We start from the raw sequence: 48606 nt of genomic DNA on the forward strand, positions 1-48606 counted from the left end.
ACAAGTTGTTCTTCATAAGCTCTTAATGATCTTTCTAACACCTCGTCAGTGCCAGAAGCTGGACTTCGATATACTTAACAACTCAGCAATCTGCTTCGTTCGTTTCCGTCTATCTCGTCGGTATGGGCTCATTATAGGGTAATTTCCTACAGGTGCAAGCGCTTTTAACTCACAGGAATCACGACTGTTTTATTTTTATGCACCAATTTGGTTCGTATTTATACAAAACATCACATAACTACATATTTTTAAAACAGAAATATGAATTAAATATTTCTGTTTTATTCTGTACCTAGTTTCTCACAACTGGCGCTTTAATGTTCACACTGTTGATCTTTACAGGCTTCACCGGCACATTTTGATGCATTCCATAGTTTCGAGTCGGCACTTTGGCAATCTGATCGACAATATCCATACCTTTAGTGACCTTACCGAAGACCGCATAGCCTGCATTTCGGGCAGAACGATCCAGAAAATCGTTATCGACCAGATTTACAAAGAATTGTGCTCGTGCAGAATCCGGCTGATTGGTACGCGCCATCGCTAAAGTACCGCGTTTATTTTGCAGACCATTCGATGATTCATTTTTAATTGGAGCTTGGGTATTGGCCTTTTCCTGCATATTGCTATCAAAGCCCCCACCCTGCACCATAAAGCCAGGAATGACCCGGTGAAAGATAGTGTCCTTATAGAAGTTGCTCTTTACATAGTTTTCAAAGTTTTTTGCCGAGATCGGGGCTTGATCATTAAAGAGCTCAATTTCAATATTTCCCGATGAAGTTTTCATCTCAATAAGGGTATTGGCAGCAAAACCTGGCAGACTGATGGCAGTAAGGGCGATCGCATATAATGATTTCTTTAACATTTTTTAACTCATCTACTTAGAAGTAATGGTTGTGAATGACTGTATATTAATCTTTTATAACTCATAATGCAGTTGCCTGCCGACTAAAGACAAGAGAATAAGAATGAGCCATGCATTATTACAGGAGCAAAATATCCACCAGTTTCCGCCTTGGCATTTACAGGGCGAAGGTTTTATTTTGAATTACTGGCTAACACCCGGCTTTATTCAGCAAGCCAAGCAGTTCCGTATTGCCCCCTCCCCACTGGGTCGCGTGGTACAAGTGTTATTGGTGCGTTATCATTCTTCACCCATTGGTCCTTATGATGAGTTACTGATTCTGGATCATCCTTTAATTAGTAAACGACGCCTCAGCTCGATTCCTAAAATTTATGTGTCTACTCATGAATCTGTCATACACGGCCAGCATTTATGGGGTATTCCCAAAGAACATGCAGAATTTGAATGGCAGGAAAAAAATCAGGAAATATTGTGTCATATTCAGCATCAAAACCAGCGTATGACGATTCGACTCAAAAAAACCAAATCTGCGCGCAAGTTCTATATTAATAGTCATCATATTCCAGCCTCTATGCTCAAAATTCAGCAAGCCTGGAAAGGCCAGCGTTTTCAGTTCAGCCCACAATTCCGTGGCCATCTTTCCAAGCTGTCCCAAGTGGAATGGCAAAATATCAATAATATATTTCCAGACTTTTCCAAAGCCAAATTGCTGCAAAGCTTTTATGTTCCCAAATTCAATCTGATCTTTCCTGAAGCGCAGATCAGCAGCAAAGTATAAGAATTGATAAAAACCTATCTATAAAAAAAGGTGTTTCATGAGAAACACCTTTTTGCATTCACGCCTTGGATTTAACTATTTTTGTCCCAGAATTTGCGGAAATTTTTGCTGATCTCAATCACATATTTTTTGGCACGGCGGGAGATCGGCGTCAGGTTGATAAAACCATGTGCCTGGTCGGTATATTCATGATAATAAACACTTACCCCATTTTGACGTAGTTTATGCGCATAGATTGAACCTTCATCATGCAGGACATCATGACGTGCGGTAATCACATAGCTCGGCGGCAAGTTTTGCAATTCACCATAGGTCGGTGAAATCAGTGGATCATCTAATTCAATCTGATGGGTCTGGGCATACATGAAGGTCACCAGATCAATATCCTGCTCTGAAAGTACCAGTCCATCTTTATAGGCATAAAAAGATGGATGGCGACTTTTAAAGTCGACCGCCGGATAAAGCAAAAGCTGCGCTCGTGCGGCATAAGATTTACCTACACTGCGCTGAGCTACAACAGTAGCCAGATTTCCGCCGGCACTGTCCCCTGCCAAGGCAATCCGGTTTTTATAGACTTTTAGCTGCTTGCTATGCTGATGTGCCCACGCCAGGGCATCTTCACAAACCTGTACCATCTGCAAGGGGCTAAATTCTGGCGTCAGCGGATAAGCCACGCTTAACACCTGTACTTTGGCATGTACTGCCAGCAAGCGACAGAATTCATCATGGCTGTCCAGACCGCCCACCATAAATGCACCGCCATGATAAAAAATCACCATCGGCAACTTCTTTTGTGGAGCTGGATGATAATGCCGGGCAAAGATGCTGCCACTTTGCAAAGGCAGACGCAGCTCTTCTACCATTTTCACAGCAGTCGGTCTGGCCTGAATTGTTTTCATGCGCGCATCAAACGCCACCCGTGCCTGTGCGACATCTTCACTCAGAAAGCTGCCATGCCCCTGTTTAAGCTGAATCGCCATCAGGCATTTGACCATGGGGTCTAAATCAGGATAGTGATGAGGATAGTCCAAAGCCTTAACCAATGCGTCTTGTGCAATACCAGGTAAGCGATCCAGCATACGCGCTGCTGTGCCTTGCCCTTTCTCCATGACACTTTTCAGTACTGGATGATTCACAGTCATTATTTTTAGTCCTTATTCTCTTAATTCTTCATAGTTTCTACACGATTAGCGTTTCAGTGACCATATTCTTATATAAGTCTTAATATCTAAGTACATATAGTTTTATCCAATACGTTAACCTGATTTATAAAAGATGTCATTGACCGTTTAAATGGTATTTTTGACGTAGTTTTGCGAGCTTCAGTATATTTTTTATTTCAAGTTGGGAGAATGCCTATGGCTGGCAAAATTATAGCTCTGTCTCTGGCGACTGCATTTTTGGCTGTAGGCTGTGTTGCTTTCCCTGAAGATGGTGGCTACTACGATGGCCGTTATGATCAGCGTTCTGATCGCCGCTATGAACAGGATCGTCGTTATGATCGGCAACGCTGGGAATATGAACAGCAACGTAAACGTATTGAACTGGATCGACGTAAACAGGAAGTGCAGCGTCGTAACTGGGAACAGGACCGTAAAAGACAGTTAGAACAGGACCGACGTAAAAGCCAGCTGGAACGACAACGCCAGGAACAGCAGCGTAAAAACATGATGAGCCAACGGCAAAAACAGGCTGAAACAGAACGTAATAAACGCCGCCTGGAGCAGGATCGTAAACGGATCACCGATCAACGTGCCAAAAAAGCCCAGCAAAACCGTTCATCTAACCCACGCTGGAGCGATAATCGACGTCAACAGCAACAACAGCGTCCACGCGATCGCCGTGATTAATACTTTGATTTCACTCTTTGTTAAAAAAGCCTGTAGCAGGCTTTTTTAATGGAAAATTTTATCTCAAGCTGATTGGATAAAAGCAGTATTTTTGCATGAAGGCCGGACTAAGCCGCCAAGCCATCATTTTTATCTTGATCAGATCAAGAATGCTCAATTTTAGCAAAAAAAAGGCCTATCTTAGAGAAAAAGATAAGCCACGAAAACACATTTCAAAATAAGAAGAAACTACAGCGATAGAATCTGGAATAAATATTAATCAAAAGTTCATCTATTGAGAAATACTTTATTGCTTAGATATTAATCGCTTTTATGTCTAATAAATAATCAGGCAAAAAAAAGCCGAGTCTTGGGGGAACTCAGCTTGAAAAAAGTAACTTGAAATAAGGCAACAGCAACCGAGTTCGGCTCTCTCCTCTGAACAAGGTCGCTGTCTATGTCAGTATCATGCAATTTTTTTACCAATATTTAAAACAGATTAAAATTATTAAATTTATTCAAAAATACGATTATCAATTTTTTATATTTATTTTCAAATAATTCATGTTTTATTTTAAAGCCCAGACTGTCTATTCAGCGACGTATACAGTAATGATTAGATGGCTCCTTGATCATTTACTTCAATTTATCTCCGCCTATATCGCGGTAAAAGCCTGCCATCTGCTCGCTGTTTTATTCAGAATTTTGTATAAATCTTAAATTTAATCTTGACTGACGCTTGAATTTTTACACCCTGCCCCGATTTCTTTAGGTAATCAAGAACTTCAACCATGGCAGTTCAGCATTAACGCAGTGAATACTGAGGCCTGAGGACTGTACATGTTTAAGAACCCATTTAAACGGAGTAAATCAATGGCGACTGAGCAAAACGAGCAAGCTCAAAAATTTGAGCAAGAGCAAGCGGAACAAGATACAGCGCAAACTCAAGCTGAAACCGAGCAGGCAGAAGTTTCCGTTGAGTCTTTACAAGAGCAGATTGCGCAGCTTGAAGGTGACTTAAAGTTAGAAAAAGCACGTACGGCCAATGCAGTCTACGAAGCACAAAAAAGTGTGGAACGTATTCAGCGTGAATCTGAAAAGCATAAAGATACCGTTTTAGAAAAGTTCTCTAAAGAACTTTTAGAAACCGTCGACAATCTCGAGCGCGCCATTGTTGCCGCAGGTGAAGAGAAAACTCCACTGCTGGAAGGCGTTGAACTGACACTTAAATCTTTATTGAATACCTTAGAGAAATTTGGAGTCGTGGTGGTAGACACCAGTAACGGCTTTAATGCTGATCTGCATCAGGCAGTTGGGATTGATCCAAATGCCAAAGCCAATGAAATTGGCACTGTTTTGCAAAAAGGCTACACGCTGAATAATCGCCTGTTGCGTCCGGCGATGGTCATGGTTGGCGCTTAAGCCAAATAAATTCGGGAGTTTGTGAAATTTTTTCAACAATTTTACTTGAAAAAAATCGAACGGCTCTCATATCGGATAACAAGTAAATCCCTTTTAATTTCCCTTTGATAAAGGGAAAAGTTTGGGAATAAAAAAATTTTTGAGGAAACATCCAAATGGCTAAAATCATTGGTATTGACTTAGGTACTACAAACTCATGTGTTGCAGTACTTGAAGGCGACAAAGTTAAAGTAATCGAAAACGCTGAAGGCGCGCGTACAACGCCATCAATTATTGCCTATAAAGATGGCGAAATTCTGGTAGGTCAATCGGCAAAGCGTCAAGCGGTAACAAATCCTAAAAATACCTTGTTCGCGATCAAACGTTTGATCGGTCGTCGTTATGAAGACCAAGCGGTACAAAAAGATATCGGTCTGGTACCGTACAAAATCATCAAAGCTGACAACGGTGATGCTTGGGTTGATGTCAACGACAAGAAACTTGCGCCACAGCAAATCTCTGCTGAAATCTTGAAAAAGATGAAAAAAACAGCGGAAGATTACCTGGGTGAAACAGTAACTGAAGCGGTCATTACCGTTCCTGCTTACTTCAACGATGCCCAGCGTCAAGCAACGAAAGATGCAGGTAAAATTGCAGGTTTAGAAGTGAAACGTATCATCAACGAACCAACGGCTGCTGCACTTGCGTTCGGTATGGACAAGAAAGAAGGCGACCGTAAAATCGCGGTTTATGACTTGGGTGGTGGTACATTCGACGTTTCAATCATTGAAATTGCGGATCTTGATGGCGACCAGCAAATCGAAGTATTGTCTACTAACGGTGATACATTCCTGGGTGGTGAAGACTTCGATAACGCATTGATCGAATTCCTGGTTGAAGAGTTCAAGAAAGAACAAAACTTCAACTTGAAACAAGATCCGCTTGCGCTGCAACGTTTAAAAGAAGCTGCTGAAAAAGCAAAAATCGAGCTTTCTTCTTCGAATGCAACTGAAATTAACCTACCATACATCACTGCTGATGCGACTGGTCCTAAACACTTGGTGATCAACGTAACACGTGCGAAACTTGAAGGTTTAGTTGCTGACTTGGTTGCGCGTACCATTGAGCCATGTAAGATTGCACTTAAAGATGCTGGTCTTTCAACTTCAGACATCTCTGACGTGATTCTGGTGGGTGGTCAATCACGTATGCCAATGGTTCAACAGAAGGTTCAAGAATTCTTCGGTAAAGAGCCACGTAAAGACGTAAACCCTGATGAAGCAGTTGCAATGGGTGCTGCGATTCAAGGTGCGGTACTTTCAGGTGACAAAACTGACGTACTTCTACTTGACGTTACTCCGCTGACACTTGGTATCGAAACCATGGGTGGCGTGTTAACAGCAATCATCGAGAAAAACACCACGATTCCTGCGAAGAAATCTCAAGTGTTCTCGACTGCTGCTGACAACCAGCCTGCTGTAGACATTTCTGTGTTCCAGGGTGAACGTAAAATGGCGCAGCAAAACAAATTGTTGGGTAACTTCCAATTGGGCGATATCCCACCGGCTCCACGTGGTGTGCCACAAATTGAAGTATCTTTCGATATCAACGCTGATGGTATCTTGAAAGTATCTGCAAAAGACAAGAGCACGGGTAAAGAGCAATCGATCCAGATTAAAGCAAACTCAGGTTTGTCTGATGCTGAAATCGAAGCAATGATCCGTGATGCTGAAGCGAATGCTGAAGAAGATCGCAAATTCGAAGAATTAGCGAAAGCACGTAACGAAGCGGATGCGTTAGTTTCTTCTGCTCAAAAAGCAGTGAAAGATTTGGGCGAGCAAGTGACTGCAGACGAAAAAACTGCAATTGAAACTGCGGTTTCTGAGCTTGAAGCATCAACTAAAGAAAATGATGTTGAAGAAATCAAAGCGAAAACTGAAGCGCTTCAAAACATCATCATGCCGATCACTCAGCGTGCCTATGAAGCAGCTCAAGGCCAAGGCGGTGCGCAAGGGTTTGATCCGAACGCATTCGGTGGTGACGCTGGTCAACAACAGCAAAAAGCGGACGACGGCGTTGTAGATGCTGAGTTCACTGAAGTAAAAGATGACAAAAAATAATTTGTCGCTTTAACTGAAAAACCGCGCAATAGCGCGGTTTTTTTATGTCCAAATTTTAAAGCATGAAGGTAAAATGACTAAAAATGGATCGTATGTTCAAGTAAAGCTGTTTAAGCTAAATCCAACATGAAACGACCATCAACCCTGAAAATTCTGATTTTGCGGCCTTTCAGCAATGGGTTAAAGCCATGTTATTGCTACAGGAACGCCACACTTGTCGACTGTATGCCAAATCCGGCCGGGGTATGGAGCTGGAAGCGCAAGTTGGCTGACGCACGGGCTGGATCGAAACACCACAGGCTGACATCGTGGCCTTTTCCCTGAATATGCAGATGCACAGTCATATGGATCCGGCGATTCGCCTGGACATTTTACAGCAAACCTTGGCCGAATTAGGACTTTATCCAAAAGCTGAGCAGGAAGGCAAATAAGCATGGGAAATGCCTTAAAATTAAGCTATATTTTTTAAAAATAAGCATCTCAATAGCAATATGCGCCTTCTATTTTGTCTGGTCATCGTTGGGTTAATCCTGTCTGCCTCTATGCATATGCAGACCAAAGCTCATCCACAACTGCGCTACAACTCGCTTGCAGACCGGCTCAGTCATCCTTTTGACACACGTTTACGCTTTAAGGTCGATCAGGTAGATGCAGGCTTTGGGCTGAGTAAAGAGCAAGTGATTCAACTGAGCAAAGAAGCCGTCGAGATCTGGCATCAGGGCACCCATCGCGATGATCTGCTGCTCTATGATGAAAATGCCCAGCTGAGTATTCATCTGATCTATGATCAACGGCAACAGGAATATAATGCCTTAAAGAAAGTCGAAAAACAGTTGCTGGCAGATGATGCCCAGTATCAACGTCAGGTCAAAAATCTGGAAGCATCTTATCAACATCTGGAAAGTCAACAACAACGCTTGATCCAGCAAAGAGATCAGATTAATTATGAATTTCAGAAGCTACAGCAACGACGGCATCAGCCAAATTTATCTGCCTATGAGCACGAACAATTAGAATATGAGTTTCAGGCTTTACAGCGCAAATCGGAAAATTTTAAACGGGAAGCCGAGTATCTTCAGCGACAGCAAAGTTCTTTTAACCTGAATGTTTCGCTGCATCAACATAGTCTTGAAAATCATCAACAGAATATCATTCAGGCCCAGCAACGTTTTCCTTCCCGTGAATTTCATAAAGGGGTATTTATGGGTCATCAGATTCATGTATATCAGTTTGATGCAGAAGATGATCTGCGTCTGACACTGGCTCATGAACTGGGGCACGCTTTGGGCCTGTATCATCATGATGATCCAGAGGCACTGATGTATCCGGTACTGGGAAAACAGAATCTGCAACACTTTCAGTTGCGACCTGCCGACAAGACTTTGCTGTATCACCGTTAAGTGATCAGCCTGAATTCCTTAATTAATTTAAGTGTATAAGTGTTATAAAAAACACTCTATTCGGATTTCATGTTATTGTGAACGGCTACATTGTTCAGGCCATCTTTGGAGATTCATGTGAGTTACTACCATATTTTAATTGAAGTAAATGACCACATTAGTACGATTGATGAAACGCGTGATATCGAGATCTTTGATATTGAGGATATTCAGCCACATCTTCATGCGATTTTATTGCCTTATTTCAATGAACAGCTGATTGAACTGGACGATGAGAATCTGGAATATAAAGATATTTTACATCTGGAAATCAAACAGACCCTCTTGCCGATCAATGACCTGATCGAAGAAGAGCAGCGCCTGTTGCCAAGTGATACCGATATTACCATTAGCGCTTATGAGATTTTTAATAATCGTGAGCTGAGTCAGGATGTCACATCAGTAATTTTTGACCTCTTGGAAGCGGTAAAACTGGAAAATTAAGTTTTCTTCAGATATAAAAAAGTCCTCATCAAGAGGACTTTTTTATTGTGCGCGTTTAGATCGAGAATGAAGATCCACAACCACAAGTGGTGGTCGCATTCGGGTTCTGCACCACAAAGCGTGAACCTTCCAGACCTTCTAAATAATCTACAACGGAACCGACCAGATATTGATAGCTGAGTGAATCGACCAGTACTTTCACATCGCCGTTGGCAAATTCTGCATCATCTTCATTCTGACTTTCGGCAAAGTTAAAGCCATAAGAGAAACCTGAACAGCCGCCACCGGTAACATACACACGGAGCATTAAGTCTTGGTTACCTTCACTGTCACGCAACTGGCGTACTTTATTTGCGGCATTGTCGGTGAGCACAAGCGCTTGGGCATTCATGGCGGATTCCTCTGTTGAATGGAATGTCTTTAAAAAGAAAAGACCATATCGAAGTATAACACACTCAATATATGGTCAGTCTCTACAGATTAAAAGTCAAATCAGAGTAATTTTATCAGGATTATTTGTAGTTCTCATCCTGTAAGGCACATTCGAAGTTTTGCGGGTTCTGCTTACAACGGAATTGCCACAGCAGTTTCATCATGCGTTTATCATATACGCCGCGTTTGGTCAGGTCGATTCTGGAATCGCGCATCATTTTCTGATAGCCCGGTTTATCTGCAGCCGGAATATCCATCCAGTATTTTGCAGGAATATCGGCTTTCATTTTGCCCAGAATACCAAAAGCGCGCGGCAACTGGCTTCTCACCCATTCACGTGATTTTTGACCATAACCCGCCGGGAATTTATCGGGACGGATAATGATATTACCGGTCACTTGCAACACCGGATAATTCACAATCGCACCTTTTGTACCTAAGCCTTTGTGTAATTCTAGCGGCTTAAATACCGCAGCGGGTGCGCCAATGATATCAACCTGACCATTGTTAAACTTGGCGCCAAAGTTGGTGACATCGGCACTGACGGCTTGAGCACCAACCTGCTGCACCATGATTTTTTGTGCTTCATCATAGTCGAGTACCGCAATTTTTTTACCTGCGGCTTTGGCCACGGTATTAATACTACGGTCATTGACCAACAGAAAAGCATCACCGACAGGAATCACCCCCACCACTTCATATTTGCCATTGAGCATATGTTTGGCAAAAGTCGGACTCGCCAGACCCTGCATCACTTTAACGGCCAGATTCAGATCTGGAATCGCCCCGATAGCATCGAGTGAGCCGGTAAAGCTGTTAAACTGACGTCCGCGCATTCCAGTGACACTAATCCCATCACATTTTCCAGCCTTAAAATCTTCTGCAACCACGGCTTCATTGGTATTCACTCTAAGCTCGATATCAGCGCCCCAGTTTTTCGCTGCCAGCTGATAATCTTTCATGACGCTATACACATCGCCATTTTTGCCCACCAGATCAAATACGCACATCACCTGTTTGGCCTGTACCAGACCTGAAACAGTAAATGTCGCTGCGGCCAATGCCAGTATTTTCCATCTTCTTTGCATCATCCTAATGTCCTTATACCTTGTTTTTGTTATTGCGATTTCAGCCGCATCTAATTGTTTTTATATTAATCATAAGAAATCAATCTTTAGATCAAGCTTAAGCTATTTAATCAGCTGTACAATGGCTGATCTGCCTCAGTTCAACCACAAAAAAAGCTTAGACTCAGCTAAGCTTTTTCTTTAAAAATCAAATTACTCACCCGGAAGTGAACACTCAAAATTGGCTTTGTCGACAGAACAGCGCGCGCGTTTTAACACTGACATCATGCCAGCATCATAGATTCCGCGTTTGGTCATGTCCATACGGCCATCACGTAACATTTTCTGATACTTGGTTCTATCTTCCACGCTCAGATTCATTTTATATTTCGACGGAATTCCGGCTTCCAGACGGCCGATCATGGCCATACTTTTTGGCAGGTTTTTGATAAACCAGTCACGCGATTTTTGCCCAAAACCTGCCGGGAATTTTTCCGGGCGAATGACAAAATCGGACGTCACATGCAGCACCGGGAAATTAAACATCGCGCCGTTATTGCTAAGGCCTTTATAAATCTCTAGCGGTTTATAAGCATAGGCTGGTGCCCCCACCATATCCACCTGACCATTGTTAAATTTGGCCACAAAATTGGATACATCGGAAATCACGGCCTGGGCACCGACACGCTGCACCATAATTTTCTGGGCATCGTCATAGCCCAATACCGCGAATTTTTTACCTGCGGCTTTTTCGATCGAGTTAATATTTTTGTCACGGACAAAGATGAACGCCGAACCAAGTGGTGCAATCCCGGCAATTTCGTATTTTTTACCACCCAGATTAGTCACCATTTTGCTGGCATTGCGTTTGTCCAGCGCAAAACTAATGGCTCGCTGTGCAATTGCATTGCTCGGTGCACCGCCCAGTGCATCGATAGAACCGGCAAATTTATTGTATTGACGGGCGCGCATGGCAGTCATAAATACGCCATCACATTTTCCGGCTTTAAAATCATTGTCGGCAACAGCTTCATCTTGGCGGGCAATCAGATTGATTTCTGCGCCCCAGCCTTTTGCAGCCAGTGCCCATTCTTGCGCCATCTGGAAAGACTCACCCGATTTACCCAGTAAGTCAAACACGCAGATATCGACTTTTTCTGCATGCACTGCATTGGCAAAACCAAATGTAGAAAGTGCAGCCAATGATAAGAGTGCTTTTTTCATTGTATTATCCTTTGGAATCTTGTTATTCGCTGAGTGTCCGTACACGGAACAAATATTAAGCAAGTTTAATTAAAAAAAATAGAGCATTTACTCCATTTAAAACCCGTGTTTTGGCCTATAAAGATAAATCAGCGTATGTTCTAAATATTATTTTATAAAATATTTTTAAATATCAATTTCTTAATATTTAATAGAAGTTTCGTATCATTACATTTAATCCGTGAGAGTTACAAAGATATACATCATTTGAATTTTATTCGCCACTAATTGAACACTCAAAATTGGTTCTTTCGACGGTACAGCGGGCACGCTTCAATACCGTCATCATGCCGGGATCATAAATCCCCTGCCGGGTTAAATCGATGCGGCCTTCGCGCAGAATCTTCTGATAGGCAATGCGATCTTCACGGCTTAAGTTCAGCTTATATTTATTGGGAATTTCCGCTTCCATACGTTTCACCATGGCAAAACTGCGCGGCAACTGTTTCACAAACCAGTCTCTGGATTGTACTGCGAAAGAGTCAGGAAATTTATCCTGCCGGATGATCAGGTCGGCAGTGACATTGATTACTGGAAAATTAATCATGGCGCCTTTATTGCCCAGACCTTTTTCTAATTCAAGCGGTTTAAAGGCATAAGCCGGTGCAGCCACAATATCAACTTCGCCCTGATTAAACTTACGGATAAAATTGGAAATTTCCGACATTACCGGCACGGCTTCAATCCGGTTGACCATAATTTTCTGGGCATAGTCATAATGCAGCACGGCAAATTTCTTGCCTTTTACCTGTTCCAGTTTATTCAGCTCGCGATCACGGACAAAAATATAAGCCGGGCCAATCTGCCCGATCCCAGCCACTTCAAATTTTTCTTTGCCAATCTGGGTGATCAGGCGCTTGCTGTTGCGTTTGTCCAGTACATAACTGATGGCTTTCATGGCAATGTCATTATTTGGCACACCACCAATCGCATCAATCGAGCCGGCGAATTTGTTATAGGCGCGGGCCCGCATAGAGGTCATATAGAAGCCATCGCATTTGCCGGCCTTGGCATCCTGATCCACTTTGGCTTCGTCCTGATAGGCAGTCAATTGAACATCAGTATTCCAGGCTTTTGCAGCTAAAGCCCATTCCTCCATTAATTTAAAAGATTCGCCAGACTTGCCCAGCAAATCAAAAACACAGACATTTACTTTGGCATGACTTGAAGTCGATGCCAGTAGACCCAGTGTAGATAAAACTAAAAATCCCTTTTTCATTTTTATTTTACTCTATCATATTTTTTGCTCGATCAGCTTCTACTATAAACAACTGTTAATGCTGAAAATAGAGCTTATACTCAACTTATGCGTCCATAATATATAAATTCACAGTATTTAAAAGCTGGCTCATTTCAGTAAAAGTCGCAAGATTTTTCATTTTCACAAGGCTTTCCTTTAGAATAGGCGCATCTTATTTCTTAGCTTTGATTTCTCAATGATTCAGTTAGACCAGTTATCTATACGTCGCGGTGGACGTGTTTTATTTCAAAAAGCGTCGATGCAGTTACACCCAGGATGGAAAATTGGCCTAACCGGTGTCAATGGTGCCGGGAAATCGACCCTGTTTTCAGCCTTACTGGGCGGCATGGAGTCAGACACCGGTTCGTTGACCCGTCCTGCGGTATGGACCGTGGCGCATATGGCACAGGAAATCAAAGCGCTGAATATGAAAGCCATTGATTTCGTCTTGTCGGGCGATGAAGAATACTGGGATATTCAGCAGAAACTGGAGCAGCCAGATCAGCTGGATGATGCAGAACTGGCGCATTTATATGGCCGTTTTGATGAAATTTCAGGTTATTCTGCGCCGGCCAAAGCTTCGCAACTGATGGCCGGTCTGGGCTTTTTTGAACATCAATCCCAACTGGATGTGTCCAGTTTTTCTGGTGGCTGGCGCATGCGCCTGAATCTGGCGCGTACCCTGATGAGCCGTTCCGATTTACTCCTTCTTGATGAACCGACCAACCATTTAGACCTGGATGCCATTCTCTGGCTCGAAGACTGGCTGAAAGCCTATGAAGGTACGCTGGTGCTGATTTCGCATGACCGGGATTTTCTCGATGCGATTACCGACCATATTTTACATATTGAAAATCAGGAACTGATTTTATATACCGGTAACTACTCGACCTTCGAGCGTACCCGCAGTGAACGTCTGGCGCAGCAGCAACAGGCTTATGAAAAGCAGCTGGAAACCCGCGCACATCTGCAAAAATATATTGACCGTTTTAAAGCGCAAGCCACCAAAGCCAAGCAGGCACAGAGCCGGATCAAACAGCTGGAGCGTATGCAGGAACTGTCTGCTGCCCATGTTGATACACCATTTACCTTCAGTTTCCGTGAACCGACCAAAATGAGTTCGCCTTTATTGCAACTGGAACATGCCGATATTGGTTATGGTGACAAGCTGATTGTCACCAATGTCAATTTACAGATCACACCAAGCAGCCGGATTGGTTTACTCGGGATGAATGGTGCCGGTAAATCTACCCTAATTAAATCGCTGGTCGGTGATTTAAAATTGCTTCAGGGTCTGCGCAAAGACTCGGAACTGCTCAATATTGGCTACTTTGCCCAACACCAAATGGATGCACTGGATGGCAATGCCAGCCCGATGTTACAGCTGGCCCGTATTGCCGATAAAAAAATCAGTGAAGCCAGCCTGCGTTCTTTCCTGGGCAGTTTTGGTTTTAGCGGCGAACGCATGGATACGCCGAGTGAAAGTTTCTCGGGCGGTGAACGTGCCCGTCTGGCTCTGGCATTGATTGTCTGGCAGCGTCCAAACGTGTTGATTCTGGATGAACCGACCAACCATTTAGACCTGGATATGCGTCATGCATTGACCATGGCCTTGCAGGATTTTGAAGGTGCTGTGGTGCTGGTGTCGCATGAACGCCAGCTGATTGCCAGTGTCTGTGATGAATTGCTGCTGGTACATAATGGTCAATGCTGTGAATTTGACGGTGATCTGACCGCTTATGCCGATTGGTTACGTCAGGCCCGCATTGAGATGATCAAAAACGGGCAGAAGCCAGCCGAGCCGGTGAAATCTCAGGTCGAAGTCAAAGCAACCATTTCCAAACTGGACAAAGAAGCACAGCGTAAGGAAGCGGCACGCCAACGAGAACTGAGCCGCCCGATTCGTAAAAATATCGAAAAATGTGAAACACAGATTTCAAAGGTTACGCCGCGTCTGGCTGAAATTGAAAGCTTGCTCGGAGATAGTGCTTTATATGATGCCTCACGTAAAAATGATTTGCTCAAACTGATGAATGAGCAAACTGAGCTGAAAGCCAAACTGGAAACAGCCGAAGAACAGATGCTGGAACTGATGATGGAACTGGAAAGTCTGGAGCAGTCCTTCTAACACTATTTCAACACCCCCATTATCTGAGAGATGAGTAACAAGCGTTATTCATCTCTTTTTTTTATTAAAACCACCCATTTTTAATATTTTCCTCCTGCTTTTCATCTCCGTGTAGTTCCTTGCTATTCTTGAGTACTGCATCTCTTCTTCAAAACTTGACACATTTTGTCGTGAATTACGCAAGTGCCATATAAGTTTATTTTTTAAACAGTGGAGTGGCTTTTTTCATACATTAATTTACAGCGTCAGCTTGCATCCTAAGGCTCTAATACAAGTGTTTTTTAATTTTCGGCAGCCTTGATTCGAGTCTGTTTAATGTTGAACTAGAGAGAGGAAATCCGCATGCGTGCTCTTACTTATCACGGTACTCGCGATGTACGAGTTGAATCTGTTCCTGATCCAGTCATTCAGGAAGCAGATGATGTCATTCTCAGAGTAACGGCTACTGCTATCTGTGGCTCAGACCTGCATCTTTATCGTGGGAAAATTCCCGCAACCGAACAGGGTGATATTTTCGGTCATGAATTTATGGGGGTGGTCGAAGAAGTCGGTCCTGAAGTCACTTCAGTAAAAAAAGGCGATCGGGTGATTATTCCCTTTGTGATTGCATGTGGCCACTGTTTTTTCTGTGAACACGAGCTGATGGCTGCCTGTGAAAATACCAATAGCGGACGTGGTGCGATTATCAATAAAAAACAGATTCCACCAGGTGCCGCCCTGTTTGGTTATAGCCATCTGTATGGCGGTGTACCAGGCGGTCAGGCCGAATATGTGCGGATTCCCAAAGGCAATGTCGGACCGTTTAAGGTTCCCGGTTCCCTGCCTGATGAAAAAGTATTGTTTCTGACCGATATTTTACCCACAGCCTGGCAAGCTGTGACCAATGCCCAGATTGGCCGAGGTTCCAGTGTCGCCATTTATGGAGCTGGGCCGGTCGGTCTGCTGGCTGCGGCCTGCGCACGCATGCTTGGTGCCGAACAGATCTTTATGGTCGATCACCATCCTTATCGCTTGCGTTTTGCTCATCAAACTTATGGGGCGATTCCGGTCAATTTTGATGACGTGGATGCAGCCGAATTCATCATTCAAAATACGGCAGGTTATCGTGGTGTCGATGCGGTGATTGATGCGGTGGGTTTTGAGGCCAAAGGGAGTATGCTGGAAACGGTAATGACCAATCTAAAACTGGAAGGTTCGAGTGGTTCTGCGCTAAGACAATGTATTGCGGCGGTGCGCCGTGGCGGTGTGGTCAGTGTGCCGGGGGTTTATGCCGGTCCAATTCACGGTTTCCTGTTTGGTGATGCCTTCGATAAAGGCCTAACCTTTAAAATGGGACAAACCCATGTGCACAAGTTCCTGCCACAATTACTGGAACATATTGAAAATGGTGATCTTTCGCCAGACCTGATTATTACCCATCGCATGAAACTGGAAGATGCTGCTGAAGGTTATCGCATTTTCGATAAACGTGAAGAAGACTGCCGCAAGATTATCCTGACACCATAAAAATTTAAGCAATAAGAAAGCGCCGTCAGGCGCTTTTTTTGTTTTTTACAGCATTTGATGAATTGTATTTTTTCTATTTTCAATCCACAAAATTTTGATGTCCTTTTCTGTTTTTTCTAAACATCATGCATAGCATGATTGTCACAATGAGATTTAGCACTCAGCCAGAAAATACAAACCTCAAGAAGGAATAAAAACAATAACACGATGATTTTAAATTAAAAAATGAAAATTCACTTGATTGTTAAATTAATTATGTAGTTTAACTACACCCTCTATTTTTCAATCAAAATATGTTTCACGCTCATTATTAAATAAAACTACAATAGATATATAAGTAATTAATTTTAAAAGTATTTATAGTTTTCAATAAAAATAGCTGCTCAAGCATGCTGACGAGTAGCTATTGATTTTGCAGGGTTGTATAACAGAGGAAATATAACTCTAAATAGCACTTTAAATTCAAAACGCCATTTTAAATTCAAAAGCACTTGTCCACAAGCCAAATATTTTAAATTTAAAACCAGAAATTAACTAGAGAGGGAGTTGGTTTGTGGATAAATACAATCTTATTCACATAACTAATTAGGGATAACTTTGTAGTTATCCACATACTTGATCATATTTAGAGCAGACCTTAAAATAATCCTATTCACATATTATTTGAGATACGGCAGGATATTTTAATAAGCCATTCAAATAATAGAATTTAAAAAAACCAGCTTTATCATTTTGTATTTATTATTTTCCAGCTCTATCGCTCTCCACTCTTCAATTCGGCCTTCGCTACGGGTATTTTTCATACACCAACTTTGGCTTCAATGGCTTCTACACGCTATTTTGCAGCACATGTACAATTGATCCTAGTATCGATAGTTATCCTTTAAACCCTGCTAAAATCTTCATATTTATAGTGGCACAATTACTTCCCCACCATGATAAATTGCATTCATCCAGATCTCATACTTGTCTTTATATTGCTTACTTATGGATAATTTTTTAGGTCGATTAGCCACCGCTTAATTCGACTTTTTTTGCAGCTAAAATCAGCTGATCATTTGGCAGAAAAGCACGACCTAGGTTGGAATGCTTCTAAAATAATTCAGATGATATTCGCATAAATTTTGCATCAAAAAAGCGCCTCGAAAGGCGCTTTTTAAAATCATCTTAATCAGGTATCAATGTCTGCATTCAAGGCATTTTCTTCAATGAAGGCACGACGTGGTTCCACATCATCGCCCATCAGACAAGAGAACATGCGGTCTGCTTCAATCGCATCGGTGACTGTCACTTGCAGCATGTTACGGTTATCCGGATCCATGGTGGTTTCCCACAACTGTTCCGCATTCATCTCACCCAGACCTTTATAACGCTGGATCATCATACCGCGACGCGAGTCAGACAGAATATGCTGCCAAACCTGATGAAAATTGTTCACGTTAATCTTACGATCACCCTTTTGTAAATAAGCACCTTCTTCAAGCAGGCTGAACCAGCTCTTCGAATTCTTTAATAAACGTGCATATTCACTTGAACCTAAAAGCACAGAGTCTAATAGATAACTATGTGGCAGGTTATGCACATAGATGGTGATTCTTGGTAACCAGCTTTGAGTTTTCTGGCCATCTGCCAGTTCTTTCTCGAAAGATTCCAGCGTTAATTCTGGACGTAGCGTCGGCTGAATGGCTTCAATCGCTGCACGCAGGTTTTCACCCCAAGTTTCGACATAACTTTTATCTTCAAGCTGATCGAGTTTAAAGGCGTCCAGCGACAGCAAAGCATCGAGCAAGCTCGCCGGATAACGCTGGGTTAAACGGGCCAAGCTCTTCTGTGAGGTTTGATAATCGGCAATCACCCTTGCCAGTGCTTCACCACGAATCGCAGGTGCTTCAGCACTGATATGCAGTTCTAGCTCGTCAATGGCATTGGAAATCAGGTAAGTTTCCAGTGCATCGTTATCTTTGATGTACTGTTCCTGCTTGCCTTTTTTCAGCTTGTAGAGTGGTGGCTGGGCGATATAGATATGACCACGCTCGACCAGTTCCGGCATCTGACGGAAGAAGAAGGTCAACAGCAGCGTACGAATGTGCGAACCATCGACGTCAGCATCGGTCATGATAATGATTTTATGGTAACGCAATTTGTCCGGGTTATATTCTTCACGACCAATACCACAGCCAAGTGCAGTAATCAGTGTGCCGACTTCCGCAGAGGAAATCATCCGGTCGAAACGCGCACGCTCTACGTTCAGAATCTTACCTTTCAGCGGCAAAATCGCCTGCATTTTACGGTTACGGCCTTGCTTCGCAGATCCACCCGCAGAGTCACCCTCGACCAGATACAGTTCAGACAAGGCTGGATCTTTTTCCTGACAATCGGCCAATTTACCTGGAAGACCGGCAATATCCAGTGCGCTCTTGCGACGGGTCATTTCACGGGCTTTACGCGCTGCATCACGGGCACGTGCGGCATCAATAATTTTGCCGGCAATCGATTTCGCTGCTTGTGGATTTTCTAAAAGATATTCAGAAAATGCCTTGTTCATGGCCTGCTCAACCGCAGTTTTTACTTCACTCGACACCAGTTTTTCTTTGGTCTGCGAAGAGAATTTTGGATCAGGCACTTTCACCGAGACGATCGCGGTTAAACCTTCACGCGCATCATCCCCCGAGACTGCAACTTTTTCCTTTTTCAGGATATTTTCGCTGTCCATGTAGTTATTTAAACCACGGGTCAGTGCAGCACGGAAACCGGCCAAATGTGTACCACCATCCTTTTGCGGGATGTTATTGGTAAAGCAGCGTACGTTTTCCTGATAAGAATCATTCCACTGTAATGCCACTTCTACCGTAATGCCGGTATCGGGCTGTGCAGTAGTGAAATGGAAAATATCGTTCAGATGCGTTTTGCCTTCGTTAATGTATTTAACGAACTCAGATAAACCACCTTCATAGTCATAGATATTTTCAAGGTTGACGCGCTCATCACGAAGTACAATGCGTACACCTGCGTTCAGAAACGATAGTTCACGCAAACGACGCGCCAGAATATCGACATTGAATATGGTTTGGCTAAAAGTTTCAGCACTTGGGTAAAAACGTACAGTGGTACCTGACGTTTCGGTTGTCCCTGTTTCACGTAATTTATAAACAGGATCACCATGACGGTATTCCTGTTCATAGGTTTTACCTGCACGACTGATGTTCAACAGTAGTTTTTCAGAGAGCGCGTTGACCACAGACACACCTACGCCATGCAAACCGCCTGAGACCTTGTAACTGTTGTCATCAAACTTACCGCCGGCATGCAGAATGGTCAAAATCACCTCTGCCGCAGACACGCCTTCTTCAGGGTGAATATCGGTTGGAATACCACGACCGTTGTCAGAAACTGAAACCGATTCATCTTCATGAATAGTCACTATAATTTCATCACAGTGGCCTGCCAAGGCTTCATCAATCGAGTTATCGACTACTTCGAACACCATGTGGTGCAAGCCTGTGCCATCGTCTGTGTCACCAATGTACATGCCCGGACGCTTACGTACTGCGTCTAAACCACGTAATACCTTGATGCTAGAGGAATCATAAGCCTTTTCAATGGTTTGTTCTGTTTGAGAAGCAGCTTGATCTTCTGAACTCATGGTTTCTCCCTAGTGAAAAATAGGTCTATCCCAAGATGGGTAAAACTAAAAAAATACTATTGCACAACAACCTGAACTGTACCGTTTTCAACATTGAATAACTGATATGAGATAGACAAATCATGTAAGTGCTTTTGTACTGATTCATGGTCTAAGGTGGTAATAAAAACTTGACTACCAAGTTGGCTCAATCGCTCAATTAAACGTTGTTGTGCGGTTAAATCTAATTCTGCTGTCACATCATCTAATAATACCACAGTTTCCTTATTACAAGAATGCAGCATTGCGATTTGCGACAGTTTTAACGCCATCATCAGCAGCTTTTTTTGCCCGCGTGACAGGATCACATCAGCATCCCCCAGAGGGGTTTTCAGACGCAAATCTGCGCGATGTGGACCGTATTCTGTATAACGTCTTTCCAGATCTTTTGCATGCTGATTGGTCAGATCATTCAGCAGGCCGGTTTCACTATGAAACCCCGGACTGTATTCCAGACTGATCTGCAGATCAGGCAATAGCTGCTTTAGATCATCTTCAAAAAAGGACTTCCACTGTTCCACGATACCCGCACGTTGCGAATGCAGAAGTTCACCATACTCACTCAGCATCTGGTTCCAAGGCTCCAGATCGGACAGACTCAAGAAACGTTTGCTTTTGAGCAAACTATTGCGCTGCTTCAAAGCACGCGAATAATATTGCCAGGCATGATAAAACTCAGGTTCCACGTGGAACATTAACCAGTCTAAAAGTTGACGTCGTGGCTTGGCACCATGATCAATAATATCGGTACTTTGTGGGTCAATCAGCTGCAAAGGCAATAGCTTGGCGAGTTGGCCCTGCGTTGCCACCAGATCACCATTGACCTTAATCAGCTGTTCCCCGCTGGCCATTTTTTGCATGCCGATTTTTTCGGTCGCGGACTGTGCAAACACAATCGCGTCTTGTGCGCCATGCTGAATATAATTTTTCGGGATATGGGTACGGAAAGAACGACCGGCAGCTAGCAAATGAATCGCCTCTAAAATCGAGGTTTTACCTGAACCATTTTGGCCATAAAAAACATTAAACGGCTGCAATCTGTGGAGAGCAACCGTCTTTAAATTCCGTACACGCTCAATATGTAAACGCGTAATATGCATGTCTTATACGAGTATCAATAGCCGCGACTTAAACACGCATCGGCATGACGACATAAGTTTGATCGGTATGTGCCGGGTCTTGTACTAACACAGACTGATTGGCTTCAGTCATGGTCATGGAGACATCATCACCATCCAGCACACCCAGCACCTCAATCAAGTACTGCGCATTAAACGACATCTCCAGCGGTGAGTCGGCATATTGAATGGCTAAGTCTTCAATCGCCTCATCCTGTTCCGGGTTATTGGCGCGAAGTTGCAGGGAATCGGCATTAAAATTCAGGAACACGCCACGGAGTTTTTCATTACTTAAAATCGCGACACGCTGCAAAGACTGCTTGAACACATCATGCGCAATCATCACGATTTTGTCACCGCCACGTGGAATCACACGACGATAATCCGGGAATTTACCATCAATCAGTTTGGTGGTGAAACGCACGGTAATATCGGCCTGTTCCTTGTCACGGCTTGGCATATTGATGGTCACATTCAGCAGTTCACGACCAATCAGCAAAGATAACTGCTCATCTTCAACACTGAGCAGACGCTGTAATTCCGCCACGGCTTTACGTGGCACAATCGCTTGAATCGGCTGGGTCGCAGTAGATTGAGCCGCAGTTTCACAAAGCGCCAGACGGTGGCCATCGGTGGTCACAGCACGCAGCTGATTGGCATCAATTTCCAGCAAAGTACCGGTCAGGTAAAAACGCACATCCTGCACCGCCATCGCAAAGGCAGTTTTCTCGAATAAACGCTTCAGCTCACGCTGGGTAACAGTTACTTGCGTACCTTGGGTGTTTTCAGTATTCAGTAATGGATAATCATCAGCAGGCAAGGTACCCAGCACAAAACGGCTGTTACCTGATTTGAGAATGCAGCGCTGATCTTCAGTAATATGCAAATCCACCAATGCCGCTGAAGGAAGTGACTTACAGATATCAATCAGCTTACGCGCCGGAACTGTGGTTTCCCCGGCCTGCAAACATGCACCTTCAGCCAGTGCGGTACTGGCCACCAGTTCAACCTCAAGGTCGGAACCGGTCACCGTTAATGCCTGGGCAGTCACCTGAATTTTCAGGTTAGATAAAATATTTAAGGTATGGCGACGTTCAACCGCTCCTACGACATGTGAGAGAACATTCAGTAAGCTTTCTTTCGCGATTTTTAAACGCACGGTGCATTCCTCTAAAGCTGAAGATTAATATAGAAAAAGTGAATTTTTAACGGTTTACTATGCGGCAAAAGCAGCCGCATAGCAAGAATAGAATTTGAGCGATTTAGGTCAACTTTGCAACAGACGTTGCAGGTTTTTATAGTCTTCGTTAAAGATTGGATCTTCCTCACGCAGGCTCTGCACTTTCTCGCAGGCATGCATCACGGTACTGTGATCACGACCACCAAAAGCCATGCCAATTTCTGGAAAACTGTCGCCGGTCAGTTCACGTGCCAGACCCATCGCCAGCTGACGTGGACGGGCATAAATTCGGGTGCGTTTCGGTCCGACAATCTCTTTTAAGGGAATACGGAAATATTCACTGACCACACGCTGAATATTTTCAGTACTGATGGTGCGGGCACGAATCGCCAGCACATCTTTTAAGGATTCACGCACCACATCCAGATCAATCGATGTGCCTTTAAAACGTGAAATTGCCACCACTTTGTTTAGCGCACCTTCTAGTTCACGCACGTTGGCCACCACCTGCTGCGCAATAAACAGGGCACAGTTACGCGGTAAATCCACCTGATTGCTTTCGGCTTTTCTTAATAAAATTTCAATCCGGGTTTCAATATCCGGTGGTTCAACCCCGACCGACAAGCCCCAGGAAAACCGTGAAACTAAACGTGGATCCAGTTCAGTCAGTTCTTTTGGATAGCGGTCCGAGGTCAGAATAATCTGCTTAGATTCATCTAAAAGTGCGTTAAAGGTGTAGAAAAATTCTACCAGGCTGGCTTCTTTACCGGCCAGTAAATGGATGTCATCGACCAGTAACAAATCCAGAGAACGGCAGTTTTTCTTAAATTCTTCCACTTTGCCTTGCTGCAAAGAACTAACAAAATCTTGTACAAAGCTTTCCGCGGTCATGTACATCACCCGTGCATTCGGCTTGGCCTGCAACAGTGCATTGCCCACGGCCTGCATCAAGTGAGTTTTACCCAGACCGGTCGGCCCATATAAAAATAAGGGATTATGCTGTGAAGCACCGAGTTGGGTCAGTACCTTGCGACAGGTTTCTGCTGCCATCTGGTTAGAACGGCCTTCGACAAACAGCGAGAAAGTAAATAACGGATTGAGCTGACGTCTACGGCTATTTTTAACCGTATCTTCTTTTTCTTTTTTCGGTTTTTGTACCGGCATTGGGGTTGAAGTCAACGCCGCGGTGGTGGTCGCTGGCTGTTCACTGGCCGATAAAATCGCACCAGGACGTGAATCGACCAAAATTTCGACCTTGCGTACCCGTCCTTCAGACAGCTGTTCGGCCAGAATCGTAATCAGTTCCAGATGATGCTCTTGAATGTAACGCGTCCAGTAAGGATTAGGTGCATACAAACGCAAGCTATCTTCCAGCTCTTCTGCAACCAATGGGCGAATCCACATTGTAAAGACATTTCCAGAGAGCTCTTGTCGCAGGCGATTTAAGCAGTCCGTCCAAAGCATGTGAATCCCCTATTCATTCCATTGTTCATTCAAAAAGATGACCGCGACCAAAAGCGGGTCGCCATTCTAACCAAGTTATCCACATCTGTCATGATCATTTCCACAGAAACTGTGCAAAAAGCCATCATCGTGCATAAATTTAAATTTAAAACCCGGTGTGGATAAGTTTATCCGCAAGCTGTGGATAAAATATAGCACAAAGTTATCCACAAAGTATAAAATTATTAGAAACAGTTTTATCCACAACATAAATGTATGTTTAGTTAAATAAAAAGTAGCTTATCCATAGAAAAAGTGCTCCCTAATAATAATAAACTTAAATTTATAAATTTGAATTTATTTATAAGCTTTGAGTTTTCTGTGGATAAATCGAGAGACTACGAATTTAAATTCAAAAACAGAATCTTGCTTTTAAAACCCTGGATGGATTGTGGATAACTTTGTTGATAGAGTTGTTTATAAGTTATATATCTATGTATAACAATAATTTAATCTGTGGTTAAGTATAATTTAGTCATTTTAGCAACAGTTTTTTTGAAAACTCGTATAAAAATCTTTTTTAAGTTTATTTGAAAAGAAAAGTGCTTTTGCATTGACAGCTCAAGCAATGAGCACTAAAATCGCGGACCTTCATAGAAAGATCATTTTTTGGAGTTTCAATATGAAACGTACATTCCAACCATCTGAATTAAAGCGTAAGCGTGTTCATGGTTTCCGTGCTCGTATGGCTACTAAAGCTGGTCGTCAAGTATTAGCTCGCCGTCGTGCAAAAGGTCGTCATAGCTTAACTGTTTAATCAGTTACGCTAAGACGATTTTGGGTGTTATGACAAAACTTTATAGTTTTGGTACAGAGTTGCGATTACGCTGTGCCGCCGATTATAAAGGTGTGTTTGATGGTGCGCTTTTTAAAGTGCATCAGCCCCATTTCTTATTTCTTGCAAAACATTCCGAACTGCCAAATAGCCGTTTGGGTTTAGTTGTTGCTAAGAAGAAAGTGCGCCGAGCACACGAACGAAATAGAGTAAAACGACTTGCTCGCGAAAGTTTTCGCCTGCATCAACAGCAATTAGATGACTTAGACATTGTAATCATGCCAAAAATTGGTGTGGAAGCAGTGCCTAATGCAGAATTGCATCAGCAATTACAATTTGCTTGGCAAAAACTGAACCGTCTTGCCAAAAAGCATACAAAAATAGCCCCCTCCCCACAAAAGTAGAGTAGGCCAATGGTACGTTTACTACATTGGTTGATACGTTTCTATCAGATTGCGATCAGTCCTTTATTGGGGCCGCGCTGTCGTTATATTCCAACTTGTTCTCAATATTCCTTGGAAGCAGTCCAGATACATGGGGCTGGACGTGGAGTGTGGCTGGCTACTAAGCGTATTTGCCGTTGTCATCCGTGGGGGGGCTCGGGATATGATCCTGTTCCCTCTAAAGCGATTCGTTTTATTTCATTTCAGCAAATAGATTCTCAAACGCTTCACGTTGCTGTACCCTTTCGTGATCGTTTATTGAACCAAAATCACTCTCACCACTTGGGGTAATACATATGCAACAATGGGCCAGGATTGCAATTCTCGGAGCCATGTTTGTTGTCGCATATTTGCTCATTTTGGCGTGGCAAAAAGATTATGGAAATGCTGAAACCAAACCGCAGCCAGAAACTGCTGTTGTTTCGCATGACGTATCTGCAGATTTGCCAAATGCTCAGACGGCTACAGTTGCCTCTGATCTGCCACAAGCGAATATGCCAGCGCAGCAAGCCACGGATGCCACAGCACCTGTAAGTCAGCAGCTTATTTCAGTACAAACTGACCTTTATCATCTTTGGATCAATCCGAAAGGTGGTGATATTGTTCGTGTTGAATTACTCAATCATGACAAAAACAAGGACAGCGATGAACCGTTCGTGATGCTGGAAAGCGATGCGAAACGTACTTATGTCGCTCAGTCTGGTCTGATCGGTCTGAATGGACCGGACAGCAGCCGTAACGGCCGTCCGACGTATGAGCTGGAAAAAACCGCTTATACCTTGGCAGACGCGAAAGCAACCAAATCTAAAGAGGGTGAAAACCTTAAAGTCTTGTCTGTACCGTTGGTATTTAAAACCGCGGATGGTGTCGAGATTATCAAAACCTTCAATTTCACTGAAGGTGAATATCCGGTTGTTGTGAACCACAAAGTGGTGAACCGCAGTGCTCAGACCTGGCAAGGTCAGATGTTTGGCCAGATCAAACGTGATAATTCAGAAGATCCGGGTAAATCAGACCAGGGTATTTTCACGCTAGGGACTTTCCTGGGCGGTGCCTGGGGTACGCCAGACGAGCAGTACAACAAGCTTAAATTTGACAACTTTGTTGAAGAAAAAGTCAGTACTGAAGCGACAGGTGGCTGGGTTGCCATGGTACAGCACTACTTTGTCAGTGCTTGGGTACCAGGTAATCTGAAGTTGACTCAGGGTAATGGTGAAGCGTATAGCGCCAAGCTTGAATCACGTAAATCAACCGATAACATGAACATTATTGGTTTTACTTCTCCAACCTTTAATGTGCCTGCAGGTACTGTGGCCGAGATTGATGCGACCTTCTATTCAGGTCCAAAAATCCAGTCAGAATTGAAGGATTTGGCCACAGGTTTAAACCAAACAGTCGATTATGGCTGGTTATGGCCAATTGCGAAGCTCTTGTTCGTGGGTCTGGAATTCTTCCATGGTTTAGTGGGTAACTGGGGCTGGGCAATTATTCTATTGACCATTCTGGTGAAACTGATTCTGTGGCCATTGTCGTCGAAGAGCTACCGCTCGATGGCGAAAATGCGTGTGATTGCTCCAGAAATGCAGCGTATGAAAGAAGAGTTTGGTGAAGACCGTATGCGCTTCTCTCAGGAAATGATGGCACTGTATAAACGTGAACAGGTCAATCCGCTTGCGGGCTGTTTACCGCTGTTATTACAAATGCCAATCTTCCTGGCTTTGTACTGGGTCTTGATGGAATCGGTTGAACTGCGTCATGCGCCATGGATGCTCTGGATTCAGGATTTATCCTCAATGGATCCATGGTTTATCCTGCCATTGTTAATGGGTCTGACGATGTATATTCAACAGTCCTTAAATCCTCAACCCACTGATCCAATGCAAGCCAAAGTCTTCAAGATTATGCCGGTGATTTTTACCGTATTCTTACTGTTCTTCCCTGCGGGCTTGGTTCTATACTGGATTGTGAACAACTTGATCACCATCCTGCAACAAGGTTTGATCAACAAGTCTGTTGCTAAAGAACGTGGCAAACGTGATGAAGCAACGCCAGTCAACTAAGTTGTAATGACGGGCTGAATAAATCCGCTTAAGATGATACTCTTAGGCGGATTTTTTTTGGCTGAACTTTTGGATTTTTTAGGTGAATTTTATGCTCAACCGAACCACGACTATTGCTGCGATTGCAACGCCACCAGGACGTGGCGGCGTTGGGGTGATTCGCCTATCGGGTCCAAAATCCTATGAAATTGCCGAAGCACTCACAAAACAACCCCTTGCCGGTGCACGCTATGCTGCCTTTCGTAAGTTTTACGATACTGCTGGTGAAATTATGGATGAAGGCTTAGCCATTTGCTTCCCGAATCCGCATTCCTTTACCGGCGAGGATGTGGTGGAGTTACAAGGTCATGGCGGTCCGGTGATTCAAAATGCCTTGCTTGCACGTTTGCTGGAACTGGGTGCGATTGCTGCCAAAGCCGGTGAGTTTTCCATGCGTGCTTTTGAAAATGGCAAGATGGACTTGGTACAGGCTGAAGCCATTGCTGACCTGATTGATGCCACTTCACAAGCAGCTGCGCGTTCTGCGGTTCGTTCCCTGCAAGGTGCATTTTCAAACAAAGTCAATACGGTGCTTGAGCAGCTGGTGCATTTACGTTTGCACGTGGAAGCCGCAATTGATTTTCCTGAAGAGGAAATTGACTTTCTGGCCGATGGCAAGATTCTGAATCTGCTCGATGGTGTGGCGACTGCGGTCACGCAAGTTCAGCAATCAGCACGTCAAGGTCAGTTATTGCGTGAAGGTTTGCAAGTGGTGATTGCCGGTAAACCGAATGCCGGTAAATCTTCATTACTGAATGCGCTGGCCGGGATTGAACGTGCGATTGTGACGGATATTGCGGGTACTACGCGTGATGTGCTGCATGAAAAAATCACCTTAAATGGCTTGCCAATTACCCTGACGGATACCGCAGGCTTGCGTGAGACCGGGGATATTGTCGAAAAAGAAGGGATTCGCCGCGCAATCAAGGAAATCGAACAGGCCGATTTGTTACTGCTGGTCTATGACCTAAGTCAAGGTGAAGATCCGCTGCAACTGGCCCAAGAATATTTTGCTGAACATATTGAAGCAAAACGCTTGATGCTGATTGGGAATAAGTGTGATCTGACTGGTGCTGAAGCTGCAATTGCTGATTTGAATGGTTTTCGGCATATCGCAGTCTCTGCCAAGCAGGAAACTGGTGTGCAAGCGCTCATAGAGGCGATTACAGCGCATGCAGGCTTCCAGCCTGAAGAAGATACCTTTATTGCGCGTACCCGTCATTTAGACGCAATGAAACGCACTCAACTGTATTTGGCTGAAGCACGTGAACAATTGGTGGTGTACAACGCCGGTGAACTGGTGGCGGAGTCCTTACGCCTAGCCCAGAATGCACTGGGGGAAATTACCGGTGACTTTAGTGCCGATGATCTGCTTGGAAAAATTTTCGGTTCGTTTTGTATTGGAAAGTAAGCAAAAAATTATGCATAAATAGCCCTCATCAGAGGAATGCCAGTCAGTTAAAAAATTGACTAGTATTTTCTTTTTTAAATTCATGATCATATTTGACAAGTAGAAAAGTCATCCGCAACTGTTTGAGGCAGGACTAGATTTAAAAATGATTGTTTCTGCGACAAATTTACTAGTCGATGGTGGCTGACGAGTTTTGCGGTGAGGAGTGTTGCTCCGCAAGATGCCTTCCTTGCGAAGCCTTGCTTCTCATTTGGGCGAAACCAAAGTAACAAATTATTTTCAAGTATTTGATTTATAAGGTGAAGACTCCGTCATGAACGACTAAAAAGTTAAAGAGTCTATTTCTAAACTCCTTAACTGATCAGCATTACCTCATCAGAGGGCTATTTTAAGCTTTTACACTGAGCTTCTGGTGGCATAACCAGAGCACGACACATAAAGCACTCATCGCCACACAGAAGCTGATCACAGCGAAATTTAATCCAAAATGGTCGGCCAAGTAACCCACCGCAAGAATCGGCACAATGGTGCCCAAATAGCCAATAAACAAGTAGGTCGACATCACCGCGGCCCGGTTTTGCAAAGTGGTTATAGCATGAATTATGCCAAAAGCCCCCATCAGGGCAAAACCATGCCCAATACCAAATAAGAGATCGCTCACGAAGAATAAGAAACTTGCCTTAAGCAATATACACAATGCAAGGCTGAGCAGGCTAATCAGCATCATGACCAAGCCGATATTCAGACATTTTTTTGCAGCGACCGCTTTGGCCAGGTATTGCACCACTGCAGATACCAGCAGAATACAGGTAATGGCGGTACCACTTACTAAAGGACCATGCCACGGTAAAATATCTTGCACAAAAGAAGGCGAAAGTGAGGCAAATAAACTAAAGGCAGCAAAGGCACTAAATGCAGTGAACCCAATGATCATAAATACAGCATGATATTGAGCCTCAGGACGCTGTAATTTGGGGGCGATACTAAAGGGCTGACGCTCAAAAGCAGGCACTTTTAACCAGAATAAGCCGATAAAACAAAGCACTGCTCCAACAATAATCGGAATATAGGGAGTCACCAGCGGGGCTTGAGAAAACTGCGCAATGACTCCCCCGATAAACGGACCCAGACCAAAGCCAATCGCAGTCAAAATAGAGACCCATTGCGGCGCAAGCTGCTTATGACTCTCCGGAATGGTCTGCATCATGCCAAGCATGGCAGAAGTCGTCATCAAACCAGAGGCAATCCCGATAATGAAACGGCCCAAAGATAAAATCAGGGCATTATTGGCAAAGACCGAAATAATCAAACCCAGACTAATAAACACGAGGCCAATTTGTAGAGTTTTTAAAAAGCCAATGCTATTGCTGGTGCGCCCCAGAAACAATAAGGTGCCCAGACAGCCAAACATATAGGCGACAAAAATATAGGTAATCTGGCTTGGGGATAAATTCCAGAGTTGTTGATAAATCGGATAGAGTGGACTCGCCAAAGCAGTACCAATCGTTCCCATGATTAAAGCCAGGCTGACCATCCAGAAGGGTCGCCAAGTGGTTATTGTTGTCATGAACATGCCGTTATAGTGTTGATCCTTGGCCAATCCATGTCAGGGCATAGCGAAGAAAAAGAAAAGTATATGCAGTGTAGAGCGGGCCAAGAAACATGGTCAAGGGCGAATCAGTAAAATATTTTAAATCAAATAGATATGTTTATATGGATTTCAATAAAATAATATATTGTTTTATAAGATATGAAATCTTAACCACAATGTAATCTCATGCAAGAATTTATTTTTGTCCGTCATTTAAGCTTCTTTTATCGCTTCTGTTCCACGTGAAACATAATGCAGTGATTAAACTTGGAATAAACAGTAACATAAATCCGTGGGTAATTTAAAAGCAGACCCATTAGAATCGAAGCATATTTTTATCTGATTCATGTAGAACATTCATGTTAAAAAAAACACTGATTATTGCTTTAAGTACATTTGTTTCAAGCTTCGCATTCGCTAATATTGATATGGTAAAAGCCAATCTGGCAAAGAATAGCCCCAATTTAAAAATCGAAAATATCCAGACCACGGAAATGAAGGGCATCTACAGTGGTTTTATGCAGGGTCAAGTGGTTTATCTGAATGAAGATGCCCAGCATCTGATTGCCGGGTCGATGTTGCGGATTCAGGATCAGCATAATCTGACCCGTGATTTGATACTAAAACAGAACAGTGTTGACTGGAAAAAATTGCCGCTTCAAGATGCTGTGAAAAGTGTAAGAGGTACGGGGAAACGTCAGATTGCGATCTTTTCTGACCCAAATTGCCCGTATTGTAAACAGCTTGAAGTAGAGTTGAAAAAACTCAAGGATGTGACGATTTATACTTTTATTCTGCCTTTAAAGCCACAATCGGTTGCGCCTTCAAAACAGGTGTATTGCGCGTCTAATCCTGCTCAGGCTTGGGAAGATCTTATCACTCAAGGTAGCCTGCCAAAATCGAAAAAAAGTTGTGCCAATCCGATTGAGCGCAATAAAAAACTGGCCCAGTCTTTGGGTGTGAATGGGACACCAGCAATTATTTTCTCGAATGGTTTTAAAGTCATGGGGGCCTATCCGGCAGAACAGATCGAACAGATTTTTAAGGAATTTTCACTATAAAGTTGAGAGATATACAAGAGCAAAAAGCACCCGACTGGGTGCTTTTACTGGAACTGCTCAGATTGAGCCAGAACCGCTTAGACCGTACGGCGTTTGGTCAGCATGTTATAAATAAACAGAATAATCACCGCACCGATCACGGAAGCAATCAGACCTGCCGCAGAATCTGCCGAATAAAGACCGAGCATACGACCAGCAAATGTAGCCAATAAGGAACCGGCAATACCTAACAGGGTCGTCATGATAAAGCCTGCCTTGTCATTACCCGGATGAATTGCACGTGCAATCAGACCCGCGATAAAACCAATGACAATCGCAACAATAATTGTCCACATAGGTATGCTCCTTATTATCATGTCTTTGTTTTTACATCATGTTTAATTATCTTGAAACAGAATAGAAAGCAAAAAAAGTTGAATCCTGAAACGAGATGTTATTTTTTGTTCCTATTTTTCTGTCTATTTGAGACATAAAAAAAGTGGCCTAAGCCACTTTTTTAAATAAACTTTAAAGACCGATTTCACCAATAAATGGCAGATGACGATACTTCTGGTCATAGTCCAGACCATAACCTACGATAAATTTATCTTCAACTTCAAAGCCCAAAAATTCGACCTTTAAATCGATTTCACGACGTGATGGTTTACTTACCAAAGTACACAGTTGAATCGAGTTTGGTTGGCGGGTTTGCAGGATTTCCAGCACCTTGCTCAAGGTATTTCCCGAGTCAATAATATCCTCAACCACCAACACGTCTTTGCCACGGATTTCGCCGTCTAAATCTTTCAGAATTTTTACATCACGCGAAGATAAGGTGCCACCGCCATAACTGGATACCGTCATGAAATCCAGTTCATGGGGTTTGGAAATCACCCGACACAAATCGGCCATAAAAATCACTGAACCACGTAATAAACCGATGAGCACAAGGTCTTTGTCACTATGGGCATAGTGTGCATCGATTTGAGCACCAAGCTCTTTGACTTTAGCTTGAATTTCTTCAGCGGAAATCATTACGCTCATTTGAACGGTCATGGGTAGATACCTAAAAAGTAAAAATAGCAAAATAAAAAAGGTGTTGACCTGCAACACCTGAATACACTGTAATTTTAATACATCCCTACTGCAGATGCACCTGTTTTGCATGCTGTAAATGTAATCATTTCTTTGCTGCCTGCGAATCCCTGCGCAGGATGAAAGTACAGGTCAGCAACATGGCAGAGACGATCAGCTAGCAATGGCGGTGCTGGGTTTTAGTCGTCTGAGCGGGTACATCGGGCTTTGACATAGACAGCTTCTCCGTAGACATAGGTCACTGCAATATTACGGTCATCGCCGAGCATGGTCAGTGCAAAAAATGCATCTTCAATATTTTTGGCTCTGCTTTGGCGTAACTGCTGTAAAGCAGTGGCATTTAGATCCAGCACCACAAAGTCCGCCTCCTTGCCGATATTAAAGTTCCCCAAACGATCGTCCAGACTTAAGGCTTTAGCACCGCCTAAGGTGGCATGATACAAGGCTTCAAAAGCAGAGAGTTTTTCTCCCTGCAATTGCTGCACTTTGTAGGCTTCATTTAAGGTCTGTAGCTGGTTAAACGAGGTGCCTGCCCCGATGTCGGTACCCAGACCAACTTTCACCTGCTTGTCCCACGCTTTCTTTAATGGGAATAAACCACTGCCCAGAAACAGGTTTGAGGTCGGACAAAAGGCAATCGCTGAATTGGTCTGCTGCATGCAATCCCACTCCTGCTCTTCCAGGTGTACACAATGTGCAAATACTGATTTTGCACCGGTTAAACCATAGTGATGATAGACATCCAGGTAGCCTTTACGTTCCGGAAATAACTCTTTGACCCAGGCAATTTCATTTTTATTTTCACTTAAATGGGTATGTACATAGACATCTGGATATTCGGCTTTGAGCTGACCTGCTTTTTCAAGTTGTTCATTGGTGGACGTCGGGGCAAAGCGAGGGGTAATGGCATACAGGTTACGGCCTTGCCCATGCCATTTCTCAATCAGCGCTTTAGAATCGGTATAAGCACTTTCTGCCGTATCCGTCAGCGCTTCCGGTGCATGTCGGTCCATCAAGACTTTACCGGCGATCAGACGCATATTTCTGCGGCTCGCCGCTGTAAACAAAGCATCTACTGATTCAGGATGTACGGTACAGAAGACCAGTGCCGTGGTGGTGCCATTTTTAAGCAATTCCTGCACAAAAAATTCGGCGATTTTTTCGCTATAGGCTGTATCTGCAAACTGGATTTCTGTTGGAAAAGTATAGGTATTTAACCATTCCAGCAGTTGTTCGCCATAGGCCCCGACCATCTCGGTTTGCGGGAAATGAATATGGGTATCGATCAATCCCGGCACAATCAGCTGTTCAGGATAATGGGCGACCTGGATATTTTCAGCTAGATGTTTCTGCCCTTCATCCCAGCTGCCAAACCATTGAATCTTGCCATCTTGCATGATGATCAGACCATCTTCTACATAGCGCACCTGGTCATCAATCTCATGTGCCTGGGCAACTGTATGCTGGATATCAAGGAAACGACCGCGGACTGCCGTTGTTGCAATCTGAGAAGACATGTTAAAACCTGTGCTTTTAATTTTTTCAATAGATTGTAACCCACTTCAGTGGATTTATAACGTGATCATGCTGACTTCATTTGCCTGAATTAAGTCGAAGCTGTGGTAAGGCAGTCGAGCAATAAAAAAAGTCCGCTCATGATTGAACGGACTTTTTTGACGCTAAAGATGATTGTCTATACAGTTATTAGAGCGTGGTTTGATTATGTTTTTTACTGTGGCGAATCGACAGGATCGCCGTGATCGTCAAGACAATCACAATAAAGCTCAGTGAAATCCAGATTGGCATATGGAATACATCCAGCATCAGCATTTTAAAGCCGATAAAGACCAGAATAATCCCGAGACCATAAGGCAGATAATGCATTTTTGATGCGGCACCCGATAACAGGAAGAACATCGCGCGCAGACCCAAAATCGCCATCAGGTTAGCAGTCAGTACAATGAAGGGATCGGTGGTCACAGCGAAAATTGCCGGAATAGAATCGACCGCAAAGATCACATCCGAGGCTTCGACCAGAATCAAAACCAGGAATAACGGCGTTGCCCACAGTAAACCATCTTTACGGATAAAGAATTTGTCACCTTCAAGTTGCGGTGTAATCCGCATACGTTTACGCAGCCATTTCAGAATCGCCATATCTTCAATATTGCTTTCTTCTTCATCCTGACCACGCAGGAATTTAAAGCCGGTATACACCAAGAAGGCACCGAAGATATATAAAATCCATGAGAATTCCTGAACGAACCAGGCGCCAATAAAAATAAAGATGGTTCTGAGGACAATCGCACCGAGTACACCGTAGAGCAGCAATTTACGTTGTAGCACGGGTGGAATGGCGAAAGCAGCGAAGATCATCAGCCAGACAAAGACGTTATCAATTGCCAGGGATTTTTCCAGCAGATAACCGGCGAAGTATTCCATGACCTTGGCATTGGCAATTGCAGTACCTGCGGTCTGCTCCAGATAGAGCCATAAACCGCCACCAAATAAAGTCGCGATACTGACCCAGGCAATACTCCAGTAGGCCGCAGTCCGGACTTTGACCTCCTGGCCATGCTGATGTTTAAAGCCGACGAAATCGATGATCAGCATGACTGCGACAATCGCGAAAAAGACAAGATACAGCCACAGCGTACCAATTGTTTCCATGTGAATTCTCCACATCTGACAATCGGCCATAAAAAAACCTTGACCTGTTGTCAGATGAAAAACATCTATACCAACATGATCAAGGTCTTGCCTACATCTCACTGTTACACTTCTTATTAAAAGTGTCGCAGTGAGATGCTCAGATACCGACTTTTTGCAAAGTGTAATGACGATATTCTGACACGTTGAACAATCTGAACCACAATTGCTAAACGTTTGGAGGAGGCTACTCCCCTTGTTCAAACGAAATTCTGTTTGAGCAAATGCTCAATATGTAGAAGCATGACAGATTTTTATTAAGACTACAATTTCATTTACAAAAATGCATGATTCAAGCGATTTTTTGGGCAATAAAATCCGGACGGCGAATTAAATATAACGTGATGAGAAAACCCAGACTGGCCAAGATGGCCCCGAGCCAGCCAATACTGTGCAAGCCGATCTGTGCCGTTGCGATCCCACCGAGTAAAGCGCCAGCACCAATTCCAATATTATACAGGCCAGAATAAATCGCCATGGCCACGTCGGTGGCATCGGAGGCCAGATTTAAGGTCTTTGCTTGCAAGGCCAGACTGAAACCAATAATACTGATGCCCCAGAGTAAAGCCAGGGTATTTAACTGCAAGACATTGCTGGACAACGGCAGCAATAATAGCAACGAGATAGCCAGCCCAAGTGTGAACAGTGGAATGGTAAGTTTGGGAAAATGCGGTGCAAAACGGCCAAATAGATAAGAGCCGATTAAACCTGCCCCACCATAGACCAGCAATAAAGTCGTGGTCTGTACAGAACTGAGCTGGGCAATATTTAGTGAAAATGGCTCGATATAACTATAGGCGGTGAATTGTGCACTAATCACAATGACCGTCAGGGCAAACACCAGCATCAGGCTTGGACGTTTTAACAAGGTTTTCAAGCTGCTGAGTGAACCTGAATTGACACTCGGTAATAAGGGCAAGGTTTTGGCCAGTAGCAGGCAGACCACGCTGGCGACGATGGCAATCAAGGCAAAACTATTGCGCCAGCCATAGGCCTCCCCGATCATGCGACCAAAGGGAATTCCCAGAACCATGGCCATGGCAGTACCTGTGGCCAATAAACCCAAGGCTTGAAATTCTTTGCCTGCTGGTGCGACACGTACTGCAAGCGAAGCGGTAATTGACCAAAACAGCGCGTGCGCTACTGCAATCCCGATCCGGCTAAATACCAGAACACTGAAACTCCAGGCAAAATAAGACAGCACATGACTGGAAATGAAGACCGCAAATAAAACCATCAACAAGAAACGTCGTTCAATGTTTTTGGTCAGTAGCATCATCGGTAAAGACAATAAAGCCACGACCCAGGCATAAATGGTCAGCATCAACCCGACCTGAGTCGCCGACATGTCAAAACTTGCGCCAATATCACTGAGTAAGGCCACGGGAATAAATTCGGTGGTGTTGAAAATAAAGGCGGCACTGGCTAACGCAATTACGCAGATCCATTGACGTCTTACCGAGGAGCTAAAAGAAGGGCTGGACATAAATATCTGGCTTAAACAACAGACAGGCAGTTTAAACCTGTTCATTGCACGGTGATATCAGGAAAGAGCACAGATTCACAATCGTTTAAAGAAATCGAACAATATGCGACTGAAAAATATGTCAGTCTGGATTAAAAATACGGAGTTTAGAGGATGTTGATTGAGCATCAGCAACAAGGCAGTCAAGGTCAATGGTTTGTCGAGCCAAATGAAAAGCGTCTGGCCGAAATGAGTTATTTCTGGAAAGATGAGGATCGACTGGTGATTGAACATACCTGGGTCGATGACAGTTTGCGTGGACAACATGTCGGACATTATCTGGTCGAGGCCGCTGTGAAGTTTGCCCGTGAGCAAGGGGTCAAGATTATTCCGGAATGCCCTTTTGCTCAATCGGTATTTGAGCGTGATCCTAATTTCAGCGATGTGTTAAGCAGTTAAAAATGAAAATAAAGGTGGAGATCTATGCAGATTCAATATCAAGATTCAAAACGCGGTGGTGTATTTTTTATGGAAGATCAAGGTCGACGTCTGGCCGAGATTACCTATCAATGGCGGGAAGCCTCGGTGATTATTGCAGATCATACCTGGGTCGATCATTCCTTGCGTGGTCAGGGCGTTGCCCGAAAAATGCTGGATGTGCTGGTCGATTTTGCCCGTGAAAAAAGTTTAACCATCATTCCGCAATGTTCCTATGTGGATGTGATGTTTAAGCGTGACCAAAGTTTATCTGATGTCGCGGCCTCTTCTACTTAATCATTTAGATCGATTTGCCAAGAGCAAAACGGCCTAATGAGCTTTCAATACAAGCTGATAAGTAGTGCGGTGATATGCCCTATTTTTCACTCCAGCTACAAATAAAAAAAGTCCGCCAAGCGGACTTTTTACTTTCCCGCATTAATTGAGTTCGATCATCACTTTCAAGGCCTTTTCATCGGCTGCATGCTTGAACACATCATAAGCTTTTTCAAATTCATTAAATTTAAAGTGATGGGTCGCCAGTTTTTCCAGCGGTAATTTACCGGAACAGCAGGTTTTGAGCAGCATAGCAGTGGTATTGGCATTGACCAGTCCGGTGGTGATGGTCAGGTTTTTAATCCAGAATTTATTCAGTTCAAAATTAACTGATTTGCCATGTACGCCGACATTGGCAATATGTCCACCCTCTTTGACTACATGCTGGCAGATATTCCAGGTCGCCTCCAGACCAACCGCTTCAATGGCACAATCGACCCCTCGCCCATCCGTCAGCTCCAGCACACGTTGTATGGCATCTTCTTTCGCGGAGTTAATGCTATGCGTCGCTCCCACTGTTTTGGCGAACTCGAGTCGGTTGTCATCGACATCGACCATGATGATGTTGGCCGGTGAATAGAATTGAGCGGTCAGCAGGCAGCTCATGCCGATCGGGCCGGCACCGACAATCACCACATTGTCTCCGGGTTTGACATCGCCATATTGCACACCAATCTCATGTGATGTCGGCAAGATATCCGACAAAAACACAGCGACATCTTCATTTAACCCTTCAGGTAAATGATAGAGTGAGGTATCCGCAAACGGCGTGCGTACATATTCGGCATGAGTACCATCAATCATATAGCCCATGATCCAGCCGCCTTCATTGCGACAATGTGCATACAGCTGTTTCTGACAGTTTTCACAGGTTCCGCAGCGGCTGACACAGGAAATAATCACCCGGTCGCCTTTTTTGAAGTTTTGAACGGCAGAACCGACTTCTTCTACAATACCAATGCCTTCATGACCTAAAATACGGCCATTAAAACTGCCCTGTTTGCGTGTGGCTTGCTGTTCAATTTCCGGGTTTTTACCTTTCCAGATCCCGAGGTCTGTACCACAAATAGTGACTTTAGTGAGTTTGATAACCGCATCGCTGGGATGCAAAATAGTGGGAATGGGACGGTCTTCAAACCGGATGTCGTTTTCGCCGTAATAGACCATGGCTTTCATTGTTGTCATGACACATCTCCTGAAGGAGTGAGGAATGAGAATGACCTGATTCTGATCTGGCTGTCAGGTCTATAAATACCTGTGTTCTTCTCGAGTGTGCCTTGAGTGATGTGCTGCTGCAATCTATCTCGCCTTCAGATTGCAACAAAACATCATGCGTAATGACTGATGAGTGATCGGCATTTTAGGCCAATTTGACATCATGCAATGCAAAGGTCAAAACAGCCATTCTCTCTTTTTGCTAAAACAATTGCCCTAAAAAAAGAAGCCCGCATCGCGGGCTTCTTTTTTCACATACTTATCCACGCATCTATTTTATGCGTTTAAAGCACTGATCAATTTCTGATGTAAACCACCAAAACCGCCATTTGACATAATCACTACGGCATCGCCCTCACCTGCCTCTGCTACCACGGTCTGAATGATGTCATCCAGTGTGCGTGCAATTTTGGCTTTATTTGGCGCAGCATTAATGACCGGTTGCAGATCCCAGTCCAGTCCTTCCGGTTGATACCAGATTACTGCATCGGCCAGACGTGCTGAATGAGCCAGACCCTCTTTATGACTGCCCATACGCATGGTATTGGAGCGTGGTTCAATAATTGCCCAGAGTTTGCGTTCACCCAGTCGTTTGCGCGCGCCCTCCAAGGTCGTATCAATCGCTGTGGGATGATGGGCGAAATCATCATAAACCTCAATACCACGGACTGTGCCTAATAGTTCCATACGGCGTTTTACCCCACCGAAATTAGATAAAGCTTCACAGGCGGTTTCAATGGAGACGCCGACATGCTCGGCAGCGGCAATCGTCGCGAGCGCATTGGCCACCGAATGCTGTCCGGTCATGCTCCACTGCACTTCACCTTTCACCACACCGTGTTGCAAGACTTTAAAGTGAGAACCATCTGTCGATAACTGTTCGGCATACAGTTCAGATTTTTCATTGGCATCCAGACTGGTGCGCACCACCGGTGTCCAGCAACCCAGCTCTAGTACTTCATCGATATTGCTTTCGGTAATCGGCGCAATGATTCGGCCTTCGCTTGGAATAGTACGAACTAAATGATGGAACTGTTTTTGAATTGCAGCCAGATCATCAAAGATATCAGCATGGTCAAATTCAAGGTTATTTAAAATCGCCGTTTTTGGATGGTAATGCACAAACTTGGAACGCTTGTCGAAGAAAGCCGAATCGTATTCATCCGCCTCGACACAGAAATATTTGCCGCCACCGAGACGTGCACTCTCACTAAAACCCAGTGGCACACCACCAATCAGGAAGCCTGGCTCTAAACCAGCTTGATCCAGCACCCAGGCCAGCATGGTTGTGGTGGTGGTTTTGCCATGTGTACCCGCAACCCCCAATACATGTTTGCCTTGCAGAACATGATCTGCCAGGAACTGTGGGCCTGAAATATAAGGCAAGCCTTCATTCAGCATATATTCTACTGCATCAATACCACGCTTCATGGCATTGCCGACAATGATCAGGTCCGGATGTGGCTGCAAGTGACTACGCTCATAACCCTGCATCAAGCTGATGCCTGCATTTTCAAGTTGGGTCGACATCGGTGGATAGACGTTCAAATCTGAACCTGTCACCTTGTGGCCCAGATCGCGTGCAAGGAGCGCCAGCGATCCCATAAAAGTGCCACAAATACCCAAAATATGCAGATGCATCTACTTCACTCCGTTCCTGTCTGACCCATCACCTTATATTGGTGCGGTTATCATGATTTATTCAATTTGCAAGCAACGATAGCAAGGCTTACACGGAAAAGATAGTCAAAGTTCAAGCATTGCTGCGGGAATTTTTAAATCCTGTTTCACGGATAAATTCAGAGAAAATTTCAAATTTAGAGAATATCTTTTTGCAAAATAAATCGTAGAATAAACCCGATCTTTTTGCAGAGTACATGCCGATGTTACCGGCTTTATTTCTTCTGGTGATTGCCAATTGCTTTATGACCTTGGCATGGTATGGGCATTTAAAATTTTTACCGCATGATGCGCCGTTGTGGCAGGCAATTTTATTCAGCTGGATGATTGCCCTGTTTGAATATAGCCTGATGATTCCGGCCACCCGATTACTGGCACAGCAGGGACTGGCCGTGGGGCAAATGAAAATCACTCAGGAAGTGGTGACCTTGCTGGTCTTTGTGCCTTTTATGATTTTCATGTTTAAGCAGCCCTTTAAACTGGATTATCTCTGGGCAGCCTTGTGTCTGTGCGGATGTGTGTATTTTGTCTTCAGAACTTCCTGATCGAAAGCTTTGCAGACTACAGGCCTATTTTTATTCCAGTTTTTAATATTCTGCCAAAAAAATAAGAAAAATCGAACCTTGCTTTGACCGTTAAATTTTATGAAGCCGAAAAATCAGTCTATAATAAGCACCTCCTATTAAAGCTTGGCTCTCTCGTCGAGATTTATTTTTTGTTACTTTAATCTCTGGAAAATTTGCAATGAATGCGGCTGCTGCACAAGATGCTCCTCTAGTAGGAATTATCATGGGTTCTCAATCAGATTGGGCAACTCTCGAACATACTGCCAACATGCTCAAGCAGCTTGGTGTCCCATTTGAAGCTGAAGTCGTTTCTGCACACCGTACTCCTGACCGTTTATTTGAATATGCTGAACAGGCGCGTGATCGTGGCATTCAGGTGATTATTGCCGGTGCTGGTGGTGCTGCGCATTTGCCGGGCATGTGTGCGGCAAAGACTGATCTTCCAGTCTTGGGTGTGCCAGTCAAATCATCCATTTTAAACGGCGTCGATTCTTTGCTTTCAATTGTACAAATGCCAGCAGGTATTGCGGTGGGTACGCTTGCGATTGGCCCTGCCGGTGCAACCAATGCAGCCATTATGGCAGCGCAAATTTTAGGTCTGACCCGCCCTGATATCGCGAAAAATGTTACAGATTTCCGTGCGGCACAAACAGATAAAGTGGCAAGCAATAACATTCCTGGTCAAAACTAAAACCAAGCTTCATACGGGACAGACATCATGGATAAAACCATCGGTATTTTTGGCGGCGGTCAGCTCGGGCGCATGATGGCGCAAGCGGCATTGCCATTGAATATTCAATGTACTTTCTTTGAAGCAAGTACGGATTGCCCTTCTGCGACACTCGGTCAAGTGATTTCCAGCAAGGCCGAAAATGGTCTACAGGATTTTATTGACAGTGCTGATGTATTCAGTCTGGAATTTGAAAATACCCCGCTTGCAGATGTGGATGTGCTGGTGAAAAATAAAGACCTGCATCCACCACGCCAAGCCTTGGCAATTGCACAGCATCGTCTGTCTGAAAAAGCCCTGTTTGATACGCTCGACATTCCTGTTGCGTCGTATAAAGCAGTGACTGCACTTGAAGGTTTACAGGCTGCTGTGGCTGAACTGGGCTTACCAATCGTATTAAAAACCTCTCGCGGTGGTTACGATGGTAAGGGTCAATTTGTCCTGCGGAGTGCTGATCAAATTGAGCAGGCTTGGGCGGAACTTGGCCCTGCCGGTGAACTGATTGCAGAAAGCTTTGTGACGTTCTCACGTGAAGTGTCGATCATTGCGGTACGTGGTCAAAATGGTGATGTAAAAACCTGGCCCCTGGCTGAAAATCATCATCACAATGGCATTCTGTCGCACTCGATTGTGCCTGCACCGAACAGTGCAGACTTGCAGCCGGTCGCACAGGACTACATCACTCGCCTACTCAATCATCTGAACTATGTGGGCGTCTTGACCCTTGAGCTGTTTGTGACAGACAAAGGCTTATATGCAAACGAGATGGCACCACGTGTGCATAACTCAGGGCACTGGTCGATTGAAGGTGCAGTCTGCTCACAGTTCGAAAACCATATTCGTGCGGTGGCTGGTCTGCCACTGGGTTCAACGGAAGTGATTCGTCCAAGCGTACTGGTGAATATCATCGGACAGCATCCAAAATCTGCAGATGTTCTGGCTTTAGAAGGTGCGCATTTGCATCTGTATAACAAGTCAGAGCGTGAAGGTCGTAAGATTGGTCACATTACCCTGATGCCAACCGACAGTACTCAGCTGACGACTTTATGCCGTCAACTGGCGAAGATTTTACCGAATCCACTGGCATTGAGCGAAGATATGACCATTTAAGCGCTATCTTGCTGATAAAAAAAGCGATCACTTCGGTGGTCGCTTTTTTATTTATCCAGATTCAGGCATGATTGCGCCTCTTCGAAAATGCCTGCCATTTATCGGATCATGATATTTTTCAATTGATTGTAAAATAAACAATTGCGTATACATAAAAGAGTCTAAATGAAGATTCACAGACCACAGAGAAATACTTTGAATTTAAAATATTAAATTTAAAACAGTCTTTGAATTTAAAGTTTAAATGAATTCAAAATATGAATTTAAATTCAAACCGCTACTTTGAATTCAAAGTTTAAATTTAAAAATAAATCAAGCCACCCTGTTTTTAATTCACAAAATAAAACCTTGATAAATATCTGATTAATCCTGTTTATGTTAAGTTATCCACAAAGAAGGTTTTGAATTTAAAGGTTGTTTCCTGGATTTTAAATTTAAATTCAAACAGCGCCGCTGCTTTTAAATTTAAATTCAAACAGCGCCGCTGCTTTTGAATTTAAAAACAAGTTGTGGATAAGTTATTTAAATTTAAAACTACAAAATGAATTCAAAAGTGCAGAAATTATGAATTTAAATTTACCTATTTGAGCTTTAATTTTTAGATTGAGCTGCTATGTTAGGAACATAATTCAAAATCTAAATATTCAAGGGTCTTATGCAACGTTTTGCGCTTGTGGTTGGTTCTTTATTCTTGGCTGTTTCTCAGGCAAATGCCGAGCTGATTATTAATGGTCAGCGTGTCGACACGACTACTTTGCCTTCAGCGGCCAGCAGCCCGTCAAATTTCCCTGCCCAGAATAATTTTCAAAACTGTTTGGCGAATTTACGTAGTCAGGCTGTAGCAAAAGGTGTTAGTGCAGGCAGCTATGACCGTTATACGCAAAATTTAACGCCTGATTATTCCGTAATTGAACGTTTAAACTATCAACCGGAATTTTCTACCCCGATTTGGGACTATTTGTCTGGTTTGGTCGATGAAGAGCGGGTTCAGCTCGGCCGGCAAAAATTACAGCAACATCGCGAAGTCTTAAATCGTGTTTCCGCAGCCTATGGCGTGCCTGCAGAAACGATTGTCGCGGTATGGGGTGTAGAAAGTAATTTTGGTGATATTTCCGGTCGCTATCCTTTATTGCAGGCTCTGGGAACATTGAGCTGTGAAGGGCGACGCCAGAGTTATTTCCGTGGTGAGTTTTTTACCACGATGAAACTGTTACAGCGCGGTGATGTACGAGAGGATCAGCTGAAAGGTTCATGGGCTGGAGCTTTTGGTCATACCCAGTTTATGCCATCGACCTATGATGAGCTTGCGGTCGATTTTGATGGCGATGGCCGCCGTGATCTGGTCAGTAGTATTCCGGATGCTTTGGCATCAACCGCCAACTTTTTAAGCAAGCGTGGTTGGCAGACCGGACAGCCTTGGGGCTTTGAAGTAAAAATCCCGCAAGGCATGTCAATCTCAAAAGAAGGCCGTCGCAATAAAAAATCACTGAATAGCTGGATTAGCCGTGGTGTAGTGCGTGCCGATGGTTCCCCTTTAATTCAAGGGAATTTATCAGCATCTTCTCAAGCTGGCTTGCTTGCGCCTGCCGGCCCAAATGGCCCGGTGTTCCTGGTCTTTAGGAACTTTGATGCCATTTATAGCTATAATGCAGCAGAAAGTTATGCCTTGGCGATTGCGCATTTATCTGATCGTTTACAGGGTAAAGGGAGCTTTAGCACATCTTGGCCAACCGATGACGCGGGTACTTCGCGTTCAGAACGTCGCGAGATTCAGCAATTTTTACTAAATCGTGGCTATGACATTGGTGCGGTGGATGGTCTGATCGGTGATAAAACCCGTCAGGCGATTCGTCAGGAACAGCAGCGTTTAGGCTTGAGTCCGACCGGCCGCGCCGGCCAGCAGATTCTGCGTGCGTTCCGTAATGAAAATGCCAAACTGATGATGCAATAAGTAAGATTGAAAATGAAAAAGGTCTGTATAAATGCAGACCTTTTTTTATAACTTTAGATTGCTCTGGTCGGGTTTAAACAGCAGTAATGGTTCCCAGAACACGGTAGCCTAAAGCACCGGTCACCGCTGGCAGGTTACCATTGAGTTGCTTGATAAAACGCATCGCCAGCCAGGCAAAGGCGGTGGCTTCTACCCAGGTCGGACTGAGGCCCAAATCAGCCGTGGTTTGTATGCTCCATTCATGTTTGCGTAAGCGCCAGCGCAGTTGCTCAAGTAAATAAGAATTATAAGCGCCACCACCACACACGAAAACTTGTCCAGTATCCATGCCAGAACGATAAATGGCTTTTTTAATGGCACGAGTAGTGAGCTTTAATAAGGTCGCCTGCACATTTTCCGGGGTATCTTCCAGTTCATCGTATTGCAGGTCATTGCGCCAGTCGGCAATCTGTTCATCCAGCCATTCCAGGTTAAAGTCTTCACGGCCGGTACTTTTAGGCGGTTCTTTAGAGAAAAATTCGTGTGACTGTAAACGATCCAGCAGGCTGCGAATCGGCGTACCATAAGCGGCCCAATTGCCATTTTCATCATAAGGCTGGCCGGTATAACGCGCGCACCAGGCATCCATCAGAATATTGGCCGGCCCTGTATCAAAGCCATAAACATCATCAGGCTTTCCGGCAGGTAACAGGCTGACATTAGCAATCCCGCCCAGATTTAAAATTACCCGGTGAATGCTGTCATGCTGGAAAATATCCTGATGAAAGGCAGGAACCAATGGCGCACCTTGACCGCCCGCCGCCAAATCACGACGACGGAAATCTGAAATCACCGGAATCTGGGTGATTTCGGTAATAATATTGGGGTCACCAATTTGCAGGGTAAAACCATGCTCAGGGCGATGGCGGATGGTCTGACCATGTGAGCCAATGGCTTTAATTTTAGATTTATCTAACTGGTTGTTTTCAATCAGTTGGTTGATACCATGACCAATCATTTCTGCCAAGGCCACATCGGCCTTGCCCATACGGTCAATTTCATTGTCATCGGGCAAAGTCAGTGCCATCAGCTCATGCCGGAGGTCAGGATCGAATGCCAAAGTGAGTGTGGCATGAAGCTGTAAAGGATCAAAAGAAGCAGCAACAATATCGACACCATCCATGCTTGTGCCGGTCATTACCCCAATATAGATCGCTGTCATGGTTATTCTTAAGCCTGCAATATGCTGAAAAAGTGTTAGTATATCGCACAAATTGAGTAACTGATGTATTGGATTTTGTGATGTCAAATTTCCTGCCGGCTGAAGAACAACTTGCCCTCATTCAACGAGGCACCCATGAAATTATTTCTGAAGAAGACCTTCTTAAGAAATTAAAAAAGAATCGTCCATTAAAAATTAAAGCAGGTTTTGACCCAACTGCGCCTGACCTGCACTTAGGTCATACGGTTCTCATCAACAAGTTAAAAGTATTTCAGGATTTGGGCCACGAAGTATTCTTCCTGATCGGTGACTACACGGCGATGATCGGTGATCCAACAGGTAAAAGTGCTACACGTCCACCATTATCACGTGAACAAGTTTTAGAAAATGCAAAAACCTATCAAGAACAAGTGTTTAAAATTCTTGATCCAAACAAAACCAAAGTTGTATTTAACTCGGAATGGTTTGCACAAAAAACCGCGGCTGATTTAATTCAATTGGCATCACAGCAAACTGTGGCGCGTATGTTGGAGCGTGACGACTTTACCAAGCGTTATAACAGTCAACAGCCGATCGCGATTCACGAATTCTTGTATCCATTGGTACAAGGTTATGATTCGGTGGCTTTAGAAGCGGACGTAGAGTTGGGCGGTACAGACCAGACCTTTAACCTGTTGATGGGTCGTACGCTACAAGGTCGTTATGATCAGGAAGCACAAGTGTGTATTACGGTGCCTATTCTTGAAGGTTTAGATGGCGTGAATAAAATGTCTAAATCTTTAGGCAACTATATTGGTGTATTTGATGCGCCAGGTGCGATGTATCAAAAAGTGCTTTCAATGCCGGATGCATTGATTGAGCGTTATTTTGATCTGCTCAGCTTTAAATCAATTGAAGAAATTCAGCAGTTGCTAAAAGAAATTGCTGAAGGCCGTAATCCTCAAGAGGTGAAAAAGATTCTTGCGCTGGAGCTGGTTGAGCGTTTCCACGGAAGTGACGCTGCTGCGCATGCACATAAAGGTGCGGGTAATATCATTACTGAGGGTGAATTACCGGAAGGTACGCCAGAAGTGACTATTTCACGTGGTGAGTTTGGTGGTGAAATCTTTATTACTTCAATTTTACGTGAAGCAGGTTTGACCAAGAATGCGGCCCAAGCCAAAGATGCTTTAGGTCGTGGCGCGGTGAAAGTGGATTGGCACACTGTAGATAGTTCTTATTCGGTTAAGGAAAATCTGACCTTGATCGTTCAGGCCAGCAAAAAAGCGATTGCGAAAGTTACTTTTACCGATTAAAAAATTGATAAGTTATTGAAATAAAAGCAGGCTTCGGTCTGCTTTTTTATTGATGTCCTATATTCATAAAGCAAATAAGCAACTTCAAAAAAAACCCTATAAAAACAAGAGTTAAATTTTCCCAAATTGCTTGCTTTTCGGGTTTATTATCTATAGGATTTATTCATCTAGAGAATTGGTTCAAGGCATCTAGAGGGTGATAATAAGACAACTCCACAATTTATAAGGTCTCTTCCCCAAGAGACTCTTTTTTAAGCTTTAAAGTGAATAACTATAATAATGACATAATGGATCGGGTAAAGATTCAATTCTAAGGAGGAGATTTTGGGAGAGATCTCTTCCTTTTTTATTTGTAGCGATTTCATTCTGAACCTTTAAAATCGCAGGTATTATTTTCTTGGAGGACATTCCACCTAGAATTCATCCTCTAATTAAGTGTTGTTTTGCTAGCTAAAGGGTGGCTGACTATATTGGTTCGCAAAAGACAGCACAATATAAAAAGAAAGCAGAGGGGGTTCGATGTATCGCTATCCAACAGAAAATATTTTTGATGAAGACATTGATTGTATTTTAAGTTTCTTATTTGAATATCAGTCTGCCGAACAAAAACAGCAACGTTATATCCCTGTCTATAACTTATTTATGCAGCTTGATCTGGCTGCGAATTACTATCTATTTTCCCTGATTGAAGAGCGTTTACCGCGACGTGCAAAACTATTCTTTGTTGCTGAAGACTATCAGGGCAAAAAAGACATGATTATAGAAGTCATGCAATACTGGCTTGGGCAGCGCAAGCAGGAAAAGTAACTGAATAGAATTAACCTGCTGATATGTTCTATCTCTATATCTATATAGATAAGCAAGCTTGTGCGGCGTTATAGCCAAAAACCAAAATCATTGAATAATGCTCTATAGCCTAAGATACCGATACGCTTTTATAAGAAGTTTCACTGAAAAAGTGCGGATGAAGCTAGCCAGCCAAAAGGAAAGAATCGTTGGTTTCGCTAATATGTCATGATTTGGTTTTGTTTCTGGGGGTTGAACGAGATAAAAAGCATTATTTAAAGATAAAAAGTAAAAAATCACTACTCTAACTATTATTTTGATCGCTTTTAAGTCTAATTAAATTTTGGCTTATAAAAATAAAATGATGTGTTTAGTGCATTTATTGCATAAAAACGCTTAAAAATTAGATAAAAAAGCGATTTTTTAGGATTTTTTGTAGAAAAAAAAGACATACGTGAAAAATATAGTGAATTGGGGGTTGCAATGATTCTGAAATCCTCTAGAATGCACCCATACCGACGAGATAGACGGAAACGAACGAAGCAGATTGCTGAGTTGTTAAGTATATCGAAGTCCAGCTTCTGGCACTGACGAGGTGTTAGAAAGATCATTAAGAGCTTATGAAGAACAACTTGT

General features: G+C 43.7%; 41 protein-coding genes and 1 pseudogene. 23 read left to right on the plus strand and 19 right to left on the minus strand.

What is annotated here, in order from left to right; all coding sequences use genetic code 11:
• Positions 1-292: 292 nt before the first annotated feature.
• Complete coding sequence (locus tag FTT73_RS13135; RefSeq protein WP_180191544.1) at positions 293-865, minus strand: peptidylprolyl isomerase; 573 nt, start codon at positions 863-865, stop codon at positions 293-295.
• Positions 866-968: 103 nt separating this feature from the next.
• Between FTT73_RS13135 and FTT73_RS13140 the strand changes: the two genes are divergently transcribed.
• Entirely contained in the window at positions 969-1643 is a 675-nt protein-coding gene (locus FTT73_RS13140) for an acetoacetate decarboxylase family protein (protein ID WP_180086078.1), read from the plus strand.
• A 71-nt stretch (positions 1644-1714) separates the two neighbouring features.
• On the opposite strand, the gene FTT73_RS13145 is transcribed toward FTT73_RS13140, so the two are convergent.
• Positions 1715-2785 (minus strand): alpha/beta hydrolase, encoded by a 1071-nt coding sequence (locus FTT73_RS13145; RefSeq protein ID WP_180191545.1) that lies wholly within the window; start codon positions 2783-2785, stop codon positions 1715-1717.
• 216 nt (positions 2786-3001) lie between these two features.
• On the opposite strand from FTT73_RS13145, the gene FTT73_RS13150 reads away from it, so the two are divergent.
• From FTT73_RS13150 to FTT73_RS13175, 6 genes and pseudogenes are all read left to right on the plus strand, one after another.
• A complete protein-coding gene (locus FTT73_RS13150; protein ID WP_180191546.1) occupies positions 3002-3493 on the plus strand; it encodes a hypothetical protein in 492 nt (163 codons plus the stop codon).
• Positions 3494-4345: 852 nt separating this feature from the next.
• Positions 4346-4894: a nucleotide exchange factor GrpE gene (gene grpE / locus FTT73_RS13155; RefSeq protein ID WP_005173545.1), complete on the plus strand. Its 549-nt coding sequence runs from the start codon at positions 4346-4348 to the stop codon at positions 4892-4894.
• 155 nt (positions 4895-5049) lie between these two features.
• A complete protein-coding gene (gene dnaK / locus FTT73_RS13160; protein WP_074383783.1) occupies positions 5050-6993 on the plus strand; it encodes a molecular chaperone DnaK in 1944 nt (647 codons plus the stop codon).
• A 170-nt stretch (positions 6994-7163) separates the two neighbouring features.
• Positions 7164-7424 (plus strand): annotated as a pseudogene (locus tag FTT73_RS13165) (hypothetical protein); the annotation flags it as partial.
• Positions 7425-7484: 60 nt separating this feature from the next.
• Positions 7485-8393: a matrixin family metalloprotease gene (locus FTT73_RS13170; RefSeq protein ID WP_180191547.1), complete on the plus strand. Its 909-nt coding sequence runs from the start codon at positions 7485-7487 to the stop codon at positions 8391-8393.
• A 105-nt stretch (positions 8394-8498) separates the two neighbouring features.
• Entirely contained in the window at positions 8499-8876 is a 378-nt protein-coding gene (locus tag FTT73_RS13175) for a hypothetical protein (RefSeq protein ID WP_167381287.1), read from the plus strand.
• A gap of 55 nt (positions 8877-8931) precedes the next feature.
• Here the strand turns inward: FTT73_RS13175 and erpA are convergent, their stop codons facing one another.
• The 4 genes from erpA to FTT73_RS13195 form a co-directional block, all read right to left on the minus strand.
• Positions 8932-9267, minus strand: a complete 336-nt coding sequence (gene erpA / locus FTT73_RS13180) for an iron-sulfur cluster insertion protein ErpA (protein WP_004281944.1) — start codon at positions 9265-9267, stop codon at positions 8932-8934.
• A 121-nt stretch (positions 9268-9388) separates the two neighbouring features.
• Complete coding sequence (locus FTT73_RS13185; protein ID WP_074384156.1) at positions 9389-10396, minus strand: putative solute-binding protein; 1008 nt, start codon at positions 10394-10396, stop codon at positions 9389-9391.
• Positions 10397-10588: 192 nt separating this feature from the next.
• Complete coding sequence (locus FTT73_RS13190) at positions 10589-11599, minus strand: putative solute-binding protein (protein WP_100329867.1); 1011 nt, start codon at positions 11597-11599, stop codon at positions 10589-10591.
• 253 nt (positions 11600-11852) lie between these two features.
• The gene (locus FTT73_RS13195; RefSeq protein WP_180078745.1) at positions 11853-12857 is read right to left on the minus strand and encodes a putative solute-binding protein; all 1005 of its coding nucleotides are present in this window, start codon (positions 12855-12857) and stop codon (positions 11853-11855) included.
• Between the two features lie 217 nt (positions 12858-13074).
• Here FTT73_RS13195 and FTT73_RS13200 point away from each other — a divergent pair, with 217 nt between their 5' ends.
• A complete protein-coding gene (locus FTT73_RS13200; protein WP_100355782.1) occupies positions 13075-15006 on the plus strand; it encodes an ATP-binding cassette domain-containing protein in 1932 nt (643 codons plus the stop codon).
• A gap of 342 nt (positions 15007-15348) precedes the next feature.
• The gene (locus tag FTT73_RS13205; protein WP_005173519.1) at positions 15349-16512 is read left to right on the plus strand and encodes a zinc-dependent alcohol dehydrogenase; all 1164 of its coding nucleotides are present in this window, start codon (positions 15349-15351) and stop codon (positions 16510-16512) included.
• A 1171-nt stretch (positions 16513-17683) separates the two neighbouring features.
• Here FTT73_RS13205 and gyrB read toward each other — a convergent pair.
• The 4 genes from gyrB to dnaA form a co-directional block, all read right to left on the minus strand.
• Positions 17684-20155: a DNA topoisomerase (ATP-hydrolyzing) subunit B gene (gene gyrB / locus FTT73_RS13210; protein WP_180001638.1), complete on the minus strand. Its 2472-nt coding sequence runs from the start codon at positions 20153-20155 to the stop codon at positions 17684-17686.
• 56 nt (positions 20156-20211) lie between these two features.
• Positions 20212-21294, minus strand: a complete 1083-nt coding sequence (gene recF / locus FTT73_RS13215) for a DNA replication/repair protein RecF (RefSeq protein ID WP_005173511.1) — start codon at positions 21292-21294, stop codon at positions 20212-20214.
• Positions 21295-21322: 28 nt separating this feature from the next.
• Entirely contained in the window at positions 21323-22471 is a 1149-nt protein-coding gene (gene dnaN / locus FTT73_RS13220; RefSeq protein ID WP_005173508.1) for a DNA polymerase III subunit beta, read from the minus strand.
• Between the two features lie 108 nt (positions 22472-22579).
• The gene (dnaA, locus tag FTT73_RS13225) at positions 22580-23956 is read right to left on the minus strand and encodes a chromosomal replication initiator protein DnaA (protein WP_180191548.1); all 1377 of its coding nucleotides are present in this window, start codon (positions 23954-23956) and stop codon (positions 22580-22582) included.
• A gap of 661 nt (positions 23957-24617) precedes the next feature.
• Here dnaA and rpmH point away from each other — a divergent pair.
• From rpmH to mnmE, 5 genes are all read left to right on the plus strand, one after another.
• Positions 24618-24752 carry a 50S ribosomal protein L34 gene (rpmH, locus tag FTT73_RS13230; RefSeq protein WP_000831329.1) on the plus strand — a complete coding sequence of 45 codons (135 nt, stop codon included), beginning with the start codon at positions 24618-24620 and terminating at the stop codon, positions 24750-24752.
• Positions 24753-24781: 29 nt separating this feature from the next.
• On the plus strand, positions 24782-25174 hold the full coding sequence (gene rnpA, locus FTT73_RS13235; protein ID WP_100355778.1) for a ribonuclease P protein component: 393 nt from the start codon (positions 24782-24784) through the stop codon (positions 25172-25174).
• A gap of 9 nt (positions 25175-25183) precedes the next feature.
• On the plus strand, positions 25184-25504 hold the full coding sequence (yidD, locus tag FTT73_RS13240) for a membrane protein insertion efficiency factor YidD (protein ID WP_005173498.1): 321 nt from the start codon (positions 25184-25186) through the stop codon (positions 25502-25504).
• A 5-nt stretch (positions 25505-25509) separates the two neighbouring features.
• Complete coding sequence (gene yidC / locus FTT73_RS13245) at positions 25510-27273, plus strand: membrane protein insertase YidC (protein ID WP_180191549.1); 1764 nt, start codon at positions 25510-25512, stop codon at positions 27271-27273.
• Between the two features lie 91 nt (positions 27274-27364).
• Positions 27365-28723, plus strand: coding sequence for a tRNA uridine-5-carboxymethylaminomethyl(34) synthesis GTPase MnmE (mnmE, locus tag FTT73_RS13250; RefSeq protein ID WP_005173492.1), 1359 nt, complete (start codon positions 27365-27367; stop codon positions 28721-28723).
• Positions 28724-29111: 388 nt separating this feature from the next.
• On the opposite strand, the gene FTT73_RS13255 is transcribed toward mnmE, so the two are convergent.
• Positions 29112-30257 carry an MFS transporter gene (locus tag FTT73_RS13255; RefSeq protein ID WP_074383794.1) on the minus strand — a complete coding sequence of 382 codons (1146 nt, stop codon included), beginning with the start codon at positions 30255-30257 and terminating at the stop codon, positions 29112-29114.
• A 416-nt stretch (positions 30258-30673) separates the two neighbouring features.
• On the opposite strand from FTT73_RS13255, the gene FTT73_RS13260 reads away from it, so the two are divergent.
• Positions 30674-31375 carry a DsbC family protein gene (locus tag FTT73_RS13260; RefSeq protein ID WP_005173487.1) on the plus strand — a complete coding sequence of 234 codons (702 nt, stop codon included), beginning with the start codon at positions 30674-30676 and terminating at the stop codon, positions 31373-31375.
• 77 nt (positions 31376-31452) lie between these two features.
• On the opposite strand, the gene FTT73_RS13265 is transcribed toward FTT73_RS13260, so the two are convergent.
• The 5 genes from FTT73_RS13265 to FTT73_RS13285 all read right to left on the minus strand — a co-directional run bounded on the left by FTT73_RS13265 (position 31453) and on the right by FTT73_RS13285 (position 36644).
• Complete coding sequence (locus FTT73_RS13265; protein WP_005173486.1) at positions 31453-31710, minus strand: GlsB/YeaQ/YmgE family stress response membrane protein; 258 nt, start codon at positions 31708-31710, stop codon at positions 31453-31455.
• 172 nt (positions 31711-31882) lie between these two features.
• Positions 31883-32410: a hypoxanthine phosphoribosyltransferase gene (hpt, locus tag FTT73_RS13270; RefSeq protein ID WP_159516724.1), complete on the minus strand. Its 528-nt coding sequence runs from the start codon at positions 32408-32410 to the stop codon at positions 31883-31885.
• A 218-nt stretch (positions 32411-32628) separates the two neighbouring features.
• On the minus strand, positions 32629-33966 hold the full coding sequence (gene guaD / locus FTT73_RS13275; RefSeq protein ID WP_100355775.1) for a guanine deaminase: 1338 nt from the start codon (positions 33964-33966) through the stop codon (positions 32629-32631).
• A gap of 187 nt (positions 33967-34153) precedes the next feature.
• Positions 34154-35119 (minus strand): TerC family protein, encoded by a 966-nt coding sequence (locus FTT73_RS13280; protein WP_005173479.1) that lies wholly within the window; start codon positions 35117-35119, stop codon positions 34154-34156.
• 331 nt (positions 35120-35450) lie between these two features.
• Positions 35451-36644: a sugar transporter gene (locus FTT73_RS13285; protein ID WP_100329857.1), complete on the minus strand. Its 1194-nt coding sequence runs from the start codon at positions 36642-36644 to the stop codon at positions 35451-35453.
• A gap of 153 nt (positions 36645-36797) precedes the next feature.
• On the opposite strand from FTT73_RS13285, the gene FTT73_RS13290 reads away from it, so the two are divergent.
• Positions 36798-37082, plus strand: a complete 285-nt coding sequence (locus FTT73_RS13290) for a GNAT family N-acetyltransferase (RefSeq protein ID WP_005173474.1) — start codon at positions 36798-36800, stop codon at positions 37080-37082.
• 24 nt (positions 37083-37106) lie between these two features.
• Positions 37107-37397: a GNAT family N-acetyltransferase gene (locus tag FTT73_RS13295; RefSeq protein WP_100329856.1), complete on the plus strand. Its 291-nt coding sequence runs from the start codon at positions 37107-37109 to the stop codon at positions 37395-37397.
• A 141-nt stretch (positions 37398-37538) separates the two neighbouring features.
• On the opposite strand, the gene FTT73_RS13300 is transcribed toward FTT73_RS13295, so the two are convergent.
• Positions 37539-38621, minus strand: coding sequence for a zinc-dependent alcohol dehydrogenase family protein (locus FTT73_RS13300; RefSeq protein WP_180191550.1), 1083 nt, complete (start codon positions 38619-38621; stop codon positions 37539-37541).
• Between the two features lie 306 nt (positions 38622-38927).
• Positions 38928-40292 carry a UDP-N-acetylmuramate:L-alanyl-gamma-D-glutamyl-meso-diaminopimelate ligase gene (gene mpl, locus FTT73_RS13305; protein ID WP_180191551.1) on the minus strand — a complete coding sequence of 455 codons (1365 nt, stop codon included), beginning with the start codon at positions 40290-40292 and terminating at the stop codon, positions 38928-38930.
• Between the two features lie 242 nt (positions 40293-40534).
• Here mpl and FTT73_RS13310 point away from each other — a divergent pair, with 242 nt between their 5' ends.
• The 4 genes from FTT73_RS13310 to FTT73_RS13325 all read left to right on the plus strand — a co-directional run bounded on the left by FTT73_RS13310 (position 40535) and on the right by FTT73_RS13325 (position 44688).
• On the plus strand, positions 40535-40876 hold the full coding sequence (locus tag FTT73_RS13310) for a DMT family protein (protein ID WP_005173466.1): 342 nt from the start codon (positions 40535-40537) through the stop codon (positions 40874-40876).
• Between the two features lie 199 nt (positions 40877-41075).
• Positions 41076-41588: a 5-(carboxyamino)imidazole ribonucleotide mutase gene (purE, locus tag FTT73_RS13315; protein ID WP_180191552.1), complete on the plus strand. Its 513-nt coding sequence runs from the start codon at positions 41076-41078 to the stop codon at positions 41586-41588.
• Positions 41589-41615: 27 nt separating this feature from the next.
• Positions 41616-42737, plus strand: a complete 1122-nt coding sequence (locus FTT73_RS13320; protein ID WP_180000459.1) for a 5-(carboxyamino)imidazole ribonucleotide synthase — start codon at positions 41616-41618, stop codon at positions 42735-42737.
• 655 nt (positions 42738-43392) lie between these two features.
• Positions 43393-44688 (plus strand): lytic murein transglycosylase, encoded by a 1296-nt coding sequence (locus FTT73_RS13325; protein ID WP_218944676.1) that lies wholly within the window; start codon positions 43393-43395, stop codon positions 44686-44688.
• Positions 44689-44761: 73 nt separating this feature from the next.
• Here FTT73_RS13325 and FTT73_RS13330 read toward each other — a convergent pair whose 3' ends face one another.
• On the minus strand, positions 44762-45889 hold the full coding sequence (locus tag FTT73_RS13330; RefSeq protein ID WP_005173456.1) for an anhydro-N-acetylmuramic acid kinase: 1128 nt from the start codon (positions 45887-45889) through the stop codon (positions 44762-44764).
• A gap of 80 nt (positions 45890-45969) precedes the next feature.
• On the opposite strand from FTT73_RS13330, the gene tyrS reads away from it, so the two are divergent.
• Both tyrS and FTT73_RS13340 read left to right on the plus strand, forming a co-directional pair.
• The gene (gene tyrS / locus FTT73_RS13335; RefSeq protein WP_100535507.1) at positions 45970-47184 is read left to right on the plus strand and encodes a tyrosine--tRNA ligase; all 1215 of its coding nucleotides are present in this window, start codon (positions 45970-45972) and stop codon (positions 47182-47184) included.
• A 519-nt stretch (positions 47185-47703) separates the two neighbouring features.
• A complete protein-coding gene (locus FTT73_RS13340; RefSeq protein ID WP_180078736.1) occupies positions 47704-47991 on the plus strand; it encodes a hypothetical protein in 288 nt (95 codons plus the stop codon).
• Positions 47992-48606: the final 615 nt, after the last annotated feature.

Source organism: Acinetobacter sp. YH01006 (assembly GCF_013420445.1).
Classification (GTDB): Bacteria; Pseudomonadota; Gammaproteobacteria; order Pseudomonadales; family Moraxellaceae; genus Acinetobacter; species Acinetobacter pseudolwoffii.

Bases quoted from the DNA above. Each gene is read 5' to 3' on its own strand.
- FTT73_RS13135 (WP_180191544.1), bottom strand. From the start codon at position 865: ATGTTAAAGAAATCATTATATGCGATCGCCCTTACTGCCATCAGTCTG.
- FTT73_RS13140 (WP_180086078.1), top strand. From the start codon at position 969: ATGAGCCATGCATTATTACAGGAGCAAAATATCCACCAGTTTCCGCCT.
- FTT73_RS13145 (WP_180191545.1), bottom strand. From the start codon at position 2,785: ATGACTGTGAATCATCCAGTACTGAAAAGTGTCATGGAGAAAGGGCAA.
- FTT73_RS13150 (WP_180191546.1), top strand. From the start codon at position 3,002: ATGGCTGGCAAAATTATAGCTCTGTCTCTGGCGACTGCATTTTTGGCT.
- grpE (WP_005173545.1), top strand. From the start codon at position 4,346: ATGGCGACTGAGCAAAACGAGCAAGCTCAAAAATTTGAGCAAGAGCAA.
- dnaK (WP_074383783.1), top strand. From the start codon at position 5,050: ATGGCTAAAATCATTGGTATTGACTTAGGTACTACAAACTCATGTGTT.
- FTT73_RS13170 (WP_180191547.1), top strand. From the start codon at position 7,485: ATGCGCCTTCTATTTTGTCTGGTCATCGTTGGGTTAATCCTGTCTGCC.
- erpA (WP_004281944.1), bottom strand. From the start codon at position 9,267: ATGAATGCCCAAGCGCTTGTGCTCACCGACAATGCCGCAAATAAAGTA.
- FTT73_RS13185 (WP_074384156.1), bottom strand. From the start codon at position 10,396: ATGCAAAGAAGATGGAAAATACTGGCATTGGCCGCAGCGACATTTACT.
- FTT73_RS13190 (WP_100329867.1), bottom strand. From the start codon at position 11,599: ATGAAAAAAGCACTCTTATCATTGGCTGCACTTTCTACATTTGGTTTT.
- FTT73_RS13195 (WP_180078745.1), bottom strand. From the start codon at position 12,857: ATGAAAAAGGGATTTTTAGTTTTATCTACACTGGGTCTACTGGCATCG.
- FTT73_RS13200 (WP_100355782.1), top strand. From the start codon at position 13,075: ATGATTCAGTTAGACCAGTTATCTATACGTCGCGGTGGACGTGTTTTA.
- FTT73_RS13205 (WP_005173519.1), top strand. From the start codon at position 15,349: ATGCGTGCTCTTACTTATCACGGTACTCGCGATGTACGAGTTGAATCT.
- gyrB (WP_180001638.1), bottom strand. From the start codon at position 20,155: ATGAGTTCAGAAGATCAAGCTGCTTCTCAAACAGAACAAACCATTGAA.
- recF (WP_005173511.1), bottom strand. From the start codon at position 21,294: ATGCATATTACGCGTTTACATATTGAGCGTGTACGGAATTTAAAGACG.
- dnaA (WP_180191548.1), bottom strand. From the start codon at position 23,956: ATGCTTTGGACGGACTGCTTAAATCGCCTGCGACAAGAGCTCTCTGGA.
- rpmH (WP_000831329.1), top strand. From the start codon at position 24,618: ATGAAACGTACATTCCAACCATCTGAATTAAAGCGTAAGCGTGTTCAT.
- rnpA (WP_100355778.1), top strand. From the start codon at position 24,782: ATGACAAAACTTTATAGTTTTGGTACAGAGTTGCGATTACGCTGTGCC.
- yidD (WP_005173498.1), top strand. From the start codon at position 25,184: ATGGTACGTTTACTACATTGGTTGATACGTTTCTATCAGATTGCGATC.
- yidC (WP_180191549.1), top strand. From the start codon at position 25,510: ATGCAACAATGGGCCAGGATTGCAATTCTCGGAGCCATGTTTGTTGTC.
- mnmE (WP_005173492.1), top strand. From the start codon at position 27,365: ATGCTCAACCGAACCACGACTATTGCTGCGATTGCAACGCCACCAGGA.
- FTT73_RS13255 (WP_074383794.1), bottom strand. From the start codon at position 30,257: ATGGTCAGCCTGGCTTTAATCATGGGAACGATTGGTACTGCTTTGGCG.
- FTT73_RS13260 (WP_005173487.1), top strand. From the start codon at position 30,674: ATGTTAAAAAAAACACTGATTATTGCTTTAAGTACATTTGTTTCAAGC.
- FTT73_RS13265 (WP_005173486.1), bottom strand. From the start codon at position 31,710: ATGTGGACAATTATTGTTGCGATTGTCATTGGTTTTATCGCGGGTCTG.
- hpt (WP_159516724.1), bottom strand. From the start codon at position 32,410: ATGACCGTTCAAATGAGCGTAATGATTTCCGCTGAAGAAATTCAAGCT.
- guaD (WP_100355775.1), bottom strand. From the start codon at position 33,966: ATGTCTTCTCAGATTGCAACAACGGCAGTCCGCGGTCGTTTCCTTGAT.
- FTT73_RS13280 (WP_005173479.1), bottom strand. From the start codon at position 35,119: ATGGAAACAATTGGTACGCTGTGGCTGTATCTTGTCTTTTTCGCGATT.
- FTT73_RS13285 (WP_100329857.1), bottom strand. From the start codon at position 36,644: ATGTCCAGCCCTTCTTTTAGCTCCTCGGTAAGACGTCAATGGATCTGC.
- FTT73_RS13290 (WP_005173474.1), top strand. From the start codon at position 36,798: ATGTTGATTGAGCATCAGCAACAAGGCAGTCAAGGTCAATGGTTTGTC.
- FTT73_RS13295 (WP_100329856.1), top strand. From the start codon at position 37,107: ATGCAGATTCAATATCAAGATTCAAAACGCGGTGGTGTATTTTTTATG.
- FTT73_RS13300 (WP_180191550.1), bottom strand. From the start codon at position 38,621: ATGACAACAATGAAAGCCATGGTCTATTACGGCGAAAACGACATCCGG.
- mpl (WP_180191551.1), bottom strand. From the start codon at position 40,292: ATGCATCTGCATATTTTGGGTATTTGTGGCACTTTTATGGGATCGCTG.
- FTT73_RS13310 (WP_005173466.1), top strand. From the start codon at position 40,535: ATGTTACCGGCTTTATTTCTTCTGGTGATTGCCAATTGCTTTATGACC.
- purE (WP_180191552.1), top strand. From the start codon at position 41,076: ATGAATGCGGCTGCTGCACAAGATGCTCCTCTAGTAGGAATTATCATG.
- FTT73_RS13320 (WP_180000459.1), top strand. From the start codon at position 41,616: ATGGATAAAACCATCGGTATTTTTGGCGGCGGTCAGCTCGGGCGCATG.
- FTT73_RS13325 (WP_218944676.1), top strand. From the start codon at position 43,393: ATGCAACGTTTTGCGCTTGTGGTTGGTTCTTTATTCTTGGCTGTTTCT.
- FTT73_RS13330 (WP_005173456.1), bottom strand. From the start codon at position 45,889: ATGACAGCGATCTATATTGGGGTAATGACCGGCACAAGCATGGATGGT.
- tyrS (WP_100535507.1), top strand. From the start codon at position 45,970: ATGTCAAATTTCCTGCCGGCTGAAGAACAACTTGCCCTCATTCAACGA.
- FTT73_RS13340 (WP_180078736.1), top strand. From the start codon at position 47,704: ATGTATCGCTATCCAACAGAAAATATTTTTGATGAAGACATTGATTGT.